63 protein-coding genes (2 of these 63 running past the window's edge) are annotated in these 53632 nt (G+C 67.6%); 21 read left to right on the top strand and 42 right to left on the bottom strand.

Annotation, left to right across the window (positions count from 1 at the left end; translation table 11 throughout):
• Positions 1–1037, bottom strand: the 5' portion of a protein-coding gene (locus ACTJI4_RS12580) for an MFS transporter (protein ID WP_392915301.1). 322 nt of this gene lie to the left of the window's left edge; only the first 1037 of its 1359 coding nucleotides appear in the window; the start codon lies at positions 1035–1037; its stop codon lies beyond the left edge, outside the window.
• 89 nt (positions 1038–1126) lie between these two features.
• Between ACTJI4_RS12580 and soxR the strand changes: the two genes are divergently transcribed.
• Complete coding sequence (gene soxR, locus ACTJI4_RS12575) at positions 1127–1561, top strand: redox-sensitive transcriptional activator SoxR (protein ID WP_392915304.1); 435 nt, start codon at positions 1127–1129, stop codon at positions 1559–1561.
• A gap of 3 nt (positions 1562–1564) precedes the next feature.
• On the opposite strand, the gene ACTJI4_RS12570 is transcribed toward soxR, so the two are convergent.
• A complete protein-coding gene (locus ACTJI4_RS12570; RefSeq protein ID WP_440869573.1) occupies positions 1565–2197 on the bottom strand; it encodes a short chain dehydrogenase in 633 nt (210 codons plus the stop codon).
• 66 nt (positions 2198–2263) lie between these two features.
• On the opposite strand from ACTJI4_RS12570, the gene ACTJI4_RS12565 reads away from it, so the two are divergent.
• Positions 2264–3148 (top strand): LysR family transcriptional regulator, encoded by an 885-nt coding sequence (locus ACTJI4_RS12565; protein WP_440869521.1) that lies wholly within the window; start codon positions 2264–2266, stop codon positions 3146–3148.
• Between the two features lie 30 nt (positions 3149–3178).
• Here the strand turns inward: ACTJI4_RS12565 and proC are convergent, their stop codons facing one another.
• Complete coding sequence (gene proC / locus ACTJI4_RS12560) at positions 3179–4000, bottom strand: pyrroline-5-carboxylate reductase (RefSeq protein ID WP_440869520.1); 822 nt, start codon at positions 3998–4000, stop codon at positions 3179–3181.
• Between the two features lie 36 nt (positions 4001–4036).
• On the bottom strand, positions 4037–4708 hold the full coding sequence (locus ACTJI4_RS12555) for a YggS family pyridoxal phosphate-dependent enzyme (RefSeq protein WP_392915316.1): 672 nt from the start codon (positions 4706–4708) through the stop codon (positions 4037–4039).
• 130 nt (positions 4709–4838) lie between these two features.
• On the opposite strand from ACTJI4_RS12555, the gene ACTJI4_RS12550 reads away from it, so the two are divergent.
• The 6 genes from ACTJI4_RS12550 (at position 4839) to ACTJI4_RS12525 (ending at position 10045) form a co-directional block, all read left to right on the top strand.
• Positions 4839–5876: a type IV pilus twitching motility protein PilT gene (locus tag ACTJI4_RS12550; protein ID WP_068849741.1), complete on the top strand. Its 1038-nt coding sequence runs from the start codon at positions 4839–4841 to the stop codon at positions 5874–5876.
• A gap of 87 nt (positions 5877–5963) precedes the next feature.
• Positions 5964–7106, top strand: a complete 1143-nt coding sequence (locus ACTJI4_RS12545) for a PilT/PilU family type 4a pilus ATPase (RefSeq protein WP_102944162.1) — start codon at positions 5964–5966, stop codon at positions 7104–7106.
• Positions 7107–7220: 114 nt separating this feature from the next.
• Positions 7221–7799, top strand: coding sequence for a hypothetical protein (locus ACTJI4_RS12540; protein ID WP_392915320.1), 579 nt, complete (start codon positions 7221–7223; stop codon positions 7797–7799).
• Between the two features lie 130 nt (positions 7800–7929).
• Complete coding sequence (locus ACTJI4_RS12535; RefSeq protein WP_392915323.1) at positions 7930–8913, top strand: aldo/keto reductase; 984 nt, start codon at positions 7930–7932, stop codon at positions 8911–8913.
• A gap of 125 nt (positions 8914–9038) precedes the next feature.
• On the top strand, positions 9039–9266 hold the full coding sequence (locus ACTJI4_RS12530) for a DUF4287 domain-containing protein (RefSeq protein WP_440869519.1): 228 nt from the start codon (positions 9039–9041) through the stop codon (positions 9264–9266).
• A 71-nt stretch (positions 9267–9337) separates the two neighbouring features.
• Positions 9338–10045 (top strand): YitT family protein, encoded by a 708-nt coding sequence (locus tag ACTJI4_RS12525; protein WP_440869518.1) that lies wholly within the window; start codon positions 9338–9340, stop codon positions 10043–10045.
• Between the two features lie 60 nt (positions 10046–10105).
• Here ACTJI4_RS12525 and ACTJI4_RS12520 read toward each other — a convergent pair whose 3' ends face one another.
• Entirely contained in the window at positions 10106–10648 is a 543-nt protein-coding gene (locus tag ACTJI4_RS12520; RefSeq protein WP_392915329.1) for a DNA-3-methyladenine glycosylase I, read from the bottom strand.
• Positions 10645–12435 (bottom strand): DUF4153 domain-containing protein, encoded by a 1791-nt coding sequence (locus ACTJI4_RS12515; RefSeq protein WP_440869517.1) that lies wholly within the window; start codon positions 12433–12435, stop codon positions 10645–10647. The genes ACTJI4_RS12520 and ACTJI4_RS12515 overlap by 4 nt, the downstream gene beginning before the upstream one ends.
• Before the next feature lie 91 nt (positions 12436–12526).
• On the opposite strand from ACTJI4_RS12515, the gene ACTJI4_RS12510 reads away from it, so the two are divergent.
• From ACTJI4_RS12510 to ACTJI4_RS12500, 3 genes are read left to right on the top strand one after another with little or no spacing between them, the layout of a single operon-like run.
• On the top strand, positions 12527–13093 hold the full coding sequence (locus ACTJI4_RS12510) for a YqgE/AlgH family protein (protein ID WP_392915335.1): 567 nt from the start codon (positions 12527–12529) through the stop codon (positions 13091–13093).
• Positions 13086–13553: a Holliday junction resolvase RuvX gene (gene ruvX / locus ACTJI4_RS12505; RefSeq protein WP_068849771.1), complete on the top strand. Its 468-nt coding sequence runs from the start codon at positions 13086–13088 to the stop codon at positions 13551–13553. The genes ACTJI4_RS12510 and ruvX overlap by 8 nt, the downstream gene beginning before the upstream one ends.
• Positions 13554–13569: 16 nt before the next feature.
• Entirely contained in the window at positions 13570–14520 is a 951-nt protein-coding gene (locus tag ACTJI4_RS12500; RefSeq protein ID WP_392915339.1) for an aspartate carbamoyltransferase catalytic subunit, read from the top strand.
• 43 nt (positions 14521–14563) lie between these two features.
• Here the strand turns inward: ACTJI4_RS12500 and ACTJI4_RS12495 are convergent, their stop codons facing one another.
• The 16 genes from ACTJI4_RS12495 to ACTJI4_RS12420 all read right to left on the bottom strand — a co-directional run bounded on the left by ACTJI4_RS12495 (position 14564) and on the right by ACTJI4_RS12420 (position 27467).
• Positions 14564–15367 carry a prolyl oligopeptidase family serine peptidase gene (locus tag ACTJI4_RS12495; protein ID WP_440869516.1) on the bottom strand — a complete coding sequence of 268 codons (804 nt, stop codon included), beginning with the start codon at positions 15365–15367 and terminating at the stop codon, positions 14564–14566.
• Positions 15368–15434: 67 nt separating this feature from the next.
• The gene (locus ACTJI4_RS12490) at positions 15435–15701 is read right to left on the bottom strand and encodes a hypothetical protein (RefSeq protein WP_440869515.1); all 267 of its coding nucleotides are present in this window, start codon (positions 15699–15701) and stop codon (positions 15435–15437) included.
• Positions 15702–15714: 13 nt separating this feature from the next.
• Positions 15715–17076 (bottom strand): magnesium transporter, encoded by a 1362-nt coding sequence (gene mgtE / locus ACTJI4_RS12485; protein WP_392915349.1) that lies wholly within the window; start codon positions 17074–17076, stop codon positions 15715–15717.
• 225 nt (positions 17077–17301) lie between these two features.
• Positions 17302–19071 carry a phosphoenolpyruvate--protein phosphotransferase gene (ptsP, locus tag ACTJI4_RS12480; protein WP_440869514.1) on the bottom strand — a complete coding sequence of 590 codons (1770 nt, stop codon included), beginning with the start codon at positions 19069–19071 and terminating at the stop codon, positions 17302–17304.
• A 2-nt stretch (positions 19072–19073) separates the two neighbouring features.
• Complete coding sequence (locus tag ACTJI4_RS12475) at positions 19074–19343, bottom strand: HPr family phosphocarrier protein (protein WP_392915355.1); 270 nt, start codon at positions 19341–19343, stop codon at positions 19074–19076.
• On the bottom strand, positions 19336–19728 hold the full coding sequence (locus ACTJI4_RS12470; RefSeq protein WP_068849788.1) for a PTS sugar transporter subunit IIA: 393 nt from the start codon (positions 19726–19728) through the stop codon (positions 19336–19338). Before ACTJI4_RS12470 ends, ACTJI4_RS12475 begins: the two co-directional genes overlap by 8 nt.
• A 74-nt stretch (positions 19729–19802) precedes the next feature.
• Entirely contained in the window at positions 19803–20690 is an 888-nt protein-coding gene (rapZ, locus tag ACTJI4_RS12465) for an RNase adapter RapZ (protein WP_392915359.1), read from the bottom strand.
• On the bottom strand, positions 20687–21637 hold the full coding sequence (gene hprK, locus ACTJI4_RS12460; RefSeq protein WP_068849794.1) for an HPr(Ser) kinase/phosphatase: 951 nt from the start codon (positions 21635–21637) through the stop codon (positions 20687–20689). The genes rapZ and hprK overlap by 4 nt, the downstream gene beginning before the upstream one ends.
• Positions 21634–22086, bottom strand: a complete 453-nt coding sequence (locus tag ACTJI4_RS12455; protein ID WP_282246203.1) for a PTS sugar transporter subunit IIA — start codon at positions 22084–22086, stop codon at positions 21634–21636. Before ACTJI4_RS12455 ends, hprK begins: the two co-directional genes overlap by 4 nt.
• A 20-nt stretch (positions 22087–22106) precedes the next feature.
• A complete protein-coding gene (hpf, locus tag ACTJI4_RS12450; RefSeq protein ID WP_068849799.1) occupies positions 22107–22430 on the bottom strand; it encodes a ribosome hibernation-promoting factor, HPF/YfiA family in 324 nt (107 codons plus the stop codon).
• A gap of 56 nt (positions 22431–22486) precedes the next feature.
• Positions 22487–23932, bottom strand: a complete 1446-nt coding sequence (locus tag ACTJI4_RS12445; protein WP_440869513.1) for an RNA polymerase factor sigma-54 — start codon at positions 23930–23932, stop codon at positions 22487–22489.
• A gap of 41 nt (positions 23933–23973) precedes the next feature.
• Positions 23974–24693 carry an LPS export ABC transporter ATP-binding protein gene (gene lptB / locus ACTJI4_RS12440; protein WP_392915368.1) on the bottom strand — a complete coding sequence of 240 codons (720 nt, stop codon included), beginning with the start codon at positions 24691–24693 and terminating at the stop codon, positions 23974–23976.
• Positions 24693–25253, bottom strand: coding sequence for a lipopolysaccharide transport periplasmic protein LptA (gene lptA / locus ACTJI4_RS12435; protein ID WP_392915371.1), 561 nt, complete (start codon positions 25251–25253; stop codon positions 24693–24695). Before lptA ends, lptB begins: the two co-directional genes overlap by 1 nt.
• A 65-nt stretch (positions 25254–25318) precedes the next feature.
• Entirely contained in the window at positions 25319–25879 is a 561-nt protein-coding gene (gene lptC / locus ACTJI4_RS12430) for an LPS export ABC transporter periplasmic protein LptC (protein ID WP_392915374.1), read from the bottom strand.
• Positions 25876–26424 (bottom strand): KdsC family phosphatase, encoded by a 549-nt coding sequence (locus ACTJI4_RS12425; RefSeq protein ID WP_392915377.1) that lies wholly within the window; start codon positions 26422–26424, stop codon positions 25876–25878. Before ACTJI4_RS12425 ends, lptC begins: the two co-directional genes overlap by 4 nt.
• A 41-nt stretch (positions 26425–26465) precedes the next feature.
• Complete coding sequence (locus ACTJI4_RS12420) at positions 26466–27467, bottom strand: KpsF/GutQ family sugar-phosphate isomerase (RefSeq protein ID WP_392915380.1); 1002 nt, start codon at positions 27465–27467, stop codon at positions 26466–26468.
• A gap of 53 nt (positions 27468–27520) precedes the next feature.
• Between ACTJI4_RS12420 and ACTJI4_RS12415 the strand changes: the two genes are divergently transcribed.
• The 3 genes from ACTJI4_RS12415 to ACTJI4_RS12405 are packed head-to-tail and all read left to right on the top strand — an operon-like array spanning position 27521 to position 29391.
• Positions 27521–27754: a BolA family protein gene (locus ACTJI4_RS12415; RefSeq protein ID WP_392915382.1), complete on the top strand. Its 234-nt coding sequence runs from the start codon at positions 27521–27523 to the stop codon at positions 27752–27754.
• A gap of 57 nt (positions 27755–27811) precedes the next feature.
• The gene (gene murA, locus ACTJI4_RS12410; RefSeq protein ID WP_095363733.1) at positions 27812–29083 is read left to right on the top strand and encodes a UDP-N-acetylglucosamine 1-carboxyvinyltransferase; all 1272 of its coding nucleotides are present in this window, start codon (positions 27812–27814) and stop codon (positions 29081–29083) included.
• Positions 29080–29391: an EF-hand domain-containing protein gene (locus ACTJI4_RS12405; RefSeq protein WP_440869512.1), complete on the top strand. Its 312-nt coding sequence runs from the start codon at positions 29080–29082 to the stop codon at positions 29389–29391. Before murA ends, ACTJI4_RS12405 begins: the two co-directional genes overlap by 4 nt.
• Positions 29392–29515: 124 nt before the next feature.
• Here the strand turns inward: ACTJI4_RS12405 and ACTJI4_RS12400 are convergent, their stop codons facing one another.
• The 7 genes from ACTJI4_RS12400 to purM all read right to left on the bottom strand — a co-directional run bounded on the left by ACTJI4_RS12400 (position 29516) and on the right by purM (position 34313).
• Positions 29516–30199 carry a DUF3108 domain-containing protein gene (locus ACTJI4_RS12400; protein ID WP_392915388.1) on the bottom strand — a complete coding sequence of 228 codons (684 nt, stop codon included), beginning with the start codon at positions 30197–30199 and terminating at the stop codon, positions 29516–29518.
• Between the two features lie 2 nt (positions 30200–30201).
• Positions 30202–30981: a DUF3108 domain-containing protein gene (locus ACTJI4_RS12395; RefSeq protein ID WP_392915391.1), complete on the bottom strand. Its 780-nt coding sequence runs from the start codon at positions 30979–30981 to the stop codon at positions 30202–30204.
• Between the two features lie 67 nt (positions 30982–31048).
• Complete coding sequence (purN, locus tag ACTJI4_RS12390) at positions 31049–31708, bottom strand: phosphoribosylglycinamide formyltransferase (protein ID WP_392915394.1); 660 nt, start codon at positions 31706–31708, stop codon at positions 31049–31051.
• On the bottom strand, positions 31705–32316 hold the full coding sequence (locus ACTJI4_RS12385) for a DUF2238 domain-containing protein (RefSeq protein WP_392917519.1): 612 nt from the start codon (positions 32314–32316) through the stop codon (positions 31705–31707). Before ACTJI4_RS12385 ends, purN begins: the two co-directional genes overlap by 4 nt.
• A 47-nt stretch (positions 32317–32363) precedes the next feature.
• Positions 32364–32801 (bottom strand): hypothetical protein, encoded by a 438-nt coding sequence (locus ACTJI4_RS12380; RefSeq protein ID WP_392915397.1) that lies wholly within the window; start codon positions 32799–32801, stop codon positions 32364–32366.
• Positions 32802–32810: 9 nt separating this feature from the next.
• On the bottom strand, positions 32811–33269 hold the full coding sequence (locus ACTJI4_RS12375; RefSeq protein ID WP_392915400.1) for a hypothetical protein: 459 nt from the start codon (positions 33267–33269) through the stop codon (positions 32811–32813).
• 18 nt (positions 33270–33287) lie between these two features.
• Positions 33288–34313: a phosphoribosylformylglycinamidine cyclo-ligase gene (purM, locus tag ACTJI4_RS12370; RefSeq protein WP_392917521.1), complete on the bottom strand. Its 1026-nt coding sequence runs from the start codon at positions 34311–34313 to the stop codon at positions 33288–33290.
• A 138-nt stretch (positions 34314–34451) separates the two neighbouring features.
• Between purM and ACTJI4_RS12365 the strand changes: the two genes are divergently transcribed.
• Genes ACTJI4_RS12365 through hda form a run of 3 tightly spaced genes read left to right on the top strand, consistent with a single transcriptional unit; the run spans position 34452 to position 37449 of the window.
• Entirely contained in the window at positions 34452–35576 is a 1125-nt protein-coding gene (locus ACTJI4_RS12365) for a DUF2066 domain-containing protein (protein ID WP_392915403.1), read from the top strand.
• Positions 35573–36742 (top strand): AI-2E family transporter, encoded by a 1170-nt coding sequence (locus ACTJI4_RS12360; protein ID WP_440869511.1) that lies wholly within the window; start codon positions 35573–35575, stop codon positions 36740–36742. Before ACTJI4_RS12365 ends, ACTJI4_RS12360 begins: the two co-directional genes overlap by 4 nt.
• Positions 36739–37449 (top strand): DnaA regulatory inactivator Hda, encoded by a 711-nt coding sequence (gene hda / locus ACTJI4_RS12355; RefSeq protein ID WP_392915408.1) that lies wholly within the window; start codon positions 36739–36741, stop codon positions 37447–37449. Before ACTJI4_RS12360 ends, hda begins: the two co-directional genes overlap by 4 nt.
• A 151-nt stretch (positions 37450–37600) precedes the next feature.
• On the opposite strand, the gene murU is transcribed toward hda, so the two are convergent.
• The 4 genes from murU to ACTJI4_RS12335 all read right to left on the bottom strand — a co-directional run bounded on the left by murU (position 37601) and on the right by ACTJI4_RS12335 (position 41212).
• Positions 37601–38302, bottom strand: coding sequence for an N-acetylmuramate alpha-1-phosphate uridylyltransferase MurU (gene murU, locus ACTJI4_RS12350; RefSeq protein ID WP_440869510.1), 702 nt, complete (start codon positions 38300–38302; stop codon positions 37601–37603).
• Positions 38299–39324, bottom strand: coding sequence for an aminoglycoside phosphotransferase family protein (locus tag ACTJI4_RS12345; RefSeq protein ID WP_392915415.1), 1026 nt, complete (start codon positions 39322–39324; stop codon positions 38299–38301). Before ACTJI4_RS12345 ends, murU begins: the two co-directional genes overlap by 4 nt.
• Positions 39325–39382: 58 nt before the next feature.
• A complete protein-coding gene (locus ACTJI4_RS12340) occupies positions 39383–39652 on the bottom strand; it encodes a GlsB/YeaQ/YmgE family stress response membrane protein (protein WP_440869509.1) in 270 nt (89 codons plus the stop codon).
• A 66-nt stretch (positions 39653–39718) separates the two neighbouring features.
• Positions 39719–41212, bottom strand: a complete 1494-nt coding sequence (locus ACTJI4_RS12335) for a M20 family metallopeptidase (RefSeq protein ID WP_392917524.1) — start codon at positions 41210–41212, stop codon at positions 39719–39721.
• A gap of 199 nt (positions 41213–41411) precedes the next feature.
• Between ACTJI4_RS12335 and ACTJI4_RS12330 the strand changes: the two genes are divergently transcribed.
• The 4 genes from ACTJI4_RS12330 to ACTJI4_RS12315 all read left to right on the top strand — a co-directional run bounded on the left by ACTJI4_RS12330 (position 41412) and on the right by ACTJI4_RS12315 (position 44649).
• Positions 41412–41741, top strand: coding sequence for a ComEA family DNA-binding protein (locus tag ACTJI4_RS12330; RefSeq protein WP_392915421.1), 330 nt, complete (start codon positions 41412–41414; stop codon positions 41739–41741).
• A gap of 553 nt (positions 41742–42294) precedes the next feature.
• The gene (locus ACTJI4_RS12325; protein ID WP_440869572.1) at positions 42295–43272 is read left to right on the top strand and encodes a L,D-transpeptidase; all 978 of its coding nucleotides are present in this window, start codon (positions 42295–42297) and stop codon (positions 43270–43272) included.
• Between the two features lie 25 nt (positions 43273–43297).
• On the top strand, positions 43298–44023 hold the full coding sequence (locus tag ACTJI4_RS12320) for a murein L,D-transpeptidase catalytic domain family protein (protein WP_392915424.1): 726 nt from the start codon (positions 43298–43300) through the stop codon (positions 44021–44023).
• A gap of 14 nt (positions 44024–44037) precedes the next feature.
• The gene (locus ACTJI4_RS12315; RefSeq protein WP_392915427.1) at positions 44038–44649 is read left to right on the top strand and encodes a HutD/Ves family protein; all 612 of its coding nucleotides are present in this window, start codon (positions 44038–44040) and stop codon (positions 44647–44649) included.
• Positions 44650–44669: 20 nt separating this feature from the next.
• On the opposite strand, the gene ACTJI4_RS12310 is transcribed toward ACTJI4_RS12315, so the two are convergent.
• The 9 genes from ACTJI4_RS12310 to ACTJI4_RS12270 form a co-directional block, all read right to left on the bottom strand.
• Positions 44670–46280 (bottom strand): sulfite reductase subunit alpha, encoded by a 1611-nt coding sequence (locus tag ACTJI4_RS12310; RefSeq protein WP_440869508.1) that lies wholly within the window; start codon positions 46278–46280, stop codon positions 44670–44672.
• Positions 46277–47251 (bottom strand): FAD:protein FMN transferase, encoded by a 975-nt coding sequence (locus ACTJI4_RS12305; RefSeq protein ID WP_440869507.1) that lies wholly within the window; start codon positions 47249–47251, stop codon positions 46277–46279. Before ACTJI4_RS12305 ends, ACTJI4_RS12310 begins: the two co-directional genes overlap by 4 nt.
• Positions 47252–47253: 2 nt before the next feature.
• Positions 47254–48060: a DUF4198 domain-containing protein gene (locus ACTJI4_RS12300; protein ID WP_392915435.1), complete on the bottom strand. Its 807-nt coding sequence runs from the start codon at positions 48058–48060 to the stop codon at positions 47254–47256.
• A gap of 54 nt (positions 48061–48114) precedes the next feature.
• Positions 48115–48633 (bottom strand): DUF2271 domain-containing protein, encoded by a 519-nt coding sequence (locus ACTJI4_RS12295; protein WP_440869506.1) that lies wholly within the window; start codon positions 48631–48633, stop codon positions 48115–48117.
• 35 nt (positions 48634–48668) lie between these two features.
• A complete protein-coding gene (locus ACTJI4_RS12290; protein ID WP_440869571.1) occupies positions 48669–49310 on the bottom strand; it encodes a PepSY-associated TM helix domain-containing protein in 642 nt (213 codons plus the stop codon).
• Between the two features lie 346 nt (positions 49311–49656).
• Positions 49657–52083, bottom strand: coding sequence for a TonB-dependent receptor domain-containing protein (locus tag ACTJI4_RS12285; RefSeq protein ID WP_440869505.1), 2427 nt, complete (start codon positions 52081–52083; stop codon positions 49657–49659).
• Between the two features lie 148 nt (positions 52084–52231).
• Positions 52232–52660 (bottom strand): hypothetical protein, encoded by a 429-nt coding sequence (locus ACTJI4_RS12280; protein WP_440869504.1) that lies wholly within the window; start codon positions 52658–52660, stop codon positions 52232–52234.
• A 94-nt stretch (positions 52661–52754) separates the two neighbouring features.
• The gene (locus ACTJI4_RS12275; protein WP_440869503.1) at positions 52755–53441 is read right to left on the bottom strand and encodes a Fe2+-dependent dioxygenase; all 687 of its coding nucleotides are present in this window, start codon (positions 53439–53441) and stop codon (positions 52755–52757) included.
• A gap of 18 nt (positions 53442–53459) precedes the next feature.
• A protein-coding gene (locus ACTJI4_RS12270) for a catecholate siderophore receptor Fiu (RefSeq protein WP_440869570.1) crosses the window boundary here: on the bottom strand, positions 53460–53632 show its end. The gene runs 2158 nt beyond the window's last position; only the last 173 of its 2331 coding nucleotides appear in the window; its start codon lies beyond the right edge, outside the window — the gene reads right to left on this strand; it ends in the stop codon at positions 53460–53462.

Here is a 53632-nt window from a genome sequence, read left to right as displayed (position 1 = left end):
ATGCCGGTGCACATCAGCAGCGCACCGGCAGTGAGCAGCTGGCGACGCGAAAGCCCCTGGCCGCCATGGCCCTGGAACCACGACCCGCTGAACCAGCCCAGCGCGCCCAGGCTCAGCGCCACCCCGGCCAGCAGCGGGCTGAGGCCACGCTCACGCTGCAGCAGCAGCGGCAGGAACGCTTCGCAGCCAAAGAACGCCGACGCCGCAATGCCGCGCAGGGCGATCACGCTGGGCAGGCCACGGCGCAGGCGCAGGGTGCCGCGCGGAAGCAGTTTCCAGCTGCACAGCACCAGCAGCGCCACGGCCGGCAGCAGCACGGCCAGTGCCGGCCAGCCTACCTGCTGGCCTCCCACGTACAACAGCAGCGCGCCCACCGACGCACCGATCGCCCAGCGCACCACGCTGCCCTCCGAACGCGGCGCGGCAGCCAGCGGCGGCACCGCGCGCAGGGCGGGCCGCAGCAGCAGCGCGGCCGGTATGGCCAGCAGCGGCACGCCCAGGAACACCCAACGCCAGCCGGCGTGCTGCACGATCAGACCGCTGATGGCCGGGCCGATCAGCGAGGGCACCACCCAGCCGGCCGAGAACGCGGCAAATACGCGCGGACGCAGCGATTCGGGGAACGTGCGCCCGACCAGCACGTACAGCGACACTGAAATGGCTCCCGCGCCCAGCCCCTGCAGCAGACGGCCGACCACCAGTACCGGCATGTGCTGCGCCAGCCCGGCCACCAGCAGGCCGGCGATGAAGCAGCACAGGCCCAGCCACAACGGCCGCGCCGGGCCGAGCCGGTCGCTCCAGCGGCCCGCCAGCGTCATGCCGATCACGCTGGTGGCCAGCGTGCCGCCGAACGCAAGCGCGTAAAGGCGCAAACCATCCAGCTCATGCGCCACGGTGGGCATGGCGGCAGCCACCGCGAGTGCCTCGAAGGCGTGGAGTGACACCAGCGCGACCATGCCGATGGTGGTGGCGCGGTAGCGCGGCGAGAGGATCGACGTGGGGGCGTCGGCGGGCAGTGCAGCGACATCGGAAGACATGCGGAATCCAGGCAACGAGGAAGCGCGGTGCTTGCGGCACACCGCGAGGTGACGCACGATGACACCTTAACCATGGTTGAGGTCAAGCAGTGATCGCGCAGGAGCTGAGTGTAGGCGACGTGGCACGTCGCAGCGGCGTGGCGGTATCGGCGCTGCACTTCTATGAGCGCAAGGGGCTGATCCGCAGCCTGCGCACGGCCGGCAACCAGCGCCGTTTCGGTCGGGACGTGCTGCGCCGGCTGGCGGTGATCCGCGTGGCGCAGCGGGTGGGCATGCCGTTGGAAGCAGTGGCCAATGCGTTTGCGGCGCTGCCGGAAAACAAGACGCCGACCCGCGCCGAGTGGGCGAAGATGTCGGCGTTGTGGCGCGGTGAGCTGGACCAGCGCATCGAGGAACTGCTGTTGCTGCGCGACCAGCTCACCGATTGCATCGGCTGTGGGTGTCTGTCGTTGAAGCGTTGCCGGTTGGCCAACCCGGGCGATGCGCTGGGCGAGCAGGGGGATGGTCCGCAGCGCTGGGGCTGATGTTTACCAGACGGTAAAGACCTGCCCGCTCTGCACGCCCTCCACGCTGCGCTGGTAGGCCAACGACGCGCGGTGCGCGGTCACCGGCTCAAACCCCGGGAAATACGCGCCGTAGTCGTCCATGGATTCCACCAGCACGTTCGGGCTCACCACGTTGATACGCAGCCCGCGCGGCAACAGGTCGCAGGCCGCTGCACGCACGAATCCTTCCAGCGCGGCATTGACGGCGGTCGCATTGGCGCCATCGCGGATCGGCTGCGCGCCGACGATGCCGCTGGTCAAAGTGATCGAGCCGCCCACGCTCAGGTGATGCTGCGCGGCCAGCGCCAGCCGCACCTGGCCCAGCAGCTTGTCCTGCAGGCCCAGGTTGAACTGCGCCGGTTGCATGTCGGCCAGCGGCCCGAAGTGCAGCCGGCCGGTGGCGGCCACCACCGCATCCACCATGCCGACCTTCTCGAACAGTGCCTGCACGCTGGCATCGTCGGTCAGGTCCACCTGCACATCGCCGCCGTGGCGGCCGGCGCGGATAAGCTGGTGGTGCACGCCCAGCGTGCTGGCGACAGCATTGCCCAGGGTGCCGCTGGCGCCTACGAGAAGAATCTTCATGCCGGTTGCTCCAGTAAGGAATGGGGCCAGTCTGCGCCGGCTTACGGGGTTTGGTAACCGGCGTATGCTTTGCAGATTCCTAACCAGGAGTTTCCAATGGACACCCTGCGCCGCATGCAGGCCTTCGCGGCCGTGGTCGACCGGGGCAGCCTGAGCGCGGCCGCCCAGCAGTTGGGGGTGTCGCCGGTGATGGTGGGCAAGTACCTACAGCAGCTCGAGGCCCACCTGGGCGTGCGCCTCCTGCAGCGCAACACCCGCAGCCAGAGCCTCACCGATGCCGGGCGCAACTACCTGGCCGGCTGCCGCGCCGTGCTGGAGCAGGTGCAGCAGGCCGAGGCCAGCGTGGAAGGGCTGCAGGCGCAGCCGCAGGGCGTGCTGCGCATCAGCGCGCCGGTGACGTGGGGCAGCTGCGTGCTGGCACCGCTGGTGGCGGATTACCTGGCCGCGTTTCCGCAGGTCAGCGTCGAACTGGACCTGGGCAACCGGCGCGTGGACCTGATTGAAGAGCAGTTCGACGCGGTGGTGCGGATGGGCCAACTGGGGTCGGCCGAGTGGGTAGCGCGGCCGCTGCCGCCGTATGCGATGCAGATCTGTGGGGCGCCGTCCTACCTGCAGCGGCGTGGCGTGCCGACCCACCCGTCGGAGCTGCACGCGCATGACTGCCTGACCCACCTGGCCTGGCGCGGTGGTCACGGCTGGCGCCTGCGCGGTTTCCCCGAGCAGGACTGGTCGGCGCATTCGCGGCTGCTGTGCAATGACGGCGATGGATTGCGCCGTGCCGCGCTGGCCGGGGCGGGGTTGATCCTGCAGCCGGCGGTGTTGTTGGCCGACGATATCGCGGCGGGGCGGCTGGTGCCGGTGTTGGGTGATTACCTGCCCGAACCCAGGCCGTTGCACCTGGTCTATCTGCCGGACCGGCGGCCGCGGCCGAAGCTGGGAAGTTTTGTAGAGTTTCTATTGGGTGCGCTGGCGCCCGATTGATACGCCAGCCACGCAGGGCGTGGCGCTACGTCAATCGTTGGCCGCCGACAACGCCTGCCCGCGCCGCGTCGCCGCATCGATCGCGCGCGCCACGATCGCTTCGAAAGCGTCGCCCTGGAAGCTCTCGATTGCCGCCTGCGTGGTGCCATTGGGCGAGGTCACCCGGCGGCGCAGCTCCGTCGGCGCTTCGCCGGATTCGTCCAGCATGCGGCTGGCCCCCAGCAGGGTCTGCACCACCAGCGTGCGCGCGGCGTCGGCCGGCAGGCCCTGCGCGATGCCGGCCGCTTCCATCGCCTCGGCCAGCAGAAACACGTAGGCCGGGCCACTGCCGGAGACGGCGGTGACCGCATCCATGCGTGCCTCATCCTCGATCCAGACCGTGCGCCCGGCGCTGGCCAGCACGGTGTCGGCCTGGCCACGCTGTTCGGCGCTGACCCCTGAAGTGGCAAACAGCCCGGTCACGCCTGCACCGAGCAGCGCCGGGGTATTGGGCATGGCGCGCACTACAGCGCCCGCACCGCCCAGCCAGCGCAGCAGTTGCGCACTGGTGATGCCGGCGGCGATGGACACCACCAGCGGGGCCTTGGCCTGGGCGATGTCGGCCAGCGACGCACAGACATCGCGCAGCACCTGCGGCTTCACCGCGAGCACCCATACCGCGCCTTGGGCGGCCGCTTCCGTGGCGCTGGCGTAGGTCTTGACGCCGAAGTCGGTGGTCAGCTGGCTGCGCAGCTCGGCAACCGGTTCGGCCACGTGGATGTTGCCCGGGGCAGTGCCCTGGCGGACCAGGCCGGCGATCAGGCTGCGCGCCATGTTGCCGCCGCCGATGAAGGTGATGGAATCGGTGCTCATTGGGCGTCCTTGTACGTGATCTGGGGGGTACGCGGCTTACTGACGCGCGCCAAACAAGGCAGTGCCGACGCGGACCATGGTCGCGCCGTGGGCAATGGCCTCGGGGTAGTCGCTGCTCATGCCCATCGAAAGGGTATCGACCTGCGGGTACCGGGTAGCGAGATCGGCGAACAGCGCGTGCATGCGTTCAAAGGCCCGGGCACGGCGGTCCGGGTCCGGCCACGGCGCAGGGATGGCCATCAATCCGCGCAGGCACAGGCGGGGTTCGGCGGCGATGGCGGCAGCCAGCTCAGGCACGGTGCCGGGCGTGCAGCCATGCTTGCTGTCTTCATCGTCGATGTTGACCTGCACCAGTACGTTCAACGGCGGCAACGCGGTGGGGCGGTGCGCGGCAAGGGCGGTGACCAGTTTGGCCCGGTCCACGCTCTGCACCCAGTCGAAGCGCTGCGCGGCCAGCTCGGCCTTGTTGGACTGCAGGTGGCCGATCAGATGCCACTCCAGCCCCAGGCCAGCCAGCGCGTCGATCTTGGCCACCGCTTCCTGCACGTAGTTTTCGCCGAACGCACGCTGGCCCTGCGCGGCCAGCGCCGCCACCGCCTCGGCCGGCTGGGTCTTGGACACCGCCAGCAGGCGCGGCGGTGGCCGCCCGGCGGCCGTGGCCGCGTTGTGCAGGTTCGACAGCAGGGTGGACAGGGGCAGGGCGGTCACGGCTGGGGCACTCGGGGGGCAGGACACAAAGGGCAGGATTGAAAGGGATTTCGCGGTGGATCAGGGAGGCTATACTGCCGACCGGGGAAAGATCCTTCCAGTCGCAGCAGTCTATGGGGAGTAGCAGCGTATGGATATCGCCGAGCTGTTGGCGTTTTCCGTTAAGAACAAAGCGTCGGACCTTCATCTGTCGGCAGGCCTGCCGCCGATGATCCGCGTGGACGGCGATGTCCGTCGCATCAACATTCCTGCCTTGGACCACAAGCAGGTCCATGCGCTTGTTTACGACATCATGTCGGACAAGCAGCGCCGCGATTACGAGGAATTCCTCGAAGTCGACTTCTCTTTCGAGATTCCCAGCCTGGCGCGCTTCCGCGTCAACGCGTTCAACCAGAACCGTGGCGCCGGTGCGGTGTTCCGTACCATTCCGTCCGAAGTGCTGACCCTGGAAGACCTGAATACGCCGCCGATCTTCCGCGAGCTGATCGACCAGCCGCAGGGCCTGATCCTGGTGACCGGCCCGACCGGTTCGGGCAAGTCGACCACGCTGGCGGCGATGATCGACTACATCAACAAGAACGAGTACGGCCATATCCTCACCGTTGAGGATCCGATCGAATTCGTGCACACCTCGCAGAAGTGCCTGATCAACCAGCGTGAAGTGCACCGCGATACGCACGGGTTCAACGAAGCACTGCGTTCGGCACTGCGTGAAGATCCGGACATCATCCTGGTGGGCGAACTCCGCGACCTGGAAACCATCCGCCTGGCCCTGACCGCGGCTGAAACCGGCCATCTGGTGTTCGGCACCCTGCACACCAGCTCGGCGGCCAAGACCATCGACCGCATCATCGACGTGTTCCCCGCTGGCGAAAAGCCGATGGTGCGCTCGATGCTGTCCGAATCGCTGCGCGCGGTGATTTCGCAGGCGCTGTTGAAGAAGGTGGGCGGCGGGCGTACCGCTGCGTGGGAAATCATGGTCGGCACCCCGGCCATCCGCAACCTGATCCGCGAAGACAAGGTGGCGCAGATGTACTCGGCGATCCAGACCGGCCAGCAGATGGGCATGATGACGCTCGACCAGCACCTGCAGGACCTGGTCAAGCGCAGCCTGATCACGCGCAACCAGGCCAAGGAATACGCCAAGGACAAGCGCATTTTCGAATGATGGTGGCGCCGGGCCCGTCCCGGCGCGACAGATTCGGCAGCGCCGGGCGATGCCCGGCCCTCGGCAAGGTTTCCGGAGCACACCGCCATGAACACCACCAGCACCACCATCGATTTCACCTCGTTCCTCAAGCTGATGGCGCACCAGAAGGCGTCGGATCTTTTCATCACCGCCGGCATGCCGCCGGCGATCAAGGTCAACGGCAAGATCTCGCCCATCACCCAGACCCCGCTCACGCCGCAGCAGAGCCGCGACCTGGTGCTCAACGTGATGACCCCGGCGCAGCGCGAAGAGTTCGAAAAAACCCACGAGTGCAACTTCGCCATCGGCCTGTCGGGCGTGGGCCGGTTCCGCGTGAGCTGCTTTTACCAGCGCAACCAGGTCGGCATGGTGCTGCGTCGCATCGAGACGCGCATTCCCACCGTGGAAGAGCTGAGCCTGCCGCCGATCATCAAGACGCTGGCGATGACCAAGCGCGGCATCATCCTGTTCGTGGGTGCGACCGGTACCGGCAAGTCGACTTCGCTGGCGGCGATGATCGGTTACCGCAACCTGAATTCGACCGGCCACATCATCACCATCGAAGACCCGATCGAATTCGTGCACAAGCACGAAGGCTGCATCATCACCCAGCGCGAAGTAGGCATCGACACCGACAGCTGGGAAGCGGCGCTGAAGAATACCCTGCGCCAGGCCCCGGACGTGATCATGATCGGCGAAGTGCGTACCCGCGAAGGCATGGACCACGCCATCGCGTTCGCCGAAACCGGTCATCTGGTGCTGTGTACCCTGCATGCCAACAATGCCAACCAGGCAATGGACCGCATCATCAACTTCTTCCCGGAAGACCGCCGCAACCAGCTGTTGATGGATCTGTCGCTGAATCTCAAGGGCGTGGTTGCCCAGCAGCTGGTCCCCTCACCGGATGGCAAGTCGCGCAAGGTGGCGATGGAAATCATGCTGGGCACCCCGCTGGTGCAGGATTACATCCGCGATGGCGAGATCCACAAGCTCAAGGAAGTGATGAAGGAGTCGGTGCAGCTGGGCATGCGCACCTTCGACCAGAGCCTGTTCGAGCTTTACCAGGCCGGAGAGATCAGCTACGAAGATGCGCTGCGTTACGCCGATTCGCAGAACGAAGTGCGCCTGCGCATCAAGCTTTCGCAGGGCGGCGATGCGCGGACGCTGTCGCAGGGCCTGGACGGCGTGGAGATTTCCGAAGTCCGCTGAAGCCGCGGGCGCGGAACCAGGCGCGTTCGGTGAACTGCCGGCGCGCCTTTGTTGCAAGTGGTGTTTCAAGGGGCCGGCACCGCGCCGGTGACACTGCCAATGATGAGAATGCACATGGAATTGCATGATCCCTACCGCGCACCGGCGACCATCCCGATGCCACCTGCTTTGCCCGGCGCGCTTCCGCAGTCCCAGGCGCGGGCGATTTCCGATGCGGCCGAGTACTACTCGCCGTCTACGCTGAAAATGGTGCTGCTTTCACCCACCACGCTCGGGCTGTACCCGCTGTACTGGTTCTGGCGGAACTGGCAGGCGATCAAGCGCGAGACCGGCGGCGACCAGTGGCCCTGGGCGCGCGCGCTGTTCTCGCCGATCTGGTCGTTCTTCTGCTTCCGCGACCTGAGTGACGCGGCCAGCAGCCGACGCCGCGAGCTGGCCTTCGCCCCTGGGCTGTTGGCGTTGACCTATTTCCTGCTCAACTTCGCCAGCCGCCTGCCCAACGCCGGCTGGCTGCTGGCGCTGTTCACCTTCGTACCGCTGCTGCCGGTCAACAGCCTGCTGCGCCGCTACCACCACGACGAGCGGGTCGACATGGGGCGCATGGACCGGTTCAACGTCTGGCACATCCTGGTGATCATCGCCGGTGGCCTGCTGCTCCTGCTTGCCTTGATCGGGACCGTGGCCGAAAGCTGAGACGGGCAGATGGCGCCTGCGCACGCAGGCGCCATTGATGAATTGTGCTCATGACCAGCAGCGTTGCGGGCCGTCCAATCACCGGCCGTGGCGGGCGTATCGTGGGGCTCCCCACTGGAAGGAGCACCTCATGCAGACACGAACCCTTGGCAACAGCGGCCTGCGCGTTTCCGCGCTTGGGCTGGGCTGCATGGGCCTGAGCCACGCCTATGGCACGGCGCCCGAGGTGAGCGATGGCATTGCGCTGCTGCACGCAGCGGTGGAGCGCGGCGTGACCTTCTTCGACACCGCCGAGGTCTATGGCCCGTTCCGCAACGAGGAACTGCTGGGCCAGGCGCTGGCGCCGTACCGCGACCAGGTGGTCATTGCGACCAAGTTCGGGTTCAAGGAGGCCAATGCGGACCTGGGGCTGGACAGCCGCCCGGAGAACATCCGCGCCGTCTGCGAGGCCAGCCTGCAGCGGCTCAGGACCGACCGCATCGACCTGTTCTACCAGCACCGGGTCGACCCGAACGTGCCCATCGAGGATGTCGCCGGTACGGTCAAGGACCTGATCACGGAAGGCAAGGTAAAGCATTTCGGCCTGTCCGAAGCCGGCGAAACCAGCATCCGCCGCGCGCATGCGGTGCAGCCGGTGGCGGCGCTGCAGAGCGAGTACTCCCTGTGGTGGCGCGAGCCGGAGCAGAGCGTGCTGCCGGTGCTTGAAGAGCTGGGCATCGGCTTCGTGCCGTTCAGCCCGCTGGGACGTGGCTTTCTGACCGGGGCGATCACCGCCGATACCGAGTTCGCGCCGACGGATTTCCGTAGTTCGCTGCCGCGCTTTGCGGTGGAGGCGCGCCGCGCCAACCAGGCGCTGGTCGAAGCCATCGGTGCGATCGCCACGGCCCGCCAGGCGACCCCCGCGCAGGTGGCGCTGGCGTGGCTGCTGGCGCGCAAGCCCTGGATCGTGCCGATTCCCGGCACCACCAGGCTGCACCGGCTGGAAGAGAACCTGGCGGCGGTGGAGTTGACCCTGAACGAGGCGGACCTGCAGCAGATCGCCGCCGCGCTGGAGGGCATCGCCATCGTCGGCGACCGCTACAACGCCGAACGGCAGAAGCAGGTCACCCGCTGACGCGGGGCGCGCACACCCCACGGTCGTGCGCACCCCGGTAGGTGCCCACCGTTGGTGGGCACGGATGTCGATTTCGTCCGCTGACCAACGTCGTACCGGGTGAACTCCTCTGCAAGGAACAGGTCATGAGCGACAACACCCCGGTCAAAGGCCCCGCGTCGTACTTCCCGTCCATCGAAAAGACCTATGGGCAGCCAGTGGGACACTGGTTTGCCCTGCTGGCCACTCAGGGCGGGCTCGCGCACATGGCGCTGGTCACGTTCCTGAAGAGCCAGCATGGCGTGGGCCATGGCCACGCCAATGCATTGGTGGCGCATCATTTGAAGGACAGGACCGGCCGAACGGCGGGGTGAACCGATTTCACCTGCAACTGTCACGCGGATCGTGTCTAATACCGCTCCCCACGTGCTTGGCCCCACCCCCCATGTCCCTTGAATCCCTTGGCCCCGCGCCGTGCGACGACGCTGACGGCCATCTGGTCACCGCCGGCCCGCTGACCCCGCCGCCGGACAGCGCCGGCACCGTGGCCGATGCAAAAGCCCTGCGTCATTCGGTGGCCGAGGACGTACAGGGCATGATCCTGGCCACCCTGGTGGCCTCGCTGGGCCTGGCGATCTTTGCCAAGGGCGGGCTGATGATCGGCGGCATGGCCGGCCTGGCGTTCCTGGCCCACTACGCCTTCGGCTGGAATTTCGGCCTGGTGTTCGTGCTGGTCAACCTGCCGTTCTACTGGGTGGCGGTGCGGCGCATGGGCTGGGAATTCACCCTGAAGACCTTCGCCGCGGTCACCGCCTGCGGCGTGCTGACCGACCTGCTGCCGCGCTGGGCCGATTTCGCCCACATGAGCTCGCTGTATTCGGCGCTGGTGGGCGGCGCGCTGGCCGGGCTGGGCATCCTGTTCTACATCCGCCACCGCGCCAGCCTGGGCGGCATCGGCATCCTGGCGGTGTACCTGCAGCGTACCCGTGGCTGGAGCGCGGGCAAGGTGCAGATGTCGTTCGACACGCTGCTGATGGGCGTGGCGTTCTTCGTGCTCTCGCCTGACAAGGTGATGTACTCGGCAATCGGCGCGGTGGTGCTGAGCCTGGTGCTGATGTTCAACCATCGGCCCGGCAGGTACATGGGCGTCTGAGGGCATGGCGCCGGACACCGGTAGCGCCGGCCGTTGGCCGGCCCAGGCGGTGCCGCGGTATCAACGGGATTTCGCAGCCCACGGCGGCGGGATTTTTGCCAACTGCTTGTATACCGGGCAATCCTTTGCATGTGCGCCGGGCAGGTAGCCCAGGCTCATGAGGAATTCGCCGGTGATTTCGCCGCCGGTGAAGCGGAACGTCTTCTTGAACAGCTTCACCCAATCGGCCTTGTCGCGCGGGTGGTGCGCGTCCAGCCAGGCCGCGAAGCTGCCGTGGCTGGCGCGCAGCTGCTGGATCACCTGGGCGTTGTGGATGGCCGCATGCACCTTCAACCGGTTGCGGATGATCCCCGGATCGTTGAGCAGGCGCTCCACGTCGCGTTCGCCGTAGCCAGCCACGGTGTCCACATCGAACTGGCTGTACGCCGCGCGGAACCCCTCGCGCTTCTTCAGGATCGTTTCCCAGCTAAGGCCGGCTTGGTTGATTTCCAGCAGCAGGCGCTCGAACAGCTCGCGTTCGTCGCGCTGCGGGAAGCCATATTCGTGGTCATGGTAGTGACCGTGCACCGGATGTCCCGGTGCGATCAGGCAGTAGCCGCTCATGGGGTGTCGTCTTCAACGGGAGGTTGTTCGATGCCCAGTCTAGGCCCATCGCCGAGCGACAGCTGCGGCCAGCGTGCGGGATGTATCGTCAGGTTACCCCGGAGCAGCGGGTCGTACGCCGGGTCGCCCTGATACTCCGAGGGCATCGGGAATTCGATCTTGCCGGCGTCCGCCCAGTCCTTGCCCTCGCGCGCGTGCAGGCGGCATACCGCGCCGCCCCATGACGGCTCATGGCACAGCAGCACCTCGTCCACGCCATCGCCATCCAGGTCGCGGCGCAGCGCCACGCACCGCTCATCCATGCGCAGGCAGCTGCCGACGGTCACCGTTTCCGCCAACACCGCCTGCCACCACGCGGTATCCGGCGCCGACGAGCCCTTGGCCAGCTTCACCTGCTGCTGCAGCACCTTGAGGTCCTTGATGGTGTCGACATACTGCCCGTGGCTGCGCACCTGCGGATCCACGCTCAGCGCGTTGGCGATCAGGGCGTTGGCCCGTGGATCGGCGCTGAAGCGCGGGTCCTGCTGCAGTTCCTTCAGCGCCTCCACCCCGCGCCGGCCAAGGCCGGAGCGAAGGAGGAGGGCATCGTCGAGCTTGATCGCCGGCGCATCGGCCTGCAACCGGGCCATCTGGCTGGCCAGGCTGATCCGGATCGGGTCCAGCACCGGCGTATTGGCCAGCACCGCCGCGCCCAGCACCACCCAGCACATCCAGCGGTTGACCGGCTCGATCCGCTGCAGCCAGCGGCCGCGCTGGCGTACTGCAGCGATCGCATAACCCACCGCGTAGCCACACACCAGCAGCGCCGCCAGCAAGGCCCAGAAGCGCTCCAGGGTGACGCCGTACTGGCTGATGCGCAGCCCCATCGCATACAGCGCCAGTGCCGCATACACCGGCAGCGTGAGCAGGCTGGCCTCGACCAGCCGGCGCAGCCACGCCGGGTAAGGCGGCAGCTCGCTTTCGTGCTGGTACACCGCGTTGCTGAAGACGATCAGCAGCAGCACCAGGGCCAGCAGTACCGTGGCCGCCGAGCGCGTGCGCCACAGCGGTTCCAGGCCGGTGAAGGGCAGGCAGACCACGAAGATCACCGCGATGAACGCCAGCAGCGGCAGCAGGCCGCGCGCCACGGCAAACAGCACCTGGCGGATGACCTGGATGGCCCGGTCCTGGGTGCGCCCGATCAACACGCCGAACCCGAACAGCATGCCGGTGGCCAGCGCGATGAAGGCTTTTTCGCGGAACAGGTCGCGGAAGAAGTGGATGTCCACCAGGTCGAACAGCGCCGCCCACAGCCACAGCAGCATCCAGGTCAGTCCGGTGAAGCCCAGTGCCAGCGCAAGGGTCAGCCCGTTCTGCCAGGCGCGCTCGAACAGGGCTGCGTAGGTGGCGCGCCAATGTCCGTGCTGCAGCCGGAACTGCCACCACGGCAGCGCGACGAACACTGCGACGGCCACGCAGACGGAGAACGGCAACAGCAGCGGTGCCTGGCGCAGGTCGTCGGGCGTTCCACTCAGGTTCCAGCCGATCCAGCCGGCCATCGCCAGCACCACGGCCGAGGCCAGTGCCGCGTGCAGCCAAAGGCGGCGGTCGCGCATGTCCACCAGGGTCAGCGCAACGGCGGTGGGGACGCTCAGTACCCAGGTGTACCAGCACAGGCGCGTGCCGAACGCCTGGAACGGGCCGTGGTCGGCCGCTTCCTGCACCGCGTACAGCATCAGGCCCTGCAGCAGCGCGATCAGCACGATGGCGGCGCGCGAGGCAGGGGGTAGCGGCAACTGCGGGTTCATCGTGCTCTCCATGGCGTGCACACGTCCGTGACTGCACGCATCGTAGCCGAGGCTCACGCCCGTGTGCGGATGCAGCGGGTAGAATGGGCCCATGTCCACGTTGCCTACCTCCCTTGCCGATCACCTGCTGGTTGCGCTGCCGTCGCTGACCGATCCGACCTTCGCGCGCACCGTGAGCCTGATCTGCCAGCACGACGAAAAGGGCGCCATGGGCGTGCTGGTCAACCAGCCGTCCGAGTACACCCTGGGCGATGTGCTGGCGCAGATGGAAATCCAGACCGACGACCTCGTCCTGCGCGACCAGGTGGTGCTCAACGGCGGCCCGGTGCACCCCGAGCGCGGCTTCGTCATCCATGACGATGCGCGTGCGTGGGAATCGAGCCTGCAGGTGGGCAAGGGCGTGTACCTGACCACCTCACGCGACATCCTGGAAGCCATGGCCCGCGGCGAAGGCCCGCGCCATGCGCTGGTCACGCTCGGCTGTGCCGGCTGGACCGAGGGCCAGCTGGAAGGCGAGATCGCGGACAACAGCTGGCTGACCGTGCCGGCCGATGCCGAACTGCTGTTCGCCACGCCACTGGAGCAACGCTGGCAGGGCGCCGCCGCGCGGATCGGGGTGGACCTGTTCCGCTTGACGGACTACAGCGGCAATGTCTGAGCCGGCCACCATCCGCCGCGATGGAACCGTGCTCGGCTTCGATGTCGGCTCGCGGCGGATCGGGGTGGCGATCGGCAGTTCGTTCGGTACCCACGCCCGCGCCATCGCCGTGGTGGACGTGCACGGCAACGGCCCGGACTGGACCGCGGTCGAACGCCTGATCAAGGAATGGCGGCCCGATGGCCTGGTGGTGGGCGACCCGCTCACCCTGGATGGCCAGGACCAGCCCAACCGCAAGCGCGCGCAGGGCTTTGCCCGCCAGCTGCGGGAACGTTTCAAGCTGCCGGTGGTGCTGATCGACGAGCGTTCCAGCTCGGTCGAAGCGGCCCGCCGGTTCGCCGTCGAGCGTGCCGAAGGCCGCAAACGGCGCCGCGATGCGGCCACGCTGGATGCGGTGGCCGCCGCGGTGATCATCGAACGCTGGCTGTCCTCGCCGGACGATGCCACCCCCGTTTCCTGACCCCCAGACTCTGCCCATGACCGCCTCGCAACTCGATTCCGACGGACGCCTGCGCCACCTGCTGACCCTGGAAGGTCTGCCCCGCGAAACCCTGCTGCAGCTGCTCGACCGCGCCGGCCAGATCCGCGACGCGGCGGTCGGCCGGGTCGGCAACAAGCGCCACGTGCTGGGTGGGTCGGCGGTGTGCACGCTGTTCTTCGAACCCTCCACCCGCACCCGCAGCTCGTTCCAGCTGGCCGCGCAGCGGTTGGGTGCGGACGTGCTGAACTTCGATGCCTCCACCTCGTCCACGCGCAAGGGCGAAACCGCCTGCGACACGCTGAAGAACCTGGAAGCGATGGGCGTGCGTGGCTTTGTGGTGCGCCACCCGGATGACGGCGCCGTGGCCGAGCTGGCCGCTGCGGCGGGCGAGGGCACCGCGCTGATCAACGCCGGCGACGGCCGCAGCGCGCACCCGACCCAGGGGCTGCTGGACATGCTGACCCTGCGCCAGGCCAAGGGGGGTGATTTTTCGAAGATGAAGGTGGTGATTGTCGGTGATGTGAAGCACTCGCGCGTGGCCCGCACCGACCTGCATGCCCTGCGCACGCTCGGCGTGGGCGAGATCCGCGTGTGCGGCCCGCAGTCGCTGCTGCCGGAAGATGAAACGCTGAAGGGCTGCATCGTCGGCCAGGATTTCGACCAGATGCTGGAAGGCGTCGATGCACTGATGATGCTGCGCCTGCAACGCGAGCGCATGGAAGAAGGACTGGTGCCCTCGATCGAGCAGTACCACGCGCAGTACGGCCTGAACGCCGCGCGCCTGAAGCGCGCCGGCCAGGAGGCGGCCGTGCTGCACCCGGGCCCGATCAACCGCGGCGTGGAGGTCACCGACGAGGTCGCCGACGGCCCGCAGTCGTGGGTGCTGCGCCAGGTCGCCAACGGCGTGGCCGTGCGCATGGCGGTGCTGGAAACGTTGTTGGGGTGATCCGTGGAGGTACGCGACGACCTTCAGCCGTCGCGTAGTGCGATCACCGACGTTGCGCGAACAGCCATTCCCACATCGCGGCATCCGCGTAGGTCGCGTCCCAGGCGTTGTGGTTGCCCTGCGGGTACTCGGTGTAACGCATGTCGCGGGCGCCGGCGGCATCGAACGCTGCCTTCAATTTCCTGTCGTCGGCGGGCAGGACCACGTCGTCCAGGGCGCCATGGAACATCCAGATCGGCGTGGCCTTCAGGCGCGCGGCCATGGCGGCATACGGATCGGCTTCGTCGGCCACCGCTTCGACGAACAGCGTGGCACGTACCGCGCGCGGTGCCAGCACCGCGCCGCATACCGGCACGAGCGCGGCGAACCGGTCCGGATGTTCCAGCGCGATGTTCCAGCTGCCATAGCCACCCATCGACATGCCGGTCAGGTACTGGCGCGCGGGATCGGCGCCGAATTCGGCGATGGTGGCGTCCAGCGCGGCCAACGCGATGCGGTTGTTGATACCTGCCCACTCTTCGTCTTCCGGCACCTGCGGCAACACCACCAGCGCGGGGAAGTCGCGGGCATGCGCGCGCAGGTATGGCCCCACGCCGGCCTGGGTCTGCTTGCGGCCATCGCTGCCACGCTCGCCCGAGCCGTGCAGGAACAACACCACTGGCAGGGAACCGCGCTGGGCCTGCGCATCGCGCGGCACGAACACCTGGTAGCGCGATTGGCGCCCGTCCACGGTCACCGTCCGCTTGACGAACTGCCCGCTGTCGGAGGTACGCCCCGATGCGACGCCGCTCAACGCAAGCATCGCCAGCACCGCCAGCCACCACCATCCGCCCGCCCGTCGTGCCATCGCCTGTCCCTCGCTGGAATCGTTTCCAGTCTAGGCGTCGAGACACCACTGGACATCTTGCAGTGCATCAGTCCGGGCGCGGTACCGAGGCCAGGATCTCCAGTTGCTCGATTGCCTCGGGATGGCCCTCGGCGGCAGCGGCCTGCACCTGGGCCAGGCTGGGGTGAAGCACCAGCAGGACCGGATTCTCGCACTGCGGGCAGTCGAACTCGGCCTCGTCCTCATGCAGCTCCATGCTCATCTGGCGCGCGCTGCCCTGCCATTCGCAGGCGGGGCAGGTGTGGATCTGGTCGCGCCAGCCGGCAGCGAAGTAGTTGTCAAGGGTCAGGGCCATGTCGGTGAACCAGTCAGTGCAGCAGGATCAGGGTGGCCAGGCCCAGGAAGCTGAAGAAGCCCATGACGTCGGTGACTGCGGTGACCACCACGGTGCCGGCCACGGCCGGGTCCACGTTCATGCGCTTGAGCAGCAGTGGCAGCAGCACGCCGGCCAGCGCCGCCGCACAGAAGTTGATGATCAGCGCCAGGGTGATCACCAGCGACAGCAGGAAGCTGTGGAACCACAGGTAGGCAATGATGCCGACCACGGTGCCGATCAGGGTGCCGTTGATCAGCGCCACCCGCGACTCCTTCCACAGCAGGATGCGCGCGTTGCTCTGGCCCACCTGGCCCAGCGCGATGCCGCGCACCATCAGGGTCAGCACCTGCACCGCGGCGTTGCCGCCGACGCCGGCCACGATCGGCATCAGCACCGCCAGCGCGACCACCTTCTGCAGGGTCAGTTCGAACTGGCCGATCACCGTGGCCGCCAGGAAGGCGGTGCACAGGTTGATGCCCAGCCACACCACGCGACCGCGCACGGCGCGTTTGATCGGCGAGAACAGGTCTTCCTCTTCGTCCAGGCCGGCCGCGCCCAAGGCCTGGTGCTCGGCCTGCGAACGGATGATGTCGACCACGTCATCGATGGTGATGCGGCCGAGCAGGATGTTGTTGTCGTCCACCACCGGCGCGGACACCCAGTCGTGATCGGAGAACTGCCGGGCCACTTCGTCGGCGCTCTCGCCCACATCGATGGCCGGCTGCTCGTCGTCGATCAGCCGGTTGATCGGGGTGTTGTCCTCGTGGGTGACCAGCGAGGCCAGCGACAGCCGGCCCAGGTACTGGTGGCGGCGGCTGACCACGAACAGGTGGTCGGTGTGGTCGGGCAGTTCGCCGCGCAGGCGCAGGTAGCGCAGCACCACGTCGACGTTGACGTCGGCGCGCACGGTCACCACGTCCGGGTTCATCAGGCGGCCGGCGCTGTCCTCCGGGTAGGACAGCACCTGCTCAAGCCGCTCGCGGTTCTCGCGGTCCATCGACTTGAGCACTTCGTCGATGACCGTATCAGGCAGGTCTTCGACCAGGTCGGCCAGGTCATCGATGTCCAGGTCTTCGACCGCGGCGATGATTTCGTCCGGGTCCATGTCGGCCAGCAGGCTTTCGCGCACTTCCTCGCCGACGTGGACCAGCACCTCGCCGTCGTCTTCCGGGTCGACCAGTCCCCACACCACTTCGCGCTTGCCCGGCGGCAGCGATTCCAGCAGGTTGCCGATTTCGGCCGGCGCCAGCGTATTGACCAGCCGGCGCACCGGACCCAGCCGCCCGCTGTCCAGTGCATCGGACAACAGTCGCAACTGGCGCGCCGTCTTGTCGTGGCGTACGGCTTCGGCCATGCACAGCTCCCGCGGCAAAAGAAAAAAGGCCGCTATCCCGGACAGGATGCGGCAGAGGGGGTGGTCACCGCGTCATTATCGCTTGGATGGATGACAATCCGGTAGGTCAGCACGTCACGACCAACGGTCGTGACCTACCGGGCTGTTCATTACGTCACGACCAACGGTCGTGACCTACCGGGCTGTTCATTACGTCGCGACCAACGGTCGTGACGCGCCGGCCGTTCATTGGTGTGTGTCGATCCAGCGCTCGATGCCGCGCCGGTCGCGTGCGGCCAGCAGCTTGGGGGCGGCCGCCTGCAGCGCGGACAGGTCGCTGTCGCGCACCGCGCGGCGTACTTCCAGCAGTGTGCCGGGGTGCAGGCTGAACTCGGTCAGGCCCAGCGCCAGCAGCATGCGGGTCATGCGCGGGTCGCCGGCGATTTCGCCGCATACCGCCACCGGTACGCCGTGCTCGCGGCCGGTACGCAGGATGTGGGCCAGCAGGCGCAGCACCGCCGGGTGCAGTGGCGAATACAGCTCGCCCACCGCTTCGTTGTTGCGGTCGGCGGCGAGCAGGTACTGGACCAGGTCGTTGGTGCCGATGGACAGGAAATCGACCAGATCGATGAAGCTCTCCAGCGCGATCGCCGCCGCCGGTACTTCGATCATCGCCCCGAACGGGATGTGCTCAGCCATTTCATGGCCTTCTGCGCGCAGCAGCTCGGCCTGTTTGTTCAAACGCCGCCGCACCGCCAGCAGCTCCTCACGGGTGCTGACCATCGGCAGCAGGATGCGCAGTTTGCCGTAGGCCGAGGCGCGCAGGATCGCGCGCAGCTGGGTATCGGCCACCTTCGGCCGGGCCAGCGACAGCCGCACCCCGCGCAGGCCCAGCGCCGGATTTTCTTCGTTGCTCAGGGTGAGCCCGGTGCGGTCGGCCTTGTCCGCGCCCAGGTCCAGGGTGCGGATGGTCACCGGCCGCCCGCTCATGCCCAGCGCGGCGTCGCGGTAGGTTTCGAACTGCTCCTGTTCATCGGGCAGCTCATCACGCTGCAGGAACAGGAATTCGGTGCGGTACAGGCCCAGCCCGTGCGCGCCCAGCGCATGCGCCTCGGTCACGTCTTCGCGCGATTCGGCATTGGCCAGCAGGGCGATGTCGATGTTGTCGCGGGTGCGGCTGGGCTTGCTGCGCAGGCGGCCCAGCTCGCGCTGTTCGCGGGCCTGGTCGCGCAGGCGCGCGCGGTAATCGCGCAGGTCCGGCGGCAAGGGGTTGACGGTAATCTGGCCGGTGCTGCCGTCGATGCCCAGCACGTCGCCGTCGGAGATCTTCTGCAGCAGGTTGGGAACGTTGACGATCAGCGGCAGGTGCAGGCTGCGCGCCAGGATCGCGCTGTGCGACAGCGCGCTGCCGGCGGCGGTGACGATGCCGACCACACCGTGCGCCTGCAGCTGGGCCAGCTCGGAGGGCGCGATGTTGTCGCACACCAGGATTTCCCCGGCCAACCCCTTCACGTCCGGCGGGCGCTTCTGCAGGAACGCGTGGATGCGTCCGATCACGTGGTCCAGGTCGTCCATGCGGCTCTTTAGGTAGGCATCGTCCATGCCATCGAAGACCTTGGCCAGGCGGTCGCGCTGCACGCGCAGCGCATAGCCGGCGCTGTACGGACCGCTGCGGATCAGCTCATCCAGGCCGAACAACAGCTCCGGGTCATCCAGCAGCAGTGCGTGCAGGTCGAGGAATTCACCTGCTTCCTGGTTCAGTGCGCCCTGCAGGCGCTGGCGCAGGTCGTGCATTTCGGCGCGGGCCGCATCCACGGCCTGGTGCAGGCGCTGCAGTTCGGCCGCGACCTGGGCCGGGGCGATGCGCTGCTCGGCCACTTCCAGTGCATGGGGCAGGCGCACCCGGGCACGACCCAGGGCATTGCCACGCGAGGCCCCGTGGCCGGCCAGCAGCAGGGCACCGGACGCGGTCCGTGCCAGTGTGCTGGACCCCGGTCGCGACGATGGCCCCGGCATGCTCAGCTGTCCTCGTCGAAGCGTCGCTCGAACAGGGCCACCACGTCATCCATGGCGGCCGCTTCGTCTTCGCCGCTGATGCGCACGGTGACGGGAGTGCCCTGGGCGGCGGCAAGCAGCATCACACCCATGATGCTCTTGGCGTTGACCTCGCGGCCACGCGCTATCAGGGTGACGTTGCTCTTGTACGCGGACAGCAGCTGCACCAGCTTTGCAGTGGCGCGGGCATGCAGGCCCAGGCGGTTGGATACGGTGAGTTCACGTTCAAGCATCGTCGACAATCGCTCCATTGCGAGTGCCCGCCGCCGCAGTGGCGGGCAGTTGATCCAGTCCCTGTTCCGGATAATTCATCACTCGCAACAACATCGGCAGGCTCAGCGCCGAGACCCGGCGTGCCGGGGTGCCCAGGCGGGCCAGCTGCGCTGCCAGATTGCTCGGGCTGGCGCCATACAGGTCGGTCAGGATCAAAACGCCCTCACCACTGTCGACCCGCCGCAGGGCGGCCGAGGCGAGCGGGAGCAGGGCATCCATGTCTGCGTCGAACGGTACTTCGAAAGCTTCGGTCTTCAGCGGCAGGTGCCGCAGGAGCCGGGTCGCCACGTCCAGCAGGGACGTACCGACGCCGGGATGCGTTACAAGGAGAATGCCACAGGTCATTGCCGAACGTTAACATCCCAAGATGAATTGGGGATACACCCGTTTGCAACGGACCGTTGGTCCGTTGGCCGTGATCAATCCAGCTCGCGGTGGAACGTGGCCACTTCCGGCCAGCCCTGGTCACGGGCGTGCCGGGCCAGCCGCTCGGCCAGGTATACCGAGCGATGCTTGCCGCCGGTGCAGCCAAAGGCCACGGTGACGTAGCTGCGGGTGTCGTTGCCCAGCCGCGGCAGCCACGTATCGAGGAAATCCACCAGCTGCTCCACGTATTTCTGCACGTCCGGCTGGGTATCCAGATAATCGCGTACCGGCGCCTCGCGGCCCGACATCGGCCGCAGCTCCGGGTTCCAATGCGGGTTCGGAAGGACCCGGGCGTCGAACACGAAGTCGGCCTCGGCCGGCACGCCGCGCTTGTAGGCGAACGATTCAAACAGCAGCGACAGCTTGTTGCCGTGGCTCAGGGCGAACTCGGTCACCACCCTGCGGCGCAGCTGATGCACGTTGAGGGCGGTGGTGTCGATCACCGCATCGGCGGCGCGGCGCAGTGGCGCGGTCAGTTCGCGCTCGCGTGCGATCGCTTCGGGCAGGGACAGTCCCAGCTGGCTGAGCGGGTGGCGGCGGCGGGTGTCGGCGTAGCGTTTGAGCAGGGCCTCATCGGTGGCATCGAAGAACAGCAGCTGCGCGTCGAGCCCGGCCGCCTTGGCGTCTTCGCGCCAGTGCGAGAGCTGGCTCAGGTCGCTCTGGCCCCGCACGTCGATGCCCACCGCCAGCCGGCGCGGGGCGGCGGCATCGTGGCCGGCCAGCAGGCTGCGCACGAAGTCCGGCAGCAGGTTGATCGGCAGGTTGTCCGAGCAGTAATAGTCGAGGTCTTCGAAGGTCTTCAACGCCACCGTCTTGCCGGAGCCGGACAGCCCGCTGACGATGATCAGGGTGGCGGCGGTGGGTTCGGCGGCGGCGTTCATGGGGTGCGGCGTTCCAGCAGGTTGCTGTGGCGGGCGATGAACATCGCGGCCGGGTCGATGCCCTTGGTGCGCAGGATGTGCAGCCGGGTGGCCGCCTCGGTCAGCACCGAGAGGTTGCGGCCGGGCATCACCGGCAGGGTGATCAGCGGCACGTCCAGGTCCAGCACGTGGCGGGTGCCGGAATCGCCGGTCAGGCGCTCGTAACCATGGGGGGTGGGTTCGGTCATGGGCTTGGTCAGGTGCACGATGAGCCGAAGGTACTTGTTCTTCTTTACCGCTGTGTCACCGAACATCTCGCGCACGTTGAGCACGCCCAGCCCGCGCACTTCCAGCAGGTCCTGCAGCAGCTCGGGGCAGGTGCCGTCGAGCACGTCCGGGGCGATCTGGGTGAATTCGGGGGCGTCGTCGGCTACGAGGCGGTGGCCGCGGCTGAGCAGCTCCAGTGCCAGTTCGCTCTTGCCCGAGCCCGCTTCGCCGGTGATCAGCACGCCGATGGAGTAGATCTCCATGAATACGCCGTGCAGGATCACCCGTGGCGCCAGGGTCCGGGCCAGGTGGTAGGAGAGGTGGTTGAGCAGTTCATGGCCGCGCTTGGGCGAGATCCACAGCGGGGTCTGCGATTCGTCGGCTGCCGCGCGCAGGTCTTCCGGGCACGGCTGGTTGCGGGTGATCACCAGCGCCAGCGGGTGCGACTGCATGATCCGTTCGATGGTTTCCCAGCGCTGGCGCGAATCCAGCGAATCCAGCCAGGACAGCTCCTCGGTGCCCAGGATCTGCACCTTGTTGGGGTAGATCGCGTTGAGATAACCGGCCAGCGACGGGCGCCGCGAGACGGTGTTGCCGGCCTCCAGTTCGCGCCGCTCGCCTTTCTGCCCGGCCACCCAGCGCAGGCTCAGACGGTCACGCTGCTGTTCGAACAGTTCACGCGCGGTGATGCTGGTATTCATGCGGCACTCGCCGGCGGGGGGAATTCGATCACCTGGCGCAGTGCCGCCGCATCGCGCGCTTCGCGCAGCGCCTGGCGGATGGCCGGCTCGGAAAACAGCTCGGCCAGCTCGGACAGCAGCATCAGGTGTTGATGGGTGTAATGGCTGGGCACAGCGATGGCGAACACCAGGTCCACCGGTTCATCGCCGCCGAAGTCCACCGGCGTCTCCAGCCGCAGCAGCGCCCCGCGGGGGCGTTCCAGCAGTGGCGCGCGGCCGTGCGGAATGGCGATGCCGTGGCCGATCGCGGTGCTGCCCAGGGTCTCGCGCTCGCGCAGGTTCGTGTAGAGCAGTTCGGCATTGGCTTCGCGGCAGGCCAGCAGCCGGGCGGCCGCCTTGAGGACACTGTCGCGGTCGGCGGCCGGCAGCACCTGGGTGCGCACGGCCGCCAGTAGATCAGTCAAAGGCATGGAAAAGGGGAAGCGGGGCGTCAGGCGTCATTGTCGCCCAAGGGAGCCGGAACCGGGGCATGCTGGTGCTTTTTCTCCTTGTGCTTGATCACCAGCCGATCCAGCTTGTCGGCGAGCACATCGATGGCCGCATACATGGTCTGGCCGTTGGCCTCGGCGTGGAGGGTCTGGCCTGGGATGTTCACGCTGGCGTCGACGTGGTGGTCGGGCTTCTGAAGCTTCAGTGTGACCCGCGCGTCGCAATGCTGATCGAAGTGCTTGCCGATCCGGGCCAGCTTCTCCTCTACGTAGGAATGCAGGGCCGGGGTGACTTCGACATCTTTGCCAAACGTTTCGATGCGCATCGGGTTTCTCCTTTGTTCGGATGAGCCAATGAACCTTGCCGCCAGGCGTGTGAGCGTCAGGCGATGCGTACTCGTTCGTGCGAGGCGGAAATGTTCATGGCTTCACGATACTTCGCCACGGTGCGGCGCGCCACCGGTATTCCGGAGGTCTTGAGCAGGTCAGCCAGCTTGGCGTCAGAAAGCGGCTTGCGCGGGTTCTCGTCGTCGATCAGGCGCCGGATCATGGCCTGGATGGCGGTGCTGGACGCCTCGCCGCCGCTGTCGGTGTCGATCCCCGAGGCGAAGAAGGCGCGCAGCGCCAGGGTGCCGCGCGGGGTGCGCACGTACTTGCGGGCGATGGCCCGGGAAATGGTCGACTCGTGCAGGCCCAGTTCTGCGGCGACCTCGCGCAGGGTCAGCGGCCGCAACGCCTGCGCGCCGAACTCCAGGAAGGCGGCCTGCTGCTGCAGCAGGCAGCGCATGACCCGGAGCAGGGTCTCGCCACGGGCCTCCAGGCCCTTGAGCAGCCAGCGCGCCTCCTGCAGGTGGGTGCGCAGGTAGCCGGCGTCGCTTTCGCCACAGCGGCGGATCATCTGCTCATAGCCGCGGTGGATGACCACCTTGGGCCCGGCATGGCCGGCCAGGGCGGCCCGCCAGCTGCCGTTCTGGCGCCAGACCACGCAGTCGGGCACCACGTAGCTGTCGTGGGCCAGCTCGCCGATCTGGGTGCCCGGGCGCGGGTCCAGCGAGCGCAGCAGCTGCACGGCGATGTCCACCGCCTGCACCGGCTCGCGCAGTTCATGGGCCATCCCGGCCACGCCGCTGCGCGGCAGGCGCTCCAGCGGGCCGTCGGCAATGCGCCGGGCCAGGGCCAGGCCGGGGGTCTGCGGGTCGAGCACGTCCAGCTGCAGCTGCAGGCATTCGCCCAGGCTGCGCGCGCCCACCCCGATCGGGTCGAAGCGCTGGATCTGGTGCAGCACGGTGAGGATTTCGGCTTCGTCGGCATGAATGGCCGGAAGCAGGGTTTCGGCGATGGCCGACAGTGGTTCGCGCAGGTAACCGTCGTCCTCGAAGGCGTCGATCAGCGCAGCGCCGATGCTGCGGTCACGCCGCGACAGGTGCGACAGATGGAGCTGCCACAACAGGTGATCGGCCAGGCTTTCGGTTTCGGCCACGCGTTCGGCGGCGCTGCCGTTGTCATCATCGTCGAACGAACCGCCGCTGCTGCCGCTGCTCCAGTCGCCTTCGCCCGGCGCCCAGTCGTCGGCACCGGAGAGGGCGGGGTCGCTGTCGCCGCCAGCATCGCGTTCGGCTGCCTCGGGCGGGCGCTCGTCGCTGTCCGTTGCGGCATCCAGGGTCGGTTCGGCATTTTCGGCCCAATCCAGCAGCGGGTTGGTTTCCACCGCCTCGGCGATTTCCAGTTCCAGTTCGGCGCTGGACATCTGCAACAGCTTGATGGCCTGACGCAGCTGCGGCGTCATGACCAGTTGTTGTCCCAGCGATGTCTGCAGCCGTGCTTTCATGCCTGTGCCGAACGGAGGGAAGGCGCTGCAGCGGCCGGCGGTCAGAGCTTGAAGGTCTCTCCAAGGTACACGCGGCGGACGTCTGCGTTTTCCAGGATCGCGTCTGGTGACCCCTGCGCCAGCACGCTGCCTTCGTTGAGGATATACGCGCGGTCGCAGATTCCCAAGGTTTCGCGCACATTGTGGTCGGTGATCAGCACCCCGATGCCACGCTGCTTGAGGTGGGTGACGATGCGCTGGATCTCACCCACCGAGATCGGGTCGACGCCGGCAAACGGCTCATCGAGCAGGATCAGGCGCGGCTTGGCGGCCAGCGCACGGGCGATTTCACAGCGGCGGCGTTCGCCACCGGACAGGCTGGCGCCCAGCTGGTCGGCCACGTGATTGATCTGCAGCTCGTCCAGCAGCGAATTCAGCTCCTTTTCGCGCCCGGCCTTGTCCAGGTCCTCGCGCAGTTCAAGCACCAGGCGCAGGTTGTCGGCCACGGTCAGCTTGCGGAATACCGACGGCTCCTGCGGCAGGTAGCCCACGCCCTGCTTGGCGCGGGTGTACATGGGGTCGGCGGTGATGTCCTTGCCGTCCAGCACGATGCTGCCGGCGTCGGCTTCGACCAGGCCCACGATCATGTAGAAGCAGGTGGTCTTGCCGGCACCGTTGGGGCCGAGCAGGCCCACCACTTCACCGGCTTCCAGGGTCAGCCCGAATTCCTTGACGACTTCGCGCTGCTTGTAGCGCTTGCGCAGACCTTTGGCGACGAGCATTACTTCCTGCTCCCGGCGGTGGGGACGGTGGCCTTGGCCGGGGCAGCGGCCGGCTTGGCGGCCGGGGCGGCACCCTTGTTCTTGGGCGGGATGACGGTGCGCACGCGCTGACCGTCGCCGCCGCTGTTCATCTGGCCGGTGGCGGTGTTGTAGGTCATCGTGCCACCCGAATTGGTGCCCTGCGCGCTCTTGACCGTGTAGTTGCCAGTGAGCACGATGATTTCCTTCTTGATGTCGTAGTCGATCTTGTCGGCCTGGGCTTCCATCCAGGTGCCGTCATCCAGCTGCTGTTTCATCTTGGCCTGCTTGCCGGTGAACACCGCACGCACCGCTTCACCGTCCTTCATGTGGATGTCGGCCTGGGCGGAGCGGATGTCGAGCGTGCCCTGGGTGATGGTGACGCCGCCCGACAGGGTGGTGACGCCATCGCCGACCAGCGTTCCGGACTGTGCGCCGGCGTCGATGGTCATTTCCTGGTTGCGGTCGGAGGTCTTGGCCTGCACGCCGACGGCGGGCACCATCAGGCTGAGGGCGAGTGCAACAGCGTGGAGGGTTTTCATGACGTGGGGCTTTCCTGCCAGATTCGGGGAGACGGCCAGGGCCGTTGTTGAAGTGTGGTGGCGCATCACTGACGGGGCGTGTAACGGCTCTTGACCTGGCTCAGGAACTGGTAGGTCTTGTCGCTGGAGTTCAGCGCGAAGCCGACGCCGGACTGGACCATGCCCGGTCGGGTCAGGGTCACCAGACCGTCGGAGGTGGCGCGGTTTTCCTTCGGGAACACGTCCAGCTGCTCGGTGCGGAACGTGGTCGGTGGAATGCTGGGCACGCGCGGGCTGTCGCCGCTGACGTTGCCGGTCAGCCGCAGCTTGTCGCCGGTGGCGCTGACCCAGCCGGTGTCGCTGCGAAGTTCCCAGTGGTTGCCGTCGCGGTCGGGCAGCAGGAACAGCGGGGTCTGGATGGTCATGGTCTCGTCGCTGCGGGTGCGTTCCAGCAGCGGCGCGCGCAGGGTCGTCGATTCGCGGCCCTGTTCGTCCAGCGCGATGATCTGGAAATCGTGCAGCACGTAATCCTTGCTGGCATCGTCGCCAGCGACGATCTCGGCCTTGTCGCGATTGCGCAGCAGCGACCAGCCGCTCAGCAGTGCGGCGACCAGCAGCAGGCCACCCAGTGCGGTTCGCCAGTTCATGCCCCGAACCCCGCCAGGACCGCATCCACGTGGCCTTGGGCGGCCAGCAGCACGTCGCACAGCTCACGCGCCGCACCCCGGCCACCATCGGCACGCGTCTGCCAGTGCACGCGCTCGGCAATCCAGGGGTGGGCATTGGCCGGCGCCACCGCCAGCCCGACCGCGCACAGCGGGGCCAGGTCGGGCAGGTCGTCGCCCATGAAGGCGACCTGGTCCAGGCCGATGCCGTGCTGGTCGCACAGGGCGCGCACGCTGGCGAGCTTGTCACCGACCGCGATCTGGGTGTCGATCCCCAGGTCCGCGCCGCGCTTCTGCGCCGACAGGCTGTTGCGCGCGGTGATCAGCACGGGGTGGATGCCGTGCCGCTGCAGCAGTTTCAGGCCAAGTCCGTCCTGCACGTAATACGCCTTGCTCTCGTTGCCGTCCCGGTCGTAGTAGAGCCGACCGTCGGTGAGTGTGCCGTCCACGTCGAAACAGGCCAGCCGGATACGACCGGCAACGGCATGCAGGTGGGACGGGAAACCGGGCAACGGGGAGTAGGGCATCAGGAGTGCGGGTCAGCTGAATGGAGGAGTGTCACTGTGGTTTAAACCACCCGGGCCCGCAACAGGTCATGAATGTTGAGCGCGCCCACCGCGCGGCCCTCGCCATCGACCACGATCAGGCCGTTGATCTGCTGGGTTTCCATGACCCGTGCGGCTTCGACGGCCAGCTGGTCGGCGCCGATGGTGCGCGGGGTGCGGGTCATCACATCGACAATGCGCGCGCTGCGCACGTCCAGGTCGCTGTCCAGGGCGCGGCGCAGGTCGCCGTCGGTGAACAGGCCCACCAGGCGCTGGCCGGCATCGACCACGGCGGTCATGCCCAGCCGCTTGCGGCTCATTTCCACCAGCGCCTCGCTCAGGCTGGCGTTCTCGCCCACCTGGGGCAGCTCATCGCCGCTGTGCATCACATCGGTGATGTGCAGCAGCAGGCGCCGGCCCAGGCTGCCGGCCGGGTGCGAGCGGGCGAAGTCATCGGCGGTGAAGCCGCGCGCGTCCAGCAGAGCCACGGCCAAGGCATCGCCCATCGCCAGCGAGGCGGTGGTGCTGGAGGTCGGGGCCAGCGCAAGCGGGCAGGCTTCGGCCGGCACGCTCACGTCCAGGTGGACGTCGGCGGCCTGCGCCAGCGAGGAACCGGGGCGGCCGGTCATGGCGATCAGCCGGTTGCCCTGGCGCTTGAGCACCGGCAGCAGCATCAGCACTTCGTCCGATTCGCCCGAATAGGACAGGGCCAGCACCACGTCGGCCTCGGTGATCATGCCCAGGTCGCCGTGGCCGGCCTCACCGGGGTGCACATAGAACGCCGGGGTGCCGGTGGAGGCCAGCGTGGCGGCGATCTTGCGGGCCACATGCCCGGATTTGCCCATGCCGGTGGCTACCACCCTGCCGCGGCTTTCCAGCACCAGCTGGCAGGCCTGGCTGAACCCGTCGCCCAGGCGTTCGGCTACTGCCGCAAGGGCATCGCGCTCGATCTCGAACACGCGGCGGCCGCTGGCAACCAGCGCGGCCGGGTCGGCCGATGAGGGGGGCAGGGGCGATACAGCCATGCGGGCGCCACGCGGAAGAGTAGAATGAGCGCTCATTTTATTAGGAAAGCCCGTTGGACGCCGAGACCATCCGCAAATTGATCGAAGACGGCCTGCCGGGCGCCCGCGCGGACGTGCAGGGTGATGACGGCGTGCATTTCGAGGCCACCGTGGTCTGTGACGCCTTTGCCGGCAAAATGCCGCTGGCGCGCCATCGGATGGTCTATGCCACCCTGGGCGATCGGATGGGCGGGGCGATCCACGCGCTGGCGCTGAAGACCGTTACCCAGGCTGAAGCCAATCGGTAAGCCGACCAACGGTCGGCTTCTACCGGACACCTTTTTTCTCCTTATTTCCCGGATTCCATGGCCAAGATCGTAGTGACCGGCGGCAAGCCGCTGCACGGTGAAGTGAACATTTCCGGCGCCAAGAACGCCGTCCTCCCCATCCTGTGCGCGACCCTGCTCGCCGACGCGCCGGTGGAAATCACCAACGTGCCGCACCTGCACGACGTGGTGACCACGGTGAAGCTGCTCAGCGAGCTGGGTGCCAAGGTCACCATCGACCAGGGCACGCTGTCGCGCGGCAGCGCGATCGTGGTCGACCCGCGCCCGGTCAACCAGCATGTGGCGCCGTATGAGCTGGTGCGCACCATGCGCGCTTCGATCCTGGTGCTGGGCCCGCTGCTGGCCCGCTTCGGTGCGGCCGAAGTGTCGCTGCCCGGCGGCTGCGCGATCGGGTCGCGCCCGGTCGACCAGCACATCAAGGGGCTGCAGGCGCTGGGTGCGGAGATCGTGGTCGAGAACGGCTTCATCAAGGCCCACGCCAAGCGCCTGAAGGGCGCGCACTTCACCTTCGACATGGTCAGCGTGACCGGCACCGAGAACGTGCTGATGGCCGCCGTGCTGGCCGAAGGCACCACGGTGCTGGACAACGCGGCGATGGAACCGGAAGTCACCGACCTGGCGCACTGCCTGATCGCGCTGGGCGCGAAGATCGAAGGCCTGGGCACCGCCCGCCTGGTGATCGAAGGCGTCGAGCGCCTGTCCGGCGGCCGCCATGAAGTGCTGCCCGACCGCATCGAAACCGGTACCTTCCTGGTGGCCGCGGCGATGACCGGCGGCAAGGTCACGGTCAACCGCGCCCGCCCGAACACGATGGATGCGGTGCTGGCCAAGCTGGTCGAAGCCGGTGCGAAGATCGACACCACCGACGACAGCATCACCCTGGACATGCAGGGCAAGCGCCCGCGCGCGGTCAACCTGACCACCGCGCCGTACCCGGCGTTCCCCACCGACATGCAGGCGCAGTTCATGGCGCTCAACTGCGTGGCCGATGGCGTGGGCGTGATCAATGAAACGATCTTCGAAAACCGTTTCATGCACGTCAACGAACTGCTGCGCCTGGGCGCGGACATCCAGGTCGAAGGCCACACCGCAATTGTGCGCGGCGCGGAACAGCTCAGCGGCGCGCCGGTGATGGCCACCGACCTGCGCGCGTCGGCCTCGCTGATCCTGGCCGGGCTGATGGCCGACGGTGATACCACCATCGACCGCATCTACCACCTGGACCGCGGCTACGAGAACATCGAAGAGAAGCTGTCGTCGCTGGGCGCCACCATCCGGCGCATCGCATGATCCTGCGCGGCCAGTTCACCCGTCGCCGCAAGGCGCTGCTGATCCTGGTGCTGGTGGTGCTGGGCTGGCTGGGCTACGCCTGGTATGCCGACATCGCCATCACCCAGGGCCTGGAACAGCAGGACATGGACTGGGACGGCGATGGCGCGGTCAGCCGCACCGAGGTGCTGCAGGCGTTCTACGCGGTCGGGGTGACCACCCGTGTGGAAGGCAACCGCCATTGCCGTTCGTTCTACTGGCGCAAGACCGGTGAGCAGATCCGCGTGGACTGCAAGACGGTGTTCCAGGCCGAAACGCCGGCAAAATAAAAAAAAACGCCCGCATCGCGGGCGTTTTTTTGTGTATCGACCAACGGTCGATACCTACCGCCGATACCACCGGCCTGTATCAATGCCGGCGGTAGGTACCGACCGTTGGTCGGTACCGGGTGCATCATTTGAATGACTTGATGGTCAGGTCCAGCGCGTCCCTGCCGCCCTCGCGCTGCAGCAGCCGCGCCGGTACCGGGAAGTCCTTGACCACCCAGGCGATCAGTTCCTTGTTGCCGTCCACTCGTGACACCTTGGTGGCGTCGTAGGCCTTGCCGCCTACATTGACCTGCTCCTTGCCGATCACCTTGTAGGTCATCGGCTTGACCCGGCCTTCGTCGACCATGCGGTAGGTCAGCGGCTTGCCGGCGGCCAGGTCGCGGGCGATGGCCAGATTGATCAGCAGCGCGTCCATGTCGCCCGTTTTCAGGGTTACCGGTCCGGCACGGTCGGGCTTGATGTCGCCGGTCCAGGTCGCCTGGTTCTTCGTCCAGTCGTAGTTGGCCTGCACGTTGCGCTTCTTCACCAGCAGCACCGAGCTGTCCTTGCTGCTGAGCGGGCGCAGGCGGCCATTGGCCTCTTCAAACACGGTGTTCTGGCTGAGCGTGGCCATCGGGCTGCGCACGTCCAGGCTGTACGTCCATGTGTTGCCGTCGGCCTTGGCCAGGGTCATCGTGCCCGGGGCCTGCACGCCCATGTAGTTGGCCTGGTACTGCGCGGTGAACGGCTCCATCGCCGTGGCCGGCAGGCTGATGACGGCCAGGGCGCCGGCGGCGAGCCAGGTCAGCGGGCGGGTCGGAATGCTCATGCTCAAACTCCTTGGTATTCGATCAGGCGCAGATCGATCCGATCCTGACCGTCTTCGCGTTGCAGGATGCGCACCGGGGTGGGAACCCCATTGGCGATCCAGAGGATGGTTTCATCGTTGCCGCCGTTGGTGCGGTACACCCGCAGCGCGTTGTAGGACAGCTCGCCGACCTCGACGTTCTCGGTGGCGGATGCGGCCTGGTAGTCATGCTGGCGCACCCTGCCCATATCCGCATAACGGTAATGCATCTGCCCGCCCGGGCGCGCATCGCGCATGATCGCAAGATTCAGCAGCAATGCGCTCTGGTCGCCGGGCTGCAGCGGAACCGGCTGGGTGCGTTCCTTCTTCAGGTCGCCCACCCACTGTGCGGTACCGGCCTTCCAGTCATAGGTGCCGGTGACCTTCTTGCCGAGGAACAGGCCCTTGCGCACCGTCGCCTGGCTCAGCGGCACATAGGTGGTGCCGTGCTTCTCGAACACGGTGCTCTGTTCCAGGTTCAGGCCCAGCACGCTGGCAAAGCCGCGCCGGCCCACCACCTGCATGTCCACGCGCCACTGGTCGCCACCGGTATGGGTGACGCGCATGGTCGCATCGCCCGCTTCCTTGCCCTTGTACAGGGCCTGGTAGGTGGCCGTGAACGGCTCCAGCGGCGGCGCCTCCCAGGCACTGGGCGGTGGCAGCACCGGCAGGTCCGGCGGGGTGGGTTCCTGCGCCTGCGCGATCGCCACCGTGCACAGCAGGGAGGCAAGCAGCACCAGCGGTTTGGACAGAATGGTTTTCATGCGCGCGCGGAAGCGGGGGAAGGAGGAGGATGCCAGCGGCCGGGTCAGCGGCGCGTGTGCGCCGCCGTCAGGGGGTCAGCTGTCCGGCGCAATCTAGGCGCATGGGACTGAACAGGGGGTGGCCGTCAACGACCAGCTGACCGTCGCGTTCAGCTACCCGGCCGGCCACCAGCCACTGCAGGCTGGCGATCAGCAGCGGATGCTCCACCGCCAGCACGCGCTGGGCGAGCTGTTCGACGCTGTCGCCGGGCAGGACCGGCACCCGCGCCTGGGCCAGCACCGTGCCCGCATCCAGTTCGGGCACCACGAAGTGCACGCTGGCCCCGGCTTCGGCATCGCCGGCCTCCAGCGCGCGGGCGTGGGTGTGCAGGCCTTTGTATAGCGGGAGCAGCGACGGATGGATATTGACCAGCCGGCCGGCAAAACGCTGCACGAAGGCTTCGCCGAGGATGCGCATGTAACCGGCGCAGACCACCCAGTCCGGGGCAAAGGCGGCCAGCGCATCGCCAAGCGCGGCATCGAACGCGGCGCGGTCGGCGAACTCCTTGGGCGAACGCGCCCAGCGCTGCCCGGGCGCGACCTTATGCAGGGCCGAGGCGTCGGGCTTGTCCGACAGCACCGCCACCACCTCGGCGTCGAGCGTACCGGCGGCGATCGCATCGAGGATCGCCTGCAGGTTGCTGCCACGGCCGGAGGCCAGCACCGCGATGCGGCTGGGTGAACTCATTTCAGTACGTTCCGCTTCAGCAGCGGCCAGGTGAGCAGCGCGCCCACCGTGGCGAGCAGCATGTCCGCATGCGCGTCCCACAGGTCGCCCTGCTGGCCGTTGTACGACTCGGCCGCTTCGGGTGACAACATCAGGGCAATGCCCCATTCGAACCATTCGTAGACCAGGCTCGAACACATCACAGCCATCACTGCCAGCGCGAAGGCCTGTCCGATACGCAGTGTGGGCCAGGCGTGGCGCGTCAGCTGGGTCAGTGCCGGGGTGAAGCAGATGCCGTACAACAGGTGGATCAGGCGGTCGAAGTGGTTGCGTTCCCAGCCGAAGGCCGCGTTCGGCGACCAGTGCACCGCGGCCTGCAGCCATGCGTCGTAGGGCACGTTGGAATACAGCCAGCGCGCGGCGATGCAGTGGATCGCAATGAAGCCGCAGACGGCCGCGAACGCGCCGCTGCCCAGCGTCCAGCGCCGGTCCACCCACCACAGCGCAACCAGACCGATCACGGTGAGGCTGCTGTGCAGCCCTTGTTCGACCGGCCACATCGGCTGGATCCAGGTCAGCGCGAACAGCGCGAGCACGCCGACGAACGCCGCCTTCTTGGCCGGCGTCATGCGTCGCGCGCGGGGCAGGCTGGACCCTGGCAGGAGACTGCCGTCGCTCATGCCGCAACCGTACCGTCGGAATCCCTGAAGCTGGCCACTACTTCCGGGCGCATCAGCACGATCAACGCGTACACGCCCAGCGCGATGCCGAGCGCGCCGGCCAGGCAGGCCGCACCGGCGGCAATTTTGCACAGCTTGTGCGAACGGCGCTCGGCCATGCGCCGCGCGCCTAGGATGTTCAAGGTACCCAGCCCGGCGAAGATCGCGCCGGCGCCGACCATGATCGCCGCCAGCAGCGCCGGCTGGGCGTTGGGGTTGGCGCTGTTGCTTTCGCTGATGTAGCCGCCGGCGGCGCCCAGCACCAGGATCGGCACCAGCAGCAGTTCCAGCGCGCCCAGGATGTAGAACAGGATCTTCAGCGTATGCAGGTGCGAGGCGACCTGATGCGGTGTCCAGCCGCGCGGGACGTTCAGCGGCGGGGGCGTGGAAGACATCGGCAGGCCTCAGGCGTGGGCAGTGGGAGAAGAATCGAAGGCAACCTTGACCGCCGGCCGCAGCAGTACGATCAGGGTGAACACGCCAAGCACCGTGCCGAGCGGCATCAATACGCAGGACAGCGCGGCCACGACCAGGCACAGCGTATGCCGCTGCTGGCGGGCCAGGCAGCGCCCGGCGTAGGCCATGAAGGCGGCCAGGGTCAGCCCGCACAGGATAAGGATCGAGCCGATCCCGATGAACAGCCAGCCGAACAGCCGGGTCTCATCAGGCGACGCCGTCCCGCCATTGCTCTCGATGGGCATCGCGCCGCTCAGCGCGGCGATGCCGATGCCTACATGGATCAGCGGAAACAGCGAGAACAGCGCGGTGAGCCCGGCCACCACATAGTGGAAGATCGACAACAGCCGCAGATGCGACGCGTCTTCCACGGTCAGCGAGGGGGCGGGCGGGAGCGGTGCGTCCATGCAGGTCTCCTTGAGCGGTCAGCCGATCCGCACGCGTTCGGCGCCGTTGGCCTGGGTGACCTTGCCGATGGTCCACTGCGCCAGGCCCTGGGCTTCGACGGCGGCGGTCACGCCAGCCACCTGGTCCGCGGCGACGATCAGCACGAAGCCGATGCCGCAGTTGAAGGTGCGCCACATTTCGCTGTCGGCCACTGCACCTTCACGCTGCAGCCACTGGAACACCGGCGGCAGGGTCCAGGACGACGCGTCGATGTCCAGGCCCAGGCCCTCGGGCACCACGCGGATGATGTTTTCGGTCAGGCCGCCACCGGTGATGTGGGCCATGCCGTGGATGGCTGCGCCGTGGCTCTTGAGCAGGGCCAGGATCGGCTTCACGTACAGGCGGGTCGGCGCCATCAGCGCATCGACCAGCTTGACCCCACCTTCCAGCTCCAGGTCGGCGGGGCGGCCGGCGCGGTCGTAGATGCGGCGGACCAGCGAGTAGCCATTGGAATGCGGGCCGGAGGAGGCGATGCCGATCAGCACGTCGCCTTCGGCGACGCTGGCGCCGTCCTTCAGCTCGCTCTTTTCCACACCGGCCACGGTGAAGCCGGCCAGGTCGTATTCGCCCGGGGCGTACATGTCGGGCATCTCAGCGGTTTCGCCGCCGATCAGCGCGCAGCCCGCCTCGGTGCAGCCGTTGGCGATGCCGCCCACGACCGCCGCGGCAGTGTCGATGTCCAGCTTGCCGGTGGCGAAATAGTCCAGGAAGAACAACGGCTCGGCGCCCTGCACCAGCACGTCGTTCACGCACATGGCGACCAGGTCGATGCCGATCGTGTCGTGGCGGCCCAGCTGTTGTGCCAGCTTCAGCTTGGTGCCCACGCCGTCCGTACCCGAGACCAGCACCGGCTCGCGGTACTTGCTGGACAGGTCGAACAGGGCACCGAACCCACCCAGGCCACCCATCACCTCGGGCCGGAAGCTGCGCTTCACCAGCGGTTTGATGCGCTCGACCAGTTCATTGCCCGCGTCGATGTCGACGCCGGCGTCGCGGTAGGTCAGGGGGGAGGGGTTGGACGGGGAATTGGTCACGGGCGTCGGCGCTGCGCTGGGGTGAAAGCGGGATTTTAACAGGCCACGTTGGCGCGCAGGCCCTATTCGGGCAACAATTCCCCCCGGATACGCTCAATGGAAGTCCTGATGCGCCGCAGCCTCTTTGTAATGATGTTCCTCGCGCTGTGCCTGCCGGTGGCCACGATGGCCCAGAGCGGCCTGCGTACCGAAGGCGACGTGGCCACGGCCAGCGGGGCCTACGAGGCCGAAGTGCCGGTCAACAGCCAGGGCGAGTCCGATCGCAATGGCGCCCTGGCCCGCGCGCTGGGCAACGTGCTGACCAAGCTGTCGGGCGACCGCAGCGTGCTGTCCCGCCCTGGCGTGATGCAGGCCCTGCGCGATGCGAAGAACTACGTGGTCAGCTATGACTACCGCCAGGACCAGAGCACCTCGGCCAGCGGCGCCCCCAGCTACCGCACCATGCTGGTGGCCCGGTTCCGCCAGGACGACGTGGACGGACTGATTTCCGCACTGGGCCTGCCGGTGTGGCCGCAGCCGCGGCCCAAGCCGGTGGTCTGGCTGGCCATCGATGATGGGTCCGGCCCCCGCCTGGTGACCGTGCAGCAGGCCAATGCGGCACGGCCGTTGCTGAATCGCGCCATCGAACGCGGCTACAAGCTCGGCCTGCCCACCGGCAGCGCCGCAGAGCAGGCCGTGGTCGGCTCGATCTGGCGCCAGGACACCGCCGCCGTGGCCCGCGCCTCCTCGCGCTACGCCCCGCCGATGCAGCTGGTCGGCAAGCTCTACCGCGACACCACCGGCGGCTGGGTGGCCGACTGGGTGTTCGTGGATGGCGGCAAGGAGCTGAACAAGTGGACGGTGAAGGACAGCGACGCCCGCCGCGCCATGTCCAGCGGCGCCGACGGTGCGGCTGACGCGCTGGTCAAGCGCTACGCCAAGGCCGGTGCGGCTACCGGAGCGGCCGGCACCTACACCATCGCCGTGATCGGCGTCGACAGCGCAGAGGACTACATGCGCCTGGCCGCCGGCCTGCGCGAGAACCCGGTGGTGCGCAACATCACGCCGCTGCGCGCCTCGGGCAACCGTCTGGAGCTGTCGCTGGACATGACCGCCGGCCTGGCCGGGTTGAACCGCATGCTGGGCGAGAACGGGGTGATCGTGCCGCTGGCCCCGCTGCCGGTACCGATCGACGAGGACGCCGCTCCCGGCACCCCGCCACCGCCCGCCAGCAACGAGTACCGTCTGCGATGACCCTCACCCCGGAAGCCGAGATCGCGCAGTTCCTGCGCCGCGTCAAGTACATCCTGTTCGCGCTGGCGGTAGGTTGGGTGGTGTGGCTGTTGGCCCCGATCCTGACCCCGTTCGTGCTCGCGCTGGCGCTGGCCTGGCTGGGCGATCCGCTGGTGGACCGCATCGAAGCCAACGGCCGCTCGCGCAACACCGGCGTGGTGCTGGTGTTCGTGGCAATGGTGCTGGTCATCACCGCCGCGCTGCTGATCCTGGTGCCTATGATCGAACGTCAGATCTCCACCCTGATCGCGGCCATTCCCCAGGCCCAGCAATGGCTGATGGAGAAGGGCATTCCGTGGTTCGAGCAGAAGACCGGCATGGAAATCATGCCCTGGCTGGAACCAGACCGCCTGATCGAGTGGGTGCGCAGCCACTGGGAACAGGCCGGCGGCTTCGCCAAGACCTTCTTCGGTTACGTATCGCGCTCGGGCTTTGCGATGGTGACCTGGGTGGTCAACATCCTGCTGCTGCCGATCCTGGCCTTCTACTTCCTGCGCGACTGGGACAAGCTGGTCGAGCGCGTTGCTTCGACCATTCCACGCAACCACGTGGGCACCATCACCAAGCTGGCGCGGGAATCCAATGAAGTGCTCGGCGCGTTCATCCGTGGCCAGTTCCTGGTGATGGTCGCGCTCGGCCTGATCTATGCCATCGGACTGTCGCTGGTCGGCCTGAAACTGGGCCTGTTGATCGGTCTGATCGCCGGCCTGATCAGCTTCATTCCGTACCTGGGTGCCACCACCGGCATTGTCATGGCGGTGCTCGCCGCGCTGGTGCAGGCACAGGGCTTTGACCTGAAGCTGCTGATCCTGGTCGGCGTCGTGTTCACCGTGGGCCAGCTGCTGGAAAGCTACGTGCTCACCCCGCGCATTGTCGGCGACAAGATCGGCCTGCACCCGGTGGCGGTGATCTTCGCGGTGATGGCCGGTGGCCAGCTGTTCGGTTTCCTGGGCATGCTGCTGGCGTTGCCGGTGGCGGCGGTCAGCAATGTGCTGCTGCGCTATGCGCACCTGCGCTATCGGGAGAGTGAACTGTACGCCGGCGAAAAGACCGCGATCGTGCTTGATCCGTACATCGAGAAGCCGGTCCTGATCGTCGATGCGCCCAAGGGCCCGGACCCGCAGTGAGCGTAGTGCCGCAGCTGCCGCTTGCCCTGCGTTACCCGCAGGACGAGCGGCTGGAGACCTTCATCGGTGCACCGGATGGTGCGCTGGCGCAGCTGCGCGCCATTGCCGTGGGCGAAGACCAGCAATGGGTGTACCTCGAGGGCGCGACGGGCACCGGCAAGACCCACCAGGCTCTGGCGATGTGTTCGCTGGCCGAACAGGCCGGGCGGCAGCCGACCTACCTGCCGCTGAAGGCGGTGGCGGGTCGTACCCGCGCTGCGCTGGAATCGCTGGAAGGCCGCGATCTCGTGGCGCTGGATGGGCTGGATGCGGTGGCCGGCAACCGCGACGACGAGGTGGCGTTGTTCGATTTCCACAACCGCGCGCGCAGTGCTGGCGTCACTTTGCTGTATACCGCGCAGCACGCGCCCGACCAGCTGGGCCTGGTGCTGCCCGACCTGCGCTCGCGCCTGCAGCAGTGCGTGCGCGTGGTGCTGCAGCCGTTGGATGATGAAGGCCGCGCGGCCGTGCTGCGTGAGCGCGCGGCGCGGCGGGGGTTGTCGATTGATGAGGCCGCTATTGAGTGGTTGTTGACCCGCACCGGGCGGGAACTGGGCAGCCTGGTGAGCCTGCTGGACTGGCTGGACCGGGAGTCGCTGGCTGCGCAGCGGCGCGTTACCGTGCCGTTCCTGCGGCAGGTGGTGGAAGAAGGCTCGCACCGGTTGTGAGGGTAGGCCGCTGGTAGGGTCGCATCCCAATCGACTGCACGTAACCGGGCAACGTTCTTTTGTGGCATGACCTCAAACGGCGTGGGCTTCGGCCGTGGTCATGCGTTCGCCGCGCCGATGGGCGTTGTCGGCGGTTGATTGGGATCCAACCCTACCGCAGGGATGCGTCCAAGGCCGCCAGACGTTCGGGTGTGCCTACATCGGTCCACTTTCCTTGATGATGCTGCCCGGTTACCCGGCCGTTTGCCATGGCGTGGCGCATCAGCGGGGCCAGACCGAACTGCGGCGGGTTCGCTGACGCGCCCTCCGTTGCACCGATCACCCCGCGCCATCCGTCCAGGATCGACGGACGATACACGCCCACGCCGGCATAGGTCAGCCGCGGTGCATCGCCGTCATCACTGACCGTGCCATCCGCGCGCAGGATGAAGTCCCCGCGCGGGTGCTGCACCGGGTTGTCGACCAGCACCAGGTGCGCATCGCCCTGCGGCTGCCGAGGCAACGTGCTCACATCCACATCGGTCCACACATCGCCGTTGACCACCAGGAACGGTGCGTCACCCAACAGCGGCAGCGCATTGAGGATGCCGCCACCGGTCTCCAGCGGCACCGTGCCTTCGTTGATGAAGTGCAGGCGCAGGCCCCACCGATCCCCACTGCCCAGCGCCGGTTCGAACTGGTGGCCCAGCCATGAGGTGTTGATCACCACCTCAGCGAAACCCGCAGCGGCCAGGCGCTCCAGGTGCCACACGATCAGCGGTTTGCCGCCAGCCACCAGCAACGGCTTGGGCGTGGTGAGCGTGAGCGGGCGCATGCGCTCGCCCTTGCCGGCGCTGAAGATGATCGCCTTCATGCGCGGCTGGATATCGGCAACGCCAGCGCGGCCATCGCCGGCTTGATCCGCTCCTGCAGCAGGGTGTTCAACCCGGCCAGTTCCGGATGGCGCGGCAGCACTTCATCCAGATAGCGGATGAAACGCGGTGCGTCGGCGAAATAGTGGCCCTTGCCGTCGCGGTCGCGCAGGCGCACGAACAGGCCCAGGATCTTCAGGTGGCGCTGCACGCCCATCCAGTCGGCATCGCGCAGGAACTGCGGCCATGGCCGCACCGGCAGCCCTGCCGCCTGCGCCTGCGCGTGGTAGCGGGCCAGCCAGGCGTCCACGCGTTCCAGCGGCCAGCTCAGGAACGCATCCTTGAACAGGCTCACCGGGTCGTAAGCGATCGGCCCGCGCACGAGGTCCTGGAAATCGAGAACGGCCGGGCCCGGTTCGGTCGGCATCAGGTTGCGCGGCATGAAATCGCGATGGGTAAGCACCTGCGGCTGCTGCAGGGCGTTGTCCATCAGCCGGCGATGGGCGAGCTGCAGTGTTTCCAGTTCGCCGCAGTCCAGCTGCAGGCCCAGGTGGCGTTGCAGGAACCACTCGTCGAACAATCCGGCGTCCCGCTGCAGCAGGGCTTCGCCGAACGCCCCCATGCCCTCGGGCACCGGGATCTGCTGCAGGCGGATCAGCTGCGCAAAGGCGGCATCGAACCACGCGTCTGCGTTGGCGTCATCGATGTGCCGGGCCAGGGTCGGGCCGCCAAGGTCCTCAAGCAGCAGCAACCCCTGTTCCTCGTCGCGGGCCAGTACCTGCGGCACGCGCACGCCGTTGGGTTCCAGCAGGTCATGCATGCGCAGCCACGGGCGCACGTCCTCCAGCCCGGGTGGCGAATCCATCACGATGTGGCTGCCGTGCACGCTGGTAGCGCGCCAGTAGCTGCGGAAACCGGCGTCCACTGACGCCCGGTCCAAGTGCAGGTCGGGGTCGCCCAGCGCGGCGCAGGTCCACTGCCGGCGAAGCTCGGCGCGCAGTGGGTCGGAAGCAGGATCGTTCATGGACAGGTACGTCGAAGCGGCGCCCTGCGGCGCCCGGGAGGAAGTGGGGTAAGGGCGTTCAGCGCTTGCTGCTGAAAAGCCGCAGCAGGGCCAGTACGGCAACGGCACCCAGGATCGCACCGATGAAGCCGGCAGGCTCACCGCGCGCATACCAGCCCATGTACTGGCCAAACCAGCCGGCCACCAATGCGCCGACAATGCCGAGTCCGATGGTCAGCAGGCAGCCCATGCGGTTGTTGCCAGGCATCACAAAGCGCCCAAGCAGGCCGACCACGAAGCCGACCAGGATGATGTAGAGCCAGCTGGTGCTGCCGAACAGTCCATTCATTGCGCTGTTTCCCGCAGAAGATTGACGCAGCCTACCAAGGGCAGGCTGCGTCCGTCATCGTCGCTATCAGCAGCAGCCGTGGCCGCCGTGGCGGGTGCCGCTGTCGGCCGCCACCGGCGAACCGCTGGTCTCACCACGCAGGCTGGCCGCGTAGTGCTCGCTGATCACCTTGGACACGCATGCGGTGACCCGCTTGCCCATCGGGATGTGCAGGAATTCGTTCGGGCCGTGTGCGTTGGAATGCGGGCCGAGCACGCCGGTGATCATGAACTGCGCGCCGGGGAACTTCTCGCCCAGCATGCCCATGAACGGAATCGAGCCACCTTCGCCCATGTACATCGCCGGCTTGCCGAAGAAGGTCTGGCTGGCGTCGTCGATGGCCTGGGTCAGCCACGGGGCCATCGCCGGGGCGTTCCAGCCCGATGAGGCCTTTTCCAGGTCCAGCTTCACTTCAGCGCCATTGGGCGGGTCGCGCAGCAGCGCTTCCTTCAGCAGCTCGCCGCAGGCCTTGCCATCGGCGGTCGGCGGCAGGCGCAGAGACAGCTTCACCGCAGTATGCGGGCGCAGCACATTGCCGGCCGAGGCCAGCGGGGGCATGCCGTCCACGCCGGTCACCGACAGCGCCGGGCGCCAGGTGCGGTTGAGCACCAGCTCGGTCAGGTCATCGTTCATCGGCTTGAGGCCGTCGACCATCGGGAACTTCTCGAAGATCTCGGTATCCACCACCTCGGCGGCGCGCTTGGCCTGGGCCTGGCGCTCTTCCGGAATGTCCACGTGCATGCCGTCCAGCAGGATGCGGCCGGTCTTTTCGTCCTCGATGCGCGACAGCAGCTGGCGCAGCAGCCGGAAGCTGGACGGCACCACGCCGGAGGCATCGCCGGAGTGCACGCCTTCGTTGAGCACCTTGACCGAGAAGTTGCCACCGGTCAGGCCGCGCAGCGAAGTGGTGCACCACAGCTGGTCGTAGTTGGCACAACCCGAGTCCAGGCACACCACCAGCGACGGCTTGCCGATGCGCTCGGCCAGGTGGTCCACATAGGCCGGCAGGTCGTAGCTGCCCGATTCCTCACAGGCTTCGATCAGCACCACGCAGCGGGCGTGTGGCAGGTTCTGTTCCTGCAGTGCCAGCACGGCGGCCAGCGAGCCGAAAATGGCGTAGCCGTCGTCGGCACCGCCGCGGCCATACAGCTTGTCGCCGCGCAGCACCGGCACCCACGGACCGAGGTCGTCGTCCCAGCCGGTCATTTCCGGCTGCTTGTCCAGGTGCCCGTACAGCAGCACGGTGTCGTCGCCGGTTTCGGCGCCGGTGGCGGGAATTTCCAGCAGCAGCAGCGGCGTGCGGCCTTCCAGGCGCACCACCTCGACCTTCAGGCCCGGCAGCTTCTGCGCCTTGGCCCAGCTTTCCATCAGGGTGACGGCCTGCTCCATGTAGCCGTTTTCGACCCAATTGGCGTCAAACATCGGCGATTTGTTGGGAATGCGGATGTATTCGACCAATTGAGGAACGATCTCGCTGTCCCACTTGTCACTGACGAATTGGCCGAGCTTGGCGCTGTCCATCTGGTACTCCGAATGCATGTGGCTGATCCCGCCATTCTACGCCTGCGTGGGGGGTAGGGATTTCCCTACACCACGTCAGGTATTTGGCTGGCTGTGTGAAGTTCATGTGGACGATAGGCTGTGTGTATGTGGCGACGCACACTGACTGCTCCGACGGGATGCCGGCAGGAGTCGGTTCGACGCCACAGGGAGCTGCACGATGGGGCCTTGGTTTTCGTGGAAGGCGCTTGCGCTGGCATTGCTGTTGACCGGAACCGCTTCGGCGGCCGACCGCATCAACATCAACACCGCAGATGCGTCGACGCTGCAGCAGGGATTGACGAACGTGGGGCCCCACAAGGCCCAGGCGATCGTGGCGTACCGGCGACAACACGGACCTTTCCTCCGGGTCGAGGACCTGGCACGGGTGAAGGGGATAGGGACAGCAACGGTCGAACGGAATCGGCGACGGATGACGGTGGGGGCCACGGCGGCGCCCACGGCGGCACCGCCCAGGAGGGCAGTACCGGCACCCGTACCAAGGCGCTGACGTAACAGGATGGGTCGCGACCGGCATGACGCCGGTCACGGTGGCCAGGCAGGAGCCGGCCACCTCGACAGCCGCAGGGATGGGGCCCGCAGGGACGCTGCGCGGAAGGATTGGCGCGGATCCACCAGGACGGTGGCATCCATACCCGGGAAGGGGAGGGATGGCGGAACAACATACGGCCGAGTGCATGGAGCATGGCCGGCACCCACACTGGGCAGGACGCACAGGGGGAAGGCGGGATGCCGACAAGGACGTGACGATTGCCCGGTCCGCACAGGGATGTGTGACCGGGCAATTTTGTCTGGCGCATTGGTGGGTTTCAACGTTGGCCCTGCCCATGTCACCGTACCTTTTACGGTGCTGGATGGTTGAACCGGGCCGCGCGCGGTTGACACGCATGGCGTGTCACTACGAAGTTCTACGTGCGCAGGACGATGGCGCTGGCCATCATGGTAGCGACACGCCCTGCGTGTCCTCGACCCACCCGAAGGAAGGCTGCATGCTCACACGTCGCACGCTGCTGAACCGCATCGCCGGTTCGCTTATCGCCGTCATGGCACTCCCGGCATGGTCCGCGCCCGAAGCTGCCAGCCCCACCGACCTCAAGCCGGGCCAGTTCCTCTGGCATCCGGAGATTTCCCCGGCCGGGCCGATCGTGCTGGTGGTCAGCCTGGATGAGCAGCGCGCCTACGTGTACCGCAATGGCATCGCCATCGGCCTGAGCACCATCAGCTCGGGCAAGGCCGGGCATGAAACGCCGACCGGGGTGTTCACCATCCTGCAGAAGGACAAGGACCACAAATCCAATCTCTACAACAGCGCACCCATGCCCTACATGCAGCGCCTGACCTGGGACGGCATCGCGCTGCACGGCGGCAACCTGCCCGGGCATCCCGCGTCGCACGGCTGCGTACGCCTGCCCCAGGCCTTCGCGCAGAGGCTGTTCGGCGAAACCAAGCGGGGCGATACCGTGGTGGTGGCCGACGCGAAGAGCGCGCCGATGACGCTGGCCTATCCGGCGGTGCTTGCGCCGGTGAACAGCACCGGCAAGGCGCTGCTGGAAACCACCCATGCGCCGGACCATTACTGGAACGACAGCGCCGCACCCGCAGGCCAGGTGGGCATCCTGGTCAGCCTGCACGACCAGCGCCTGTACGTGCTGCGCGATGGCGTGCTGATCGGTGAATCGCGGCTGGAAGCCAAGGCGCTGCCGGCGTTCGAGGGCACCACGCTGTTCGTGATGCAGGACGGCTATTCGGACACCGCCAGCCCGCTGGATGCAACCCAGAAGCTGCACAAGTGGACCGCCTACCCGCTGCTGGGGCAGAGCGCCGGCAATGCCACCCCGGATCTGCTGGCCACGCCCAGTCTGCCCATGGCACTGCCGCCGTCTTTTGCCGCGCAGCTGTACAAGGCGCTGGTGCCGGGCACCACGCTGCTGGTGACCAGTCTGCCGGCGGTGCGCCCGGTGGCGGATGAACAGCATCTTCAGCCGGTCTTGGAATCCGACGCAGGCGGGACCACCCTGTAGGGATGGCCCTGCTGGTACCGCGTTGATGCGATCCCTTTCCGTTTCGAGTGCCATCGTTGCCCTGTGCGGGCTGGCGCTGATCGCGCCGGCCGGTATCGCCCGTGCAGCGACTGCCCCCACCCCGCGCGTGCTGCCGCCGGCCCAGCTGGCCGACCTGTTGGCGCGCGCAGCACCCAATGCGGACCGCAAAGTGCTGCAGCTGGCCGCCAACGCAATGACCTGCGCCCTGCGCCGGCCGGAGCTGGGCGTGGATCCGGGCCGCTTGAGCGTGATCGACTACTCGCGTCCGTCCACCGAGCAGCGCATGTGGGTGTTTGACCTGGCCCGGCAGAAGCTGTTGTTCGAGGAATGGGTGGCGCATGGCCGCAACAGCGGCGGCAACGCCACCGAGCGCTTTTCCAACCGCGATGGCAGTTTCATGTCCAGCCTCGGCGCATTCACCGCGAAGGAAACCTACATGGGCGGCAATGGGTATTCCCTGCGCCTGGAGGGGCTGGAGCCGGGCTTCAATGACAAGGCGCGCGACCGCGCCATCGTCATCCACGGTGCGCCCTACGTGAACCCCACCATTGCCCGGCTGCAGGGGCGGCTGGGCCGCAGCCTGGGCTGCCCGGCAGTGCGGCTGACCGTGGCGCGGCCGTTGATCGACAGTCTGCGCGGCGGGGCGATGGTGTTCGCCTATTACCCGGACAAGGACTGGCTGGCGCGGTCGCAGCTGCTTGCAACGGACTGCGGCGGCAAGGCCGGCTGAGGCACAATGGCGGCATGTCGACCGCCACCGCATTGAGCGCTGCCACGCGCGTCATTCCCAGCTTTGAATACCGCCGCGAACGCTGGCGCAATGGGCTGGGCTGGACCCGTGAAATCCTGCGTGTGCCGGACAGCGACGCCTGGCAGGTGCGGTTGTCGATTGCCGAGATCGAGCAGGATGCGGCGTTCTCGTCGTTTCCCGGCATCGAGCGCGAACTGGTGCTGCTGCGCGGCGAAGGGCTGCGCCTGCGCTTTGCCGATGGCCGCGTGCATACGTTGCTGCCGCCGCATGATCGGCTGCGTTTTGCCGGCGAAGCGGAGATCCATGGCGAGCTGGTGGACGGGCTGACCCATGACTTCAACCTGATGTGGCGGCGTGACCAGGTGCACGCCGAGCTGTTGCACCGCCCGTTGGTGGGCGATATGTACTTCTTCACCGAGCCGGGAACGGCGTGGGCGATCCACCTGTTGGCCGGACAGGCCGAGTTCGAGGGCGAGGCGGACCTGGCGCCGCTGCAGCAGGGCGATACCGCGTGGCTGGCGGCAGGACCGCGCCGCCGCTACGCGTTGCGCGGTGGCGGCGAGCTGCTGGCGATCCGCTTGGACCAGCGCGACATAACGGCGTAATCCGATCCTGCCGCGCTGGGTCAATAAACGTCGCGGCGGTAGCGGCCGGCGACGATCAGGGCTTCTTTGCCTTCGCGGCCCAACGCCTGTTCGATCACCGCATCCACTGCCGGCGCCATGCCCTGCAGGCTGCCGCAGACCAGGATCGTGGCGCCCTCGCGGACCCACTGGCGCAGGGTGTCCAGCTGCGCGAGCAGGCGGTCCTGCACGTAACGATGCTCACCGCCGTCGCGGCTGAACACGGTGTTCAGGCGCTCGATCATGCCGTCACGCTGCCAGCGTTGCAGGTCGTCCTTGAAGTAGAAATCATGCGCGGCGGTACGCTCGCCGAACAGCAGCCAGTTGCGCCGGGCGCCGAGGTCCACCCGTGCCCGCAGGTGCGCGCGCAGCCCGGCAATGCCGGTGCCGTTGCCTATCAGGATCAGCGGTGCGTCCGGCGCCGGTGCGTGGAAGTTCGGGTTGCTGCGGAAGCGCAGGTCGATGTGCCCGCCCAGCGCCGCGTGATCGCACAGCCAGCCGCTGCCCAGCCCCGGCGTGCCGTCCGGGCGCAGCAGCCGGCGCAGCAGCAACAGCACCTCGCCTTCGGCCGGCATGCTGGCAATGGAATATTCACGGTGCGGCAATGGCTTGAGCGCAGCCACAAGCGCCGCGTCATCGGCCGGTACCGCATCGGGCAGCACCGGCAAGTGCGAACGCGCCAGCCAATCGCGCAGTGGCTGCCCCTCAACCAGAGCCGCGCCATCGCGTCCATGCGTGGCCAGCCAGGCATCGACCTCGACCTGACTGTGCTGCGGACCGATCTCCGCCACATCGCCGGCCTGCCACGCCGGCAGCACGCCATCGACCGGCACCAGGCTCACCCTCCACGTCGCCGCGCCGGGGCTGCCGGGATTTTCCTGGCGGCGTGCGTGCAGCTGCCAGGGCTGGTACTGCGCCGGAGCCCAGTCGGGCAGCTCGGTGGCGCTCCCGCCGAGCTGGCCCAGCAGCTGCTGCCAGTGGCGCAGCGCGGCAGGGTCGGCGTTGTCCACTTCCACCGTGTCGAACAGGGGATGCGCGCCGTGCTGGCGCAGCCACGCATCGAGCTGGCGGCCGAACGCGCAGAAATGCCCGTAGCTGCGGTCGCCCAGTGCCAGCACGCCGTAGTGCAGCTGCGGCAACGCCAGCTCCTGCGGCATGACCCGGCGCAGGAAGGGCAGGGTGTGGTCGGGCGGATCGCCCTCGCCGGTGGTGCTGGCAATCAGCAGCAGGCGGCGGGTCTGCCGGAGCAACGCGGCATCCAGCTGGTGCAGTCCGCGCACGCGCACCGGCATGCCGGCCGCGCGCAGTACTTCGGCACTGCGCTCGCAGAGCTGTTGGGCAAACCCGGTCTGGCTGGCCCAGACCAGCAGCGTGGGTGCTTCGCCGGTGGCGCTGCCCGCATCGTCGCGTCGGGCTCCGCGCCACCACAGCAGCGCACACAGCGCGGCATAGGCGGTGAGGCTTCCTGCCGCCCAGCGCCAGCGCGAGGCCAGTGGCGCGCCCAGCCACCAGTCCTCCTGCAGGTGCAGGCGCAACAGCAGCCACGCCAACATGGCGAGCGCCGCCATCACGGCGATATTGCCGAGCACGGCGCGCGACGGGCCGCGCTTCATGTCGCAGCCTCCTGCTCGGCAAGCAACCGGGCAAACGCCGTGCTGAGACGTTCTTCGATGCCCTGCGCCGTGCGAGTGAGGAAGCGTGCGGCCAGCGTGTTGGCATTGGCGAACGCAAGCCCTTCCTGCGCGCCCATCACGGTCAACGCTGTGGCCCAGCCATCGGCGTGCATCGCATCGCGTGCGACCACCGTGACCGCCGCGGCCGCGCGACTCACCGGGGCGCCTGCACGCGGGTCCAGCGTGTGGCTGAACTGCGCTCCGTTGTGGCTGAACTGATGCCAGCGGTCGCCCGACGTAGCCACGGCCAGGTCGTCGAGCGCCAGCACGCGCGGCGGCTGCGCGAGTGCGGCTTCTTCTTCGGGGCCGGCTTCCACCAGCACCCGCCACGGTTGTCCATCGGGCTTGCGGCCGTAGCCATGCAGCTCACCGCCTACTTCCACCAGCGCCGCCGGGATGCCTTGCCCTTGCAGCCAGCGGCTCACCAGATCAACGGCAAACCCCTTGGCGATGGCGGAAAGATCCAGTTCCAGCCCACCCGGCTGGAGCAGGCGACCCTCCTGCCTGTGCAGCCGTCGCCAACCACAGCGCGCCTGTGTGGCGGCAAGCTGGGCAGCATCAGGAATGCGTTGCGCGTGTGCGTGCGCACCGAACCCCCACAGCGCGACCAGCGGCCCGACCGTGGGGTCGAACGCCCCTTCGCTGCGTCGGGCGATATCGAGCGCGCAGTCGATCACCTCGGCGAACAGCGCTGGCAGCGGCACCGACGTGCCGGCCGCTGCGCGGTTGAACGCTGCGATGTCGCTGGCCGCTTCCCAGGTGCTCATCTGCGCCACCACCGCATCCAGCTGCGCCTGGATGCCCGCATGCAGCGGGTGCAGGTCGCGGCCGGGCGCGGTGGTCAGTTTGACCTGCCAGGTGGTGCCCATGGTGTGGCCACCGAGGCTGGCGATGTCGTGCAGGATGGACATGGTTACAGCGGCAGCACTTCCAGCGTCGCGACGTAGTTCAGGCGGCGGGTCTTGGCCTGCTTGAGCGTGGTCTTCTTGTCTTCGCTGCTGGTTTCCAGCCAGTACATGCCAGCTTCCGGCCAGGTGACGGAGAACTCGCCCTTCTTGTCGCTGGTGACCTTGATCTCTTCCTGGGCGTTGCGGTAACGCGTGCCGCCACGGGTGATCTCGAAGGCCAGGCCGGCGCGCGGCTTGCCGTCGACCAGCACGCGGAACTTCGCTTCTTCGCCTGCGGCCAGGTCGTTGGGGTGACCCACGGCCACCAGCTCGATGCCCGATTTTGTCGGCGCGAGCGCGGTGCTGTTCGGGGTGCCGTTGGTGACGAAGGTTTCGATGCGGTTGACCGACTGGCTCACCTGCAGCTTCCTGGCCTTCTTCGGTACTTCGGTGGCGAAGGTCGCCACGGTGCCGCGCCAGCGCTTGGGCTTGCCGTCTTCTTCCCACGTCGCCGACAGGCCGTTGTTGACCGAGGCCAGGCGGTAGGTGCCCTGCTGGGTCAGCTCGACATCGAACACGCTGCGGAACTTGCCGGTGGAGGCGTTCTGCGGCTGCACGGTGGTGCCGTCAGGCGCGGTGATGACCAGGCTTTCCAGGCGCAGCGGCACGTGGTTGAAGTAGAACAGGTCGTTGGACACCGCCGCATCGACGGTGATCCACGGGTGTTCACCGGCGATCACGGTCTGCGAGGGCTGCAGCCAGGCCTTGTGGGCCAGTGCGGAGAACGGAAGGGCGGCGGCCAGGGCGGCGGCCAGGACGAGCGAGCGCTTCATCAACAACTCCATGTACAGGTGAGGGGTGCCCTCGACGGGGAGGGCAGTGGAACATCAGGGCTTGGACGACAGCGTGACCAGGCCCAGCTCGGTGCTGCCCTGGGCCTTGCCGGTCTGCGGCGCGGTGGCCGGCCAGGTGAAGGGAATCTTGACCAGCTCGCGGCCGCCGACTTCGCGCACCGCTTCCACCACCAGCGTGTAGTTGCCCGGTGCCAGCGACTTCAGCGCCGGCTGCCTGTCGCTGAACGACAGCGCGTGGGTGCCGGCCGGCTTGGTCGGGCCGGTCAGGCCGTCCACCGGCACCTTGAGCTCGCGGCCACTCTTGCGCCACCACTGGCGCAGGTCCGGCAGCCACTTGGTGCCGTGGCCTTCGCTGTTGCCGGTCTGCTGGTACCAGACCGCCAGGTTGGCGGCGACCTTCTGGTCGGCCCCTTCCAGCCACACCGCCACATACGGGCGGTGGTACTCGGCCACGTTGAGCTTGGGTACCTCGACGTTGATGTCCAGGGTGGTGGCATAGGCCGGCGAGGTGGCCAGCAGGCTGCTCAGGGCGATGGTGAGGGTGACGCGCATGGGTGCGGCTCCGGGACGGGGAAGGGCGAAGGAAGTCAGTGGATCAGGATCAGGGCGATCAGCAGCGGCACCATCAGGCCCAGCCCCACCAGCGGCCAGGTCATGCGGCGCTGGCGGGCATGCAGGTGCAGCAGGAACAGGCCGGTGATGCAGAACACCAGGCAGGCCACGGCGAACACATCGAGGAACCAGCCCCAGGCCGGGCCGGCGTTGCGGCCCTTGTGAAGGTCGTTGAAGTAGGACACCCAGCCACGCGAGGTCGCTTCGTATTCCACCGCACCGCTTTGGCGGTCGATGCTCAACCAGGCGTCGCCGCCGGGGCTGGGCAGGGAGAGATAGATCTCCTCGGCCGACCATTCGGCTGGGCGGCGACCGATGGAAATGCCCAGCTCGCGGTCCAGCCAGCGCACGGCCGGGCGCGGCACCGGGGCGTTGCCGTCGGTGCGGTCGCCGAGCTGCCCCAGCAGCTCGGCCGGCAGTTCCAGCTGGCGGTTCACCACCTGCGGCGTCGCCTCGATCTTCGCCGCATGGTTCAGCGTGATTCCCGTGGCGGCGAACAGCAGCATGCCGATCAGGCACACCGCCGAGCTGATCCAGTGCCACTGGTGCAGGGTACGCAGCCAGAAGCCACGGCTCTGTTGCTGCTGCACGGCGGAAGGGGGAGCGCTGGTGGCCACGGTCACGGCAGGAAGACGAATAGCTAATTACACCATTGATGAGAATGGTTCGCAATTATTGGTCGCGCGATGCCGGTCTGCGGCGTGTGCCGACCAACGGTCGGCACCTACCGGTGTGCGTGGGTTGCCCGGTGTGCGTGGGGTGCCCGGTGTGCCTGGGGCGCCCGGTGTGCGTGGGTTGCCCGGTGTGCGTGGGGTGCCCGGTGTGCGTGGGGCGCCCGGTGTGCCTGGGGCGCCCGGTGTGCGTGGAGTGCGCGGTGTGCGCGGTGTGCCTGGGGCGCCCGGTGTGCGTGAGAGCCGGTAGCGCCCGACCGTTGGTCGGGCGGCGGCGCGCAGCGCCGGGACTTCAGAACGCCGCGTTCAACGAAATCCAGTAACTCCGACGCTGGTCCTTCGTCGCGTAATCATCCACGCAGTTGTACTCACTGTCGCTGATCAACACGCATGACTGCGAAACGAAGTCCTTGTCGAACAGGTTGTTGACCCGCGCATTCACCGTCAGCCACTGGTTGATGCTCCAGCTGCCACCCAGGTGGAAGATGGTGTAATCGTCGTAGTACCGCACCTGCGACGAACTCACCCCGCCCACGTTGCTCACCAGCGTGTCGCGGTACCGGTCATAGCGTCCTTCGCCAATCAACGACAGGCTCACCGCCTCACTGACCTGCCAGTTCAGGCTGGCATTGGCCATGTGCTTGGCGGGATTGCCGGCGATCGGTTGGCCGTTCGCGGCGCCGCTGGTCTGCTCGGACTTCGTATACGTGTAGTTGCCGCGCAGCTGCAGGTTCTGCAGCAGGTCCACGTGCGCGGCCGCTTCAATGCCCCGCGTTTCAGCCGTATCGATGTTCACGCTCTGGCTGAAGGTGCTGTAGCCCAGCGCCGCCCAGCCCGGGCCCACGTCCACGCAGTAGCCGCTGCCGACCGGTGCCACTTCGCAGTTCGGGAAGGTGCCGCCGCTGGCGATCTTGTCGTCGAACTTGTTGAGGAAACCGGTGACGTTGAAGCCCCAGCGCTCGCCCTCGTAGTAAGAGGCGATTTCATAGTTCGTGCTGGTTTCGGGCTGCAGGTTGGGCGAGCCCACCAGCGGCAGCACGCCCTGGCCGCCGAAGCCGGTCACGCCGGGGAACAGCTGGTCCGGGCGCGGGGTCTTGTAGCCGGTGCTGACCCCGCCCTTGAAGGTCCAGGCGTCGCTGGCGTTCCACACCAGGTAGGCGCGCGGGCTGACGTGGCTGCCGAAGATGTTGTGGTCGTCATAACGCACGCCAAAGGTGGCGGTGAGCGCGTCGGTGAGTGCCCAGTTGTCCTCGGCGAACACCGACCACATGCGGTGCTTCTGCTTGACGTTGTCGCGGTAGCCGGCGCCGTCCATGCCGAACACGCCGTCGATCATGTCGGTGTCGGTGTACTGGCCGCCCAAGGTCAGCTTGTGCGCGTCGAAACTCATGTCCAGCATGGTGTCCAGCACGTAGCCTTCCAGCTCCATGGTGCGCAGCGGGCGTGGCAGGAATGCTTCCAGGCGTGCCATCTCGGAGGGGTTCAGCGCGGCGAGACCGTTTCGGGCGCCGGCGGCGCAGTTGTTGGCCGCGCCGGTGCGGCGGCACACGTCGTTCCACAGCGTCTGCAGGTCGGCGCGTTCGTCCAGGGTCAGCGGCAGCGAACGCCCCAGGTTGTTGCTCCTGGTGTGGGTCAGCGTGGTCTGCCAGGTACCGAATGCATAACGGCCCTGGTGGGTCAGTGCCAGCTGGTCGCGCTCATAGCGCTGGTAGGCGGTATAGCCCACGCGCGGCTGCACTACCCGGCGGGTGATGGTGCCGGTGCCGTTCGGGTTCGGAATGGTGGCATTGCCCACGCGCCAGAGGCTAGCAGCGCTGTCCAGCGTGCCGGTCTGGCCTTCGCTGTTGTCGTACTTCTGCCGCGACACGTCGTAATCCAGCGACAGGTCATGGTCGTCATTGAGGGTGAAGCCCAGGCGCACGCCGGTGTTCCAGTTGGTGTTGGCCACCGCCTTGCCGCCGCCGCCGAAGCCGATGCTGCGCGCCCACAGGGTGCCGTCGGGCAGCGGCAGGTCGTCCCATTCCGGGTTCGACGCCTTGGCATCGTAGTAGCTGCCGCGCACGGCCAGCGCCACGCGGTCTTTCACCAGAGGGCCGGTGAGGTACACATCGGTGGTGCGCGCATCGCCGAACTGGTCGTCCTGCTGCACGGTGAAGCCCTGGGTGACCGAACCGTGCCAGTTGTCCTGGTTGCGCCGGGTGATGATGTTGATGACGCCGCCCATGGCATCGGAGCCGTACAGCGTGGACATCGGGCCGCGCACCACTTCGATGCGCTCGATCGCATCCAGCGGCGGCAGGTAGGCGAACTGGCCGCCGCCGAAGTTGTTCGGGTACAGCTGGCCCACATTGCTCTGGCGGCGGCCGTCGATCAGCACCAGCGTGTACTCGGACGGCATGCCGCGCATGGAAATGGTGGCGCGGCCGTTCTTGTCGGTGGTTTCCATGCCCACGTCGATGCCTTCCACGTCGCGCAGCGCGTCCACCAGGCTGGTGTACGGGCGCTTGGCCAGTTCCTCGCGGCTGACCACGCTGATGCTGGCCGGGGCGTCGGCGATCTTCTGTTCGAAGCCCGAGGCGGTAACCACCACCTGGTCCAGGGTCTTGGGGTCGCCCGCGACATCGCCGGCGGCGAAGGCGGGGGCGCTGACCGCGCCCAGCAGGGCAACGCTCAACGAGCAGCGGGACAGGGACGTGCGACGACGATGGCGCTGGGCCATGGGAAGTACCTCGAAAAGGATGCGAACGCGGGAACGCCGTGGCCGGCGGCCGCAGCGCAATCGAAAAATCGTCAGGGGGCCTGCAGTGCAGGCAGCAGCGGCGCTCGGCGGCGGTCGTGCAGGCGCAGCGACGCGGACGCGGGCGGGATCAGCCCTGCGGGGGCGCCTGGCCGCGCTGGACGCGCAACCCAGGGGCCGCCGGCAGCGGTGTTGCCGGGGCGGAATCGATGGTGGGGACGACCTGCGGCGGCAGTTCGGCCAGGGTGGCCATCAGGGCATCCAGCGACTCGGTCAGCGGCGGCGGTGGCAGGCGCGGCGGCGTGGCCGCCGAGCGCGCACTGGCCATCCGGCGTGGCTTGGCCGGGGCTTCTTCCTGCAGGCGATTCTCGCCGCCGGGACGTTCTTCGGCGGGCTGCTGCAGCACCAGCGCGGCGGTGCCGGGCAGGCGCTGTTCCAGCAGCGGCAGCGTGCCAAGCAACATCGAGAGCAGGGCCAGCCACGCCAACACCGTCGCCAACGCCGGGCGCTGCCCGCGCATGGCGGGGGCAAAGCTGCGGTGGCGGTGGGGGTGGCGCAAGGTGATATCCCTGTCGGAGCACGCCAGCAGGTCCGGCGCGGCGGGGATTGTAGAGAGCGGTTGTAACAAATGCAAATGGGAATGATTTACAGCGTCAGGTCTCGCTCCAGCGGCGCAACAGGTTGTGATAAACGCCGGTCAACTGCAGCACCGCCCCCGGATCGCCGCCGGTCACGCGCAGCGTCTCGATCGCGCCATCCATCTCCAGCAGCATCCGCCGTGCGCCATCGTCGCGGACCATGCTCTGTACCCAGAAGAACGACGCCAGCCGTGCTCCCTGCGTGACAGGGTTGACCTTGTGCAGGCTGCTGGACGGGTACAGCACCAGGTCGCCGGCCGGCAATTTCACCTCATGCTCGCCGTAGGTATCACTGATGACCAGTTCGCCCCCTTCGTAGTCCTCCGGCGCATTGAGGAACAGCGTGCATGACACGTCCGAGCGCAGGTGGCTGCGCACGCTTTGGCTGTCGGTGATCATTACCGCGCCATCCACATGGAAGCCATACTCGCCACCGCCCTGGTAGCGGTTGAAACGCGGCGGCAGGATGCGCAGCGGCAGTGCGGCGGCGAAGAACAGCGGGTGCCGTTCCAGCGCCGCCAGCACGATCCTGCCCAGCTCGGCCTTCAGCGGTGAGGCGTCAGGCAACTGCTGGTTGCGCTTGACCTGCGCGCCCTGCACGCCCACGGTCTCGCGGCCGTCGGCCCAGTCTGCCGCGGCAAGCGCGCGCTGCAGGTGGGCCAGTTCGTCGGCGGTGAGGACATCGGGGACGTGCAGGAGCATGGCAGGGTCCTTGGTGGATCAGAAGCGGAAGTCCGCGCTGAACAGCACGCTGCGCGGGGCGCCCGGGGTGTAACGGTAGCCGCTCTTGTTGATCGCGGCCACATAGTCCTTGTCGAACAGGTTGTAGGCGTTCAAGCGCAGCACCAGGTGCTCGTTGATTTCATACGAGGCCACTGCGTCGTACACCGTGT

The sequence above is a fragment of the Stenotrophomonas sp. 22385 genome (assembly GCF_052045085.1).
Lineage (GTDB): Bacteria > Pseudomonadota > Gammaproteobacteria > Xanthomonadales > Xanthomonadaceae > Stenotrophomonas.
Note: the sequence above shows the minus strand (reverse complement) of the source record. Positions and strands in the feature narration are given on the sequence as shown.

Coding starts and splice junctions, on each gene's coding strand:
- ACTJI4_RS12565 (WP_440869521.1), top strand. CDS start 2,264: ATGGACACCCTGCGCCGCATGCAGGCCTTCGCGGCCGTGGTCGACCGG.
- proC (WP_440869520.1), bottom strand. CDS start 4,000: ATGAGCACCGATTCCATCACCTTCATCGGCGGCGGCAACATGGCGCGC.
- ACTJI4_RS12550 (WP_068849741.1), top strand. CDS start 4,839: ATGGATATCGCCGAGCTGTTGGCGTTTTCCGTTAAGAACAAAGCGTCG.
- ACTJI4_RS12545 (WP_102944162.1), top strand. CDS start 5,964: ATGAACACCACCAGCACCACCATCGATTTCACCTCGTTCCTCAAGCTG.
- ACTJI4_RS12540 (WP_392915320.1), top strand. CDS start 7,221: ATGGAATTGCATGATCCCTACCGCGCACCGGCGACCATCCCGATGCCA.
- ACTJI4_RS12535 (WP_392915323.1), top strand. CDS start 7,930: ATGCAGACACGAACCCTTGGCAACAGCGGCCTGCGCGTTTCCGCGCTT.
- ACTJI4_RS12530 (WP_440869519.1), top strand. CDS start 9,039: ATGAGCGACAACACCCCGGTCAAAGGCCCCGCGTCGTACTTCCCGTCC.
- ACTJI4_RS12525 (WP_440869518.1), top strand. CDS start 9,338: ATGTCCCTTGAATCCCTTGGCCCCGCGCCGTGCGACGACGCTGACGGC.
- ACTJI4_RS12520 (WP_392915329.1), bottom strand. CDS start 10,648: ATGAGCGGCTACTGCCTGATCGCACCGGGACATCCGGTGCACGGTCAC.
- ACTJI4_RS12515 (WP_440869517.1), bottom strand. CDS start 12,435: ATGAACCCGCAGTTGCCGCTACCCCCTGCCTCGCGCGCCGCCATCGTG.
- ACTJI4_RS12510 (WP_392915335.1), top strand. CDS start 12,527: ATGTCCACGTTGCCTACCTCCCTTGCCGATCACCTGCTGGTTGCGCTG.
- ruvX (WP_068849771.1), top strand. CDS start 13,086: ATGTCTGAGCCGGCCACCATCCGCCGCGATGGAACCGTGCTCGGCTTC.
- ACTJI4_RS12500 (WP_392915339.1), top strand. CDS start 13,570: ATGACCGCCTCGCAACTCGATTCCGACGGACGCCTGCGCCACCTGCTG.
- ACTJI4_RS12495 (WP_440869516.1), bottom strand. CDS start 15,367: ATGGCACGACGGGCGGGCGGATGGTGGTGGCTGGCGGTGCTGGCGATG.
- ACTJI4_RS12490 (WP_440869515.1), bottom strand. CDS start 15,701: ATGGCCCTGACCCTTGACAACTACTTCGCTGCCGGCTGGCGCGACCAG.
- mgtE (WP_392915349.1), bottom strand. CDS start 17,076: ATGGCCGAAGCCGTACGCCACGACAAGACGGCGCGCCAGTTGCGACTG.
- ptsP (WP_440869514.1), bottom strand. CDS start 19,071: ATGCCGGGGCCATCGTCGCGACCGGGGTCCAGCACACTGGCACGGACC.
- ACTJI4_RS12475 (WP_392915355.1), bottom strand. CDS start 19,343: ATGCTTGAACGTGAACTCACCGTATCCAACCGCCTGGGCCTGCATGCC.
- ACTJI4_RS12470 (WP_068849788.1), bottom strand. CDS start 19,728: ATGACCTGTGGCATTCTCCTTGTAACGCATCCCGGCGTCGGTACGTCC.
- rapZ (WP_392915359.1), bottom strand. CDS start 20,690: ATGAACGCCGCCGCCGAACCCACCGCCGCCACCCTGATCATCGTCAGC.
- hprK (WP_068849794.1), bottom strand. CDS start 21,637: ATGAATACCAGCATCACCGCGCGTGAACTGTTCGAACAGCAGCGTGAC.
- ACTJI4_RS12455 (WP_282246203.1), bottom strand. CDS start 22,086: ATGCCTTTGACTGATCTACTGGCGGCCGTGCGCACCCAGGTGCTGCCG.
- hpf (WP_068849799.1), bottom strand. CDS start 22,430: ATGCGCATCGAAACGTTTGGCAAAGATGTCGAAGTCACCCCGGCCCTG.
- ACTJI4_RS12445 (WP_440869513.1), bottom strand. CDS start 23,932: ATGAAAGCACGGCTGCAGACATCGCTGGGACAACAACTGGTCATGACG.
- lptB (WP_392915368.1), bottom strand. CDS start 24,693: ATGCTCGTCGCCAAAGGTCTGCGCAAGCGCTACAAGCAGCGCGAAGTC.
- lptA (WP_392915371.1), bottom strand. CDS start 25,253: ATGAAAACCCTCCACGCTGTTGCACTCGCCCTCAGCCTGATGGTGCCC.
- lptC (WP_392915374.1), bottom strand. CDS start 25,879: ATGAACTGGCGAACCGCACTGGGTGGCCTGCTGCTGGTCGCCGCACTG.
- ACTJI4_RS12425 (WP_392915377.1), bottom strand. CDS start 26,424: ATGCCCTACTCCCCGTTGCCCGGTTTCCCGTCCCACCTGCATGCCGTT.
- ACTJI4_RS12420 (WP_392915380.1), bottom strand. CDS start 27,467: ATGGCTGTATCGCCCCTGCCCCCCTCATCGGCCGACCCGGCCGCGCTG.
- murA (WP_095363733.1), top strand. CDS start 27,812: ATGGCCAAGATCGTAGTGACCGGCGGCAAGCCGCTGCACGGTGAAGTG.
- ACTJI4_RS12405 (WP_440869512.1), top strand. CDS start 29,080: ATGATCCTGCGCGGCCAGTTCACCCGTCGCCGCAAGGCGCTGCTGATC.
- ACTJI4_RS12400 (WP_392915388.1), bottom strand. CDS start 30,199: ATGAGCATTCCGACCCGCCCGCTGACCTGGCTCGCCGCCGGCGCCCTG.
- ACTJI4_RS12395 (WP_392915391.1), bottom strand. CDS start 30,981: ATGAAAACCATTCTGTCCAAACCGCTGGTGCTGCTTGCCTCCCTGCTG.
- purN (WP_392915394.1), bottom strand. CDS start 31,708: ATGAGTTCACCCAGCCGCATCGCGGTGCTGGCCTCCGGCCGTGGCAGC.
- ACTJI4_RS12385 (WP_392917519.1), bottom strand. CDS start 32,316: ATGACGCCGGCCAAGAAGGCGGCGTTCGTCGGCGTGCTCGCGCTGTTC.
- ACTJI4_RS12380 (WP_392915397.1), bottom strand. CDS start 32,801: ATGTCTTCCACGCCCCCGCCGCTGAACGTCCCGCGCGGCTGGACACCG.
- ACTJI4_RS12375 (WP_392915400.1), bottom strand. CDS start 33,269: ATGGACGCACCGCTCCCGCCCGCCCCCTCGCTGACCGTGGAAGACGCG.
- ACTJI4_RS12365 (WP_392915403.1), top strand. CDS start 34,452: ATGCGCCGCAGCCTCTTTGTAATGATGTTCCTCGCGCTGTGCCTGCCG.
- ACTJI4_RS12360 (WP_440869511.1), top strand. CDS start 35,573: ATGACCCTCACCCCGGAAGCCGAGATCGCGCAGTTCCTGCGCCGCGTC.
- murU (WP_440869510.1), bottom strand. CDS start 38,302: ATGAAGGCGATCATCTTCAGCGCCGGCAAGGGCGAGCGCATGCGCCCG.
- ACTJI4_RS12345 (WP_392915415.1), bottom strand. CDS start 39,324: ATGAACGATCCTGCTTCCGACCCACTGCGCGCCGAGCTTCGCCGGCAG.
- ACTJI4_RS12340 (WP_440869509.1), bottom strand. CDS start 39,652: ATGAATGGACTGTTCGGCAGCACCAGCTGGCTCTACATCATCCTGGTC.
- ACTJI4_RS12335 (WP_392917524.1), bottom strand. CDS start 41,212: ATGGACAGCGCCAAGCTCGGCCAATTCGTCAGTGACAAGTGGGACAGC.
- ACTJI4_RS12330 (WP_392915421.1), top strand. CDS start 41,412: ATGGGGCCTTGGTTTTCGTGGAAGGCGCTTGCGCTGGCATTGCTGTTG.
- ACTJI4_RS12325 (WP_440869572.1), top strand. CDS start 42,295: ATGGCACTCCCGGCATGGTCCGCGCCCGAAGCTGCCAGCCCCACCGAC.
- ACTJI4_RS12320 (WP_392915424.1), top strand. CDS start 43,298: ATGCGATCCCTTTCCGTTTCGAGTGCCATCGTTGCCCTGTGCGGGCTG.
- ACTJI4_RS12315 (WP_392915427.1), top strand. CDS start 44,038: ATGTCGACCGCCACCGCATTGAGCGCTGCCACGCGCGTCATTCCCAGC.
- ACTJI4_RS12310 (WP_440869508.1), bottom strand. CDS start 46,280: ATGAAGCGCGGCCCGTCGCGCGCCGTGCTCGGCAATATCGCCGTGATG.
- ACTJI4_RS12305 (WP_440869507.1), bottom strand. CDS start 47,251: ATGTCCATCCTGCACGACATCGCCAGCCTCGGTGGCCACACCATGGGC.
- ACTJI4_RS12300 (WP_392915435.1), bottom strand. CDS start 48,060: ATGAAGCGCTCGCTCGTCCTGGCCGCCGCCCTGGCCGCCGCCCTTCCG.
- ACTJI4_RS12295 (WP_440869506.1), bottom strand. CDS start 48,633: ATGCGCGTCACCCTCACCATCGCCCTGAGCAGCCTGCTGGCCACCTCG.
- ACTJI4_RS12285 (WP_440869505.1), bottom strand. CDS start 52,083: ATGGCCCAGCGCCATCGTCGTCGCACGTCCCTGTCCCGCTGCTCGTTG.
- ACTJI4_RS12275 (WP_440869503.1), bottom strand. CDS start 53,441: ATGCTCCTGCACGTCCCCGATGTCCTCACCGCCGACGAACTGGCCCAC.